Annotated in this window: 51 protein-coding genes and 2 pseudogenes (2 of these 53 cut by a window edge); 17 read left to right on the forward strand and 36 right to left on the reverse strand. The window is 72.9% G+C overall.

The genetic code is table 11. The features are described 5' to 3' along the window. Positions 1 to 160, reverse strand: the 5' end (the start) of a protein-coding gene (locus tag ACZ3KJ_RS11360) for a helix-turn-helix domain-containing protein (protein WP_389513046.1). It extends 404 nt beyond the left edge of the window; the window shows 160 of its 564 coding nt (coding positions 1–160); it begins with the start codon at positions 158 to 160; the stop codon falls past the left edge of the window. Positions 161 to 228: 68 nt separating this feature from the next. Between ACZ3KJ_RS11360 and ACZ3KJ_RS11365 the strand changes: the two genes are divergently transcribed. Continuing rightward, positions 229 to 912 carry an AzlC family ABC transporter permease gene (locus tag ACZ3KJ_RS11365; protein ID WP_467526261.1) on the forward strand — a complete coding sequence of 228 codons (684 nt, stop codon included), beginning with the start codon at positions 229 to 231 and terminating at the stop codon, positions 910 to 912. Further along, positions 909 to 1,226 carry an AzlD domain-containing protein gene (locus ACZ3KJ_RS11370; RefSeq protein WP_467526262.1) on the forward strand — a complete coding sequence of 106 codons (318 nt, stop codon included), beginning with the start codon at positions 909 to 911 and terminating at the stop codon, positions 1,224 to 1,226. The genes ACZ3KJ_RS11365 and ACZ3KJ_RS11370 overlap by 4 nt, the downstream gene beginning before the upstream one ends. Positions 1,227 to 1,345: 119 nt before the next feature. On the opposite strand, the gene ACZ3KJ_RS11375 is transcribed toward ACZ3KJ_RS11370, so the two are convergent. Then, positions 1,346 to 2,623, reverse strand: a complete 1,278-nt coding sequence (locus tag ACZ3KJ_RS11375; RefSeq protein ID WP_467526263.1) for an MFS transporter — start codon at positions 2,621 to 2,623, stop codon at positions 1,346 to 1,348. Between the two features lie 826 nt (positions 2,624 to 3,449). Then, positions 3,450 to 6,293 carry a family 78 glycoside hydrolase catalytic domain gene (locus tag ACZ3KJ_RS11380; RefSeq protein WP_467526264.1) on the reverse strand — a complete coding sequence of 948 codons (2,844 nt, stop codon included), beginning with the start codon at positions 6,291 to 6,293 and terminating at the stop codon, positions 3,450 to 3,452. A 507-nt stretch (positions 6,294 to 6,800) separates the two neighbouring features. Between ACZ3KJ_RS11380 and ACZ3KJ_RS11385 the strand changes: the two genes are divergently transcribed. The 4 genes from ACZ3KJ_RS11385 (at position 6,801) to efeU (ending at position 11,887) form a co-directional block, all read left to right on the forward strand. Next, the gene (locus ACZ3KJ_RS11385) at positions 6,801 to 8,141 is read left to right on the forward strand and encodes a cation:proton antiporter (protein ID WP_467526265.1); all 1,341 of its coding nucleotides are present in this window, start codon (positions 6,801 to 6,803) and stop codon (positions 8,139 to 8,141) included. Between the two features lie 272 nt (positions 8,142 to 8,413). Next, on the forward strand, positions 8,414 to 9,550 hold the full coding sequence (gene efeO / locus ACZ3KJ_RS11390) for an iron uptake system protein EfeO (RefSeq protein WP_467526266.1): 1,137 nt from the start codon (positions 8,414 to 8,416) through the stop codon (positions 9,548 to 9,550). A 35-nt stretch (positions 9,551 to 9,585) separates the two neighbouring features. Further along, positions 9,586 to 11,031 (forward strand): iron uptake transporter deferrochelatase/peroxidase subunit, encoded by a 1,446-nt coding sequence (gene efeB / locus ACZ3KJ_RS11395; RefSeq protein ID WP_467526267.1) that lies wholly within the window; start codon positions 9,586 to 9,588, stop codon positions 11,029 to 11,031. A 4-nt stretch (positions 11,032 to 11,035) separates the two neighbouring features. Continuing rightward, positions 11,036 to 11,887 (forward strand): iron uptake transporter permease EfeU, encoded by an 852-nt coding sequence (gene efeU / locus ACZ3KJ_RS11400; protein ID WP_467526268.1) that lies wholly within the window; start codon positions 11,036 to 11,038, stop codon positions 11,885 to 11,887. Positions 11,888 to 11,895: 8 nt separating this feature from the next. On the opposite strand, the gene ACZ3KJ_RS11405 is transcribed toward efeU, so the two are convergent. Further along, positions 11,896 to 12,327 (reverse strand): ATP-binding protein, encoded by a 432-nt coding sequence (locus tag ACZ3KJ_RS11405; protein ID WP_467526269.1) that lies wholly within the window; start codon positions 12,325 to 12,327, stop codon positions 11,896 to 11,898. A 129-nt stretch (positions 12,328 to 12,456) separates the two neighbouring features. On the opposite strand from ACZ3KJ_RS11405, the gene ACZ3KJ_RS11410 reads away from it, so the two are divergent. After that, complete coding sequence (locus tag ACZ3KJ_RS11410) at positions 12,457 to 13,320, forward strand: helix-turn-helix domain-containing protein (protein WP_467526270.1); 864 nt, start codon at positions 12,457 to 12,459, stop codon at positions 13,318 to 13,320. Next, positions 13,317 to 13,601: a DUF397 domain-containing protein gene (locus ACZ3KJ_RS11415; RefSeq protein WP_467526271.1), complete on the forward strand. Its 285-nt coding sequence runs from the start codon at positions 13,317 to 13,319 to the stop codon at positions 13,599 to 13,601. Before ACZ3KJ_RS11410 ends, ACZ3KJ_RS11415 begins: the two co-directional genes overlap by 4 nt. A 344-nt stretch (positions 13,602 to 13,945) precedes the next feature. Here ACZ3KJ_RS11415 and ACZ3KJ_RS11420 read toward each other — a convergent pair whose 3' ends face one another. Both ACZ3KJ_RS11420 and ACZ3KJ_RS11425 read right to left on the reverse strand, forming a co-directional pair. Continuing rightward, on the reverse strand, positions 13,946 to 15,862 hold the full coding sequence (locus ACZ3KJ_RS11420; protein WP_467526272.1) for an AMP-dependent synthetase/ligase: 1,917 nt from the start codon (positions 15,860 to 15,862) through the stop codon (positions 13,946 to 13,948). A gap of 222 nt (positions 15,863 to 16,084) precedes the next feature. Continuing rightward, positions 16,085 to 17,374 carry an acetyl-CoA C-acetyltransferase gene (locus tag ACZ3KJ_RS11425; protein ID WP_467526273.1) on the reverse strand — a complete coding sequence of 430 codons (1,290 nt, stop codon included), beginning with the start codon at positions 17,372 to 17,374 and terminating at the stop codon, positions 16,085 to 16,087. 117 nt (positions 17,375 to 17,491) lie between these two features. Between ACZ3KJ_RS11425 and ACZ3KJ_RS11430 the strand changes: the two genes are divergently transcribed. Both ACZ3KJ_RS11430 and ACZ3KJ_RS11435 read left to right on the forward strand, forming a co-directional pair. Beyond that, on the forward strand, positions 17,492 to 19,006 hold the full coding sequence (locus tag ACZ3KJ_RS11430; RefSeq protein ID WP_467526274.1) for a 3-oxoacyl-ACP reductase: 1,515 nt from the start codon (positions 17,492 to 17,494) through the stop codon (positions 19,004 to 19,006). Beyond that, positions 19,006 to 19,905, forward strand: a complete 900-nt coding sequence (locus ACZ3KJ_RS11435; protein ID WP_467526275.1) for a MaoC/PaaZ C-terminal domain-containing protein — start codon at positions 19,006 to 19,008, stop codon at positions 19,903 to 19,905. The genes ACZ3KJ_RS11430 and ACZ3KJ_RS11435 overlap by 1 nt, the downstream gene beginning before the upstream one ends. A gap of 111 nt (positions 19,906 to 20,016) precedes the next feature. On the opposite strand, the gene ACZ3KJ_RS11440 is transcribed toward ACZ3KJ_RS11435, so the two are convergent. The 9 genes and pseudogenes from ACZ3KJ_RS11440 to ACZ3KJ_RS11480 all read right to left on the reverse strand — a co-directional run bounded on the left by ACZ3KJ_RS11440 (position 20,017) and on the right by ACZ3KJ_RS11480 (position 27,623). After that, positions 20,017 to 20,673, reverse strand: coding sequence for a TetR/AcrR family transcriptional regulator (locus ACZ3KJ_RS11440; RefSeq protein WP_467526276.1), 657 nt, complete (start codon positions 20,671 to 20,673; stop codon positions 20,017 to 20,019). Positions 20,674 to 20,848: 175 nt separating this feature from the next. Further along, positions 20,849 to 21,145: pseudogene (locus ACZ3KJ_RS11445) on the reverse strand (DUF4229 domain-containing protein); the annotation flags it as partial. Between the two features lie 84 nt (positions 21,146 to 21,229). Then, entirely contained in the window at positions 21,230 to 21,754 is a 525-nt protein-coding gene (locus ACZ3KJ_RS11450) for a GNAT family N-acetyltransferase (RefSeq protein WP_467526277.1), read from the reverse strand. 16 nt (positions 21,755 to 21,770) lie between these two features. Further along, positions 21,771 to 22,424, reverse strand: coding sequence for a UdgX family uracil-DNA binding protein (locus tag ACZ3KJ_RS11455; RefSeq protein ID WP_467526278.1), 654 nt, complete (start codon positions 22,422 to 22,424; stop codon positions 21,771 to 21,773). Positions 22,425 to 22,608: 184 nt separating this feature from the next. Then, complete coding sequence (gene mqnE, locus ACZ3KJ_RS11460) at positions 22,609 to 23,772, reverse strand: aminofutalosine synthase MqnE (protein ID WP_385070141.1); 1,164 nt, start codon at positions 23,770 to 23,772, stop codon at positions 22,609 to 22,611. Between the two features lie 47 nt (positions 23,773 to 23,819). Further along, positions 23,820 to 24,275 (reverse strand): Lrp/AsnC family transcriptional regulator, encoded by a 456-nt coding sequence (locus tag ACZ3KJ_RS11465; RefSeq protein ID WP_467526279.1) that lies wholly within the window; start codon positions 24,273 to 24,275, stop codon positions 23,820 to 23,822. A gap of 208 nt (positions 24,276 to 24,483) precedes the next feature. After that, entirely contained in the window at positions 24,484 to 25,149 is a 666-nt protein-coding gene (locus ACZ3KJ_RS11470) for a UbiX family flavin prenyltransferase (RefSeq protein ID WP_467526370.1), read from the reverse strand. 120 nt (positions 25,150 to 25,269) lie between these two features. Continuing rightward, on the reverse strand, positions 25,270 to 26,175 hold the full coding sequence (gene mqnP, locus ACZ3KJ_RS11475; RefSeq protein WP_467526280.1) for a menaquinone biosynthesis prenyltransferase MqnP: 906 nt from the start codon (positions 26,173 to 26,175) through the stop codon (positions 25,270 to 25,272). Next, on the reverse strand, positions 26,172 to 27,623 hold the full coding sequence (locus ACZ3KJ_RS11480) for a menaquinone biosynthesis decarboxylase (RefSeq protein ID WP_467526281.1): 1,452 nt from the start codon (positions 27,621 to 27,623) through the stop codon (positions 26,172 to 26,174). The genes mqnP and ACZ3KJ_RS11480 overlap by 4 nt, the downstream gene beginning before the upstream one ends. An 87-nt stretch (positions 27,624 to 27,710) precedes the next feature. Here ACZ3KJ_RS11480 and ACZ3KJ_RS11485 point away from each other — a divergent pair, with 87 nt between their 5' ends. Beyond that, a complete protein-coding gene (locus ACZ3KJ_RS11485; RefSeq protein WP_467526282.1) occupies positions 27,711 to 28,055 on the forward strand; it encodes a PLD nuclease N-terminal domain-containing protein in 345 nt (114 codons plus the stop codon). A 153-nt stretch (positions 28,056 to 28,208) separates the two neighbouring features. On the opposite strand, the gene ACZ3KJ_RS11490 is transcribed toward ACZ3KJ_RS11485, so the two are convergent. Next, a complete protein-coding gene (locus ACZ3KJ_RS11490) occupies positions 28,209 to 28,994 on the reverse strand; it encodes a CDP-alcohol phosphatidyltransferase family protein (RefSeq protein ID WP_467526283.1) in 786 nt (261 codons plus the stop codon). A gap of 303 nt (positions 28,995 to 29,297) precedes the next feature. On the opposite strand from ACZ3KJ_RS11490, the gene ACZ3KJ_RS11495 reads away from it, so the two are divergent. From ACZ3KJ_RS11495 to ACZ3KJ_RS11505, 3 genes are all read left to right on the forward strand, one after another. Continuing rightward, positions 29,298 to 29,747, forward strand: a complete 450-nt coding sequence (locus tag ACZ3KJ_RS11495; RefSeq protein WP_467526284.1) for a nucleoside deaminase — start codon at positions 29,298 to 29,300, stop codon at positions 29,745 to 29,747. Between the two features lie 136 nt (positions 29,748 to 29,883). After that, entirely contained in the window at positions 29,884 to 32,091 is a 2,208-nt protein-coding gene (locus ACZ3KJ_RS11500) for a hypothetical protein (RefSeq protein ID WP_467526285.1), read from the forward strand. Then, entirely contained in the window at positions 32,091 to 33,668 is a 1,578-nt protein-coding gene (locus ACZ3KJ_RS11505) for a hypothetical protein (RefSeq protein WP_467526286.1), read from the forward strand. The genes ACZ3KJ_RS11500 and ACZ3KJ_RS11505 overlap by 1 nt, the downstream gene beginning before the upstream one ends. On the opposite strand, the gene ACZ3KJ_RS11510 is transcribed toward ACZ3KJ_RS11505, so the two are convergent. From ACZ3KJ_RS11510 to hemL, 10 genes are all read right to left on the reverse strand, one after another. Beyond that, positions 33,665 to 34,072, reverse strand: coding sequence for an SRPBCC family protein (locus ACZ3KJ_RS11510; protein WP_467526287.1), 408 nt, complete (start codon positions 34,070 to 34,072; stop codon positions 33,665 to 33,667). The genes ACZ3KJ_RS11505 and ACZ3KJ_RS11510 overlap by 4 nt on opposite strands. A gap of 39 nt (positions 34,073 to 34,111) precedes the next feature. Beyond that, entirely contained in the window at positions 34,112 to 35,071 is a 960-nt protein-coding gene (locus ACZ3KJ_RS11515) for a CU044_5270 family protein (protein WP_467526288.1), read from the reverse strand. After that, positions 35,068 to 35,682: an RNA polymerase sigma factor gene (locus tag ACZ3KJ_RS11520; protein ID WP_467526289.1), complete on the reverse strand. Its 615-nt coding sequence runs from the start codon at positions 35,680 to 35,682 to the stop codon at positions 35,068 to 35,070. The genes ACZ3KJ_RS11515 and ACZ3KJ_RS11520 overlap by 4 nt, the downstream gene beginning before the upstream one ends. 83 nt (positions 35,683 to 35,765) lie before the next feature. After that, a complete protein-coding gene (ccsB, locus tag ACZ3KJ_RS11525) occupies positions 35,766 to 36,866 on the reverse strand; it encodes a c-type cytochrome biogenesis protein CcsB (RefSeq protein ID WP_467526290.1) in 1,101 nt (366 codons plus the stop codon). Then, positions 36,863 to 38,620: a cytochrome c biogenesis protein ResB gene (resB, locus tag ACZ3KJ_RS11530; RefSeq protein ID WP_467526291.1), complete on the reverse strand. Its 1,758-nt coding sequence runs from the start codon at positions 38,618 to 38,620 to the stop codon at positions 36,863 to 36,865. The genes ccsB and resB overlap by 4 nt, the downstream gene beginning before the upstream one ends. A 3-nt stretch (positions 38,621 to 38,623) precedes the next feature. Continuing rightward, the gene (locus ACZ3KJ_RS11535) at positions 38,624 to 39,394 is read right to left on the reverse strand and encodes a cytochrome c biogenesis CcdA family protein (RefSeq protein WP_389512982.1); all 771 of its coding nucleotides are present in this window, start codon (positions 39,392 to 39,394) and stop codon (positions 38,624 to 38,626) included. A 12-nt stretch (positions 39,395 to 39,406) separates the two neighbouring features. Next, complete coding sequence (locus tag ACZ3KJ_RS11540) at positions 39,407 to 40,036, reverse strand: TlpA family protein disulfide reductase (protein WP_467526292.1); 630 nt, start codon at positions 40,034 to 40,036, stop codon at positions 39,407 to 39,409. A gap of 66 nt (positions 40,037 to 40,102) precedes the next feature. Beyond that, a complete protein-coding gene (locus ACZ3KJ_RS11545) occupies positions 40,103 to 41,449 on the reverse strand; it encodes a polysaccharide deacetylase family protein (RefSeq protein ID WP_467526293.1) in 1,347 nt (448 codons plus the stop codon). A gap of 228 nt (positions 41,450 to 41,677) precedes the next feature. Then, on the reverse strand, positions 41,678 to 42,391 hold the full coding sequence (locus tag ACZ3KJ_RS11550; protein WP_467526294.1) for a histidine phosphatase family protein: 714 nt from the start codon (positions 42,389 to 42,391) through the stop codon (positions 41,678 to 41,680). Further along, positions 42,388 to 43,707 carry a glutamate-1-semialdehyde 2,1-aminomutase gene (hemL, locus tag ACZ3KJ_RS11555; protein ID WP_467526295.1) on the reverse strand — a complete coding sequence of 440 codons (1,320 nt, stop codon included), beginning with the start codon at positions 43,705 to 43,707 and terminating at the stop codon, positions 42,388 to 42,390. Before hemL ends, ACZ3KJ_RS11550 begins: the two co-directional genes overlap by 4 nt. Positions 43,708 to 44,023: 316 nt before the next feature. Between hemL and ACZ3KJ_RS11560 the strand changes: the two genes are divergently transcribed. After that, on the forward strand, positions 44,024 to 44,671 hold the full coding sequence (locus ACZ3KJ_RS11560; RefSeq protein ID WP_467526296.1) for a hypothetical protein: 648 nt from the start codon (positions 44,024 to 44,026) through the stop codon (positions 44,669 to 44,671). A gap of 64 nt (positions 44,672 to 44,735) precedes the next feature. On the opposite strand, the gene ACZ3KJ_RS11565 is transcribed toward ACZ3KJ_RS11560, so the two are convergent. Together ACZ3KJ_RS11565 and ACZ3KJ_RS11570 are read right to left on the reverse strand one after the other, a co-directional pair. After that, a complete protein-coding gene (locus tag ACZ3KJ_RS11565; RefSeq protein ID WP_467526297.1) occupies positions 44,736 to 44,924 on the reverse strand; it encodes a helix-turn-helix domain-containing protein in 189 nt (62 codons plus the stop codon). Then, positions 44,924 to 45,079, reverse strand: a pseudogene (locus tag ACZ3KJ_RS11570) (type II toxin-antitoxin system RelE/ParE family toxin); the annotation flags it as partial. The pseudogene ACZ3KJ_RS11570 and the gene ACZ3KJ_RS11565, both read right to left, overlap by 1 nt. A 61-nt stretch (positions 45,080 to 45,140) precedes the next feature. Between ACZ3KJ_RS11570 and ACZ3KJ_RS11575 the strand changes: the two are divergent. Both ACZ3KJ_RS11575 and ACZ3KJ_RS11580 read left to right on the forward strand, forming a co-directional pair. Beyond that, a complete protein-coding gene (locus ACZ3KJ_RS11575; protein WP_467526298.1) occupies positions 45,141 to 45,665 on the forward strand; it encodes a toxin-antitoxin system HicB family antitoxin in 525 nt (174 codons plus the stop codon). A gap of 435 nt (positions 45,666 to 46,100) precedes the next feature. Then, positions 46,101 to 47,039, forward strand: coding sequence for a GlxA family transcriptional regulator (locus ACZ3KJ_RS11580; protein ID WP_467526299.1), 939 nt, complete (start codon positions 46,101 to 46,103; stop codon positions 47,037 to 47,039). An 87-nt stretch (positions 47,040 to 47,126) separates the two neighbouring features. Here ACZ3KJ_RS11580 and ACZ3KJ_RS11585 read toward each other — a convergent pair whose 3' ends face one another. The 8 genes from ACZ3KJ_RS11585 to ACZ3KJ_RS11620 form a co-directional block, all read right to left on the reverse strand. Beyond that, entirely contained in the window at positions 47,127 to 47,807 is a 681-nt protein-coding gene (locus ACZ3KJ_RS11585; RefSeq protein WP_467526300.1) for a sigma-70 family RNA polymerase sigma factor, read from the reverse strand. A gap of 196 nt (positions 47,808 to 48,003) precedes the next feature. Then, positions 48,004 to 48,726 (reverse strand): hypothetical protein, encoded by a 723-nt coding sequence (locus tag ACZ3KJ_RS11590; RefSeq protein WP_467526301.1) that lies wholly within the window; start codon positions 48,724 to 48,726, stop codon positions 48,004 to 48,006. A gap of 116 nt (positions 48,727 to 48,842) precedes the next feature. After that, complete coding sequence (locus ACZ3KJ_RS11595; RefSeq protein ID WP_467526302.1) at positions 48,843 to 50,108, reverse strand: ArgE/DapE family deacylase; 1,266 nt, start codon at positions 50,106 to 50,108, stop codon at positions 48,843 to 48,845. Between the two features lie 283 nt (positions 50,109 to 50,391). Beyond that, complete coding sequence (locus ACZ3KJ_RS11600) at positions 50,392 to 51,798, reverse strand: sensor histidine kinase (protein WP_467526303.1); 1,407 nt, start codon at positions 51,796 to 51,798, stop codon at positions 50,392 to 50,394. A gap of 36 nt (positions 51,799 to 51,834) precedes the next feature. Continuing rightward, a complete protein-coding gene (locus ACZ3KJ_RS11605) occupies positions 51,835 to 52,554 on the reverse strand; it encodes a response regulator transcription factor (RefSeq protein WP_467526304.1) in 720 nt (239 codons plus the stop codon). Positions 52,555 to 52,645: 91 nt separating this feature from the next. Beyond that, positions 52,646 to 53,266 carry an FMN reductase gene (locus tag ACZ3KJ_RS11610; protein WP_467526305.1) on the reverse strand — a complete coding sequence of 207 codons (621 nt, stop codon included), beginning with the start codon at positions 53,264 to 53,266 and terminating at the stop codon, positions 52,646 to 52,648. Continuing rightward, on the reverse strand, positions 53,263 to 54,348 hold the full coding sequence (locus ACZ3KJ_RS11615) for an LLM class flavin-dependent oxidoreductase (RefSeq protein WP_467526306.1): 1,086 nt from the start codon (positions 54,346 to 54,348) through the stop codon (positions 53,263 to 53,265). The genes ACZ3KJ_RS11610 and ACZ3KJ_RS11615 overlap by 4 nt, the downstream gene beginning before the upstream one ends. Before the next feature lie 221 nt (positions 54,349 to 54,569). Continuing rightward, a protein-coding gene (locus ACZ3KJ_RS11620) for a terpene synthase family protein (RefSeq protein WP_467526307.1) crosses the window boundary here: on the reverse strand, positions 54,570 to 55,656 show its 3' portion. It continues 71 nt past the right edge of the window; 1,087 of the gene's 1,158 nt are visible here — the last part of the coding sequence; the start codon falls outside the window, past its right edge — the gene reads right to left on this strand; it ends in the stop codon at positions 54,570 to 54,572.

Genomic DNA, 55,656 nt, shown 5'->3' on the forward strand with positions numbered 1-55,656 from the left:
TGCTCGGATTGCCGCCCGCCGCCTCCAGTTGGGACAGCGTGGACTTGGCGATGCCGGCCCGTTTGGCCAGCTCGGAGAGGGAGAGCCCGGCGCGGGTGCGCTCGCGCCGCAGGGAGGCGGCGATCCAGTCGAGGGGGAGGCGGGCGGGGACGTCGGACATGCCGTTCGCTCCGTCGGTACGTTCGTTCGCCTTGACGAACACCAGTGGGTCTGTTCATTGTAGAAAACATGCGTTCGCTCCTCCGAACTCACTCGTTCGGGTCATTGGTCCGTGACAGTTCCCTCGTCTGGGTGGCGAGCGGGGTCGTCGGCGTCTCGTTCGGCGCGCTCTCCGTCGCCGGGGGGCTGCCGGTCTGGGTGCCGGTGGTGATGTCGCTGGTGGTGTACGCGGGTTCGGCGCAGTTCAGCGCGGTCGGGGTGCTGCTGGCCGGGGGCGGGCCGTTCGCCGCGGCGGCCACCGGACTGCTCCTCAACACCCGGACGGCCGCGTTCAGCCTCGCCGTCGCCGACCTGCTCGGCCCCGGCCGTGCGGCACGTCTGCTCGGCGCGCACCTGGTGACGGACGAGACCGTCGCCTTCGCCCTGGCCCAGCCGGATCCGGCGCGCCGCCGCGCCGCCTTCTGGGTGTCCGGCCTCGGCCTGTTCGCCGTGTGGAACCTGGGCGTCCTCGCCGGGGCGCTCGTCGGCACCGCCCTCGGCGACACCGCCGTCTACGGCCTGGACGCCGCCTTCCCCGCCGTCCTGGTGGCCCTGGTCCTCCCGTCCCTCCGCGCGAACCGCCCCCTGCGGCGCCCGGCGGCCCTCGGCGCCCTGATCGCCCTCGCGGCGACCCCCGTCGTCCCGGCCGGGGTGCCGGTGCTGCTGGCACTCGCCGGGCTGTTCCTGTACGGCCGTGAGGGGGCCGCCGTATGAGTGCGTCGGCCGTCGCGGTGATCGGGGTGCTGGCGGTGGGGACGTACGCCTTCCGGCTGGTCGGGCCCGCGCTGCACGGGCGGGTCGAACTGCCCGCGCGGGTGCGGGAACTGCTGTCGGCGGGGGCCGTGGTGCTGCTGGTCGCCCTGCTGGCGACGGGCGCGCTGACCGAGGGCGGGGGCTTCGCCGGGTGGGCGCGGCCGGCCGGGGTGCTGGTGGGGGCCGTACTGGCGTGGAAGCGGGCGCCGTTCCCGGCGGTGGTGGTGGGGGCGGCGGTGGTCACGGCGGGGCTGCGGGCGGTCGGGGTCGCGTAGCGGCCGTAGCGGCCGTAGCGGCCGTTCTCGGAGTGGCTTTGTCGGCGGGGGCGGCCAGGGGTCCCGTTCGGACCGTGGGGTGGGCCGGTGGTCCCGCCGACGGCCGCCCCGTCAGAGGGTCATTTCACGCCCTTGATCGGCAGGATGAGCAGGGCGCCGAGCACGGCCGCGGCGGTGCCGGCCAGGAAGAGCGTGGTGAAGTTCTGCGGGTTCGACGCGGTCGCGCCGAGGGCGAGCAGGGCCGGCGCCACGGCGGGGACGATCGACGTCGGCAGCGAGTTCGCGAGGTTCATGAGGCCGAGGTCCTTCGCGGGATTGTCCGGGTCCGGCAGCACGTCGAGGACGAGCGCGTAGTCGACGGCGAAGTAGACGCCCTGGCCGATGCCCAGGACGGCCACGGCGACGAGGAACATCGGAAAGGTCGTGGCGGTCGCCGTGATGCCGAGGCCGGCCGCGAACACGATCGCCGACGCGATGACGAACGGCTTGCGGCGACCGGCCAGGTCCGAGAACTTCCCGAACAGCGGCGCGAACACGAGCGAGAGCCCGGTGGAGAGGAGCGACGCCACGAAGATCGAGGTACCGACCGTGGCGGGGTCGATGTGGTGCACCATGATCAGGTAGAACGCCTGGTACCCGTTGACGGCGGCGACGCCGAAGAAGATCATCAGGCGGCTGCACCAGGCCCAGCCGTACGCCGGGTGCCGCACCGGGTTCACCCAGAACGTGCCGAGGAACTCGCGCACCGAGAAGTCGGGGCGCTCGTCGCGGGTGAGGCGACGATCACGTGCCGTCAGGGCGAGGGCGAGCACCGCGACCACCGCGATGCCGGCGGGCAGGAAGAACATCGCGGCGAGGTCCGGCTGTACGAGCTGCGCGACGAACAGACCGAGGACGGCGCCGACCGGCGCGCCCAGTCCGAGCACGGCCGACGGCAGCCCTCGCTCCGCCGGGGGGAACTGGTCGGGCACGAGCGCGGTGCACGCGACGAGCGCGGAGACGGAGCCGAGCGTCGTGACGATGTATCCGGCGGTGAGCGTGAGCACGTCGACCGCGGCCACCGTGACGACGGCACCGAGTGCGATCAGCACCGCACCCGCGAAGAGGTACGGCCGGCGCCGCCCCAGCCGCGACAGGGAGCGGTCGCTCAGCCGCCCCACCACGGGGTACCCGACGACGGAGAACACGCTGCCGACGCCGACGACGACGGACAGCACCGTGGTGGCGCCCTGCGCGTCGATCTCCGTGGCTTTGAGGGACAGGGTCAGGATGGTGTTCGAGAGCAGGACGCCGTAGACGGTCGCGACGGCGGCGGCGAGCAGGAGGAGGAAGGCCGGGCGGGGTCTTGCGGCCTGCTCGGCGGACGTGCTGGGCACGGCCTGGACAGCGCGGGACATCGTGTTCTCCTTCGAACAGGGGTGGCGCGTGTCGGGATCGGGGAGCCGGTTCGGTGCCGCGGTTCGATGCGGACCCGGGCTCGGTCGATGGCGGGGTGGACGAGGGGGCGCGCGTTCTCGCGGGCGACTCGTCGGGTGGGGAAGGCGAGGTGGTCGTCGCCGTGGGCGGCGTCAGGGAGGATGCCGGGCCCCCGCCGCGGGCCCACGGGGGTACGTCGAGCCGCCCTCAGGGCCCCGGGAGGTTCCCGGGACTCCGAAGGTCGCGCTGTCCGTGGCAGCCCTCGTCGCCGTGACCGGACCACACCGTCAGGAGCGGTCCGTCAGCCACGCGACGTGAGAAGGGACTGTCCGTGAGGGGAAGGCGCCCGGTGGGACCGGGCGTTCGTCGAGCGGCGTCGGTGCGGGGCAGCGGTCCGCCCCAGGACGTGTCCGGCGTCCGGGCGAGGCGGTGCGGCGCGCCGGCGGCCTCGCGGCGATCCGGGCTCGGCCACGGCGCGTGCACCTCCCCGCCCGCGAGCGCGGGCTCCCCGGCCGGCGTCCGCTGTGGGCCGCGGCGGTAAAGCGGCCGAGGGGGCGCGCTCGTCGTCGGCGCACCGCGTGCCATCGCGGCGGGGGGCGCCGGCGGGCGTGACCGGTCCGCCGCTCCGAGGACGGCAGGGGTCCGTCGGCGTGCAGGAGGCGCGGACGGACAGGCCGCGAACGCCGGTGACCGAGGGCGGGGAGACCGCGGGGGAAGAGCGGGGGTGGTCGTCGGATCCGGCTTCGGTCCCGCGGAGGAACGGGGCGCGCACGCGGACGCCGGCCGGGCCCGGCACGCCGTTCCCGTTCACCGCGGACACGGTTCGGCTCCTTCGTCGACACGGTCCCGGGCACGTTCCTCGTCACGGTCCCGGGCGCGTGCCTCGACACGGTCCCGGGCACGTTCCTCGACACGGTCCCGGGCACGTTCCTCGTCACGGTCCCGGGCACGTTCCTCGACACGGTCCCAGGCGCGCTCGGTCGTTCCCGGTCCGAGCGGCACGGTCTCGCCCGCGACGACGAGGGTGGCCTCGACGCCGAAGGGCACGGTCACCCGGACGGTCACGGTCTTCTGCGTGCGTCGCCAGACCACCGCGATCTCGCCGTAGGGCGTGCCGACCGCGGCGTCGACTCGGGTCACGCCCGCGTCGAGGTCGGGCTCGATACGCACGCGGCGGTACCCGGGCGCTGTGGGGGTGATGCCGGCGACCCGACGGAAGAGCCAGTCGTCCACGCAGCCGAACGCGTAGTGGTTGAAGGACGTCGCGCGGATGGCGCCGTCGGGAGCGATCGCGTCCCAGGTCTCCCAGATCGTCGTCGCACCGCGGTCGACCTGGGAGAGCCAGGAGGGCGCCTCGCTCTGCCACAGCACGGCGCGGGCGAGATCGCGGTGTCCGGTGTCCCACAGCGCGTCGAGGAGGTACGGCATGGAGAGGAAGCCCGTGTCGAGGCGGTTGCCGCGTTCGCGCACCAGCTCGGCGAGCCGGTCGCCCGCCGCCTCGCGCAGGTCGTCCGGAATCATGCCGAGGCCCAGCGCGAGGGCGTACATGCCCTGGAGCCGGACGGGGAGCCCGCCGTCCGCGGAGACGTACTCCGCGGCGAACGCCTCCCGCACGCGTGCGGCACGTGCGGCGAGTGCTGCCGCCTCCGGCCGGTTCAGGACCTCCGCCGTCCGCGACGCCAGGGCCAGGGTGTGCGCCTGGAACATCGGCGCGACCAGTTCGGAGGTGAGCGCCGGTGCGATGCCGATCGCCTCGTGCGTCGGCCGCCCCTCCATCGTGCTGGGCGTGAGCCAGTCGCCGAAGTGTTCACCCGTGTTGTACAGGAGTGCCTGCCGGGCGCGTCGCTCGGGCGACAGGTCCCCGGCGGCGAGCGTGGCGGGCAGTTCGTCGGCCGCGGTCCGTGTCTGGTAGCCGATCCAGGAGAGGACGGCGTCGTAGTTCTCCTCCAGGACCCGGATGTCGCCGTACCGCTCGTAGAGCGTCCACGGCACGATCGCGATCGCGTCGCTCCACCCGGCGGCGGCGACGATCCCGCCGAGGCCCGTCGCCTGCTCCGCGGCCTCGGCGTCGAAGGGGGAGTAGGGCGACGTGATGGTGACGCGTCCGTCGGCGCGCTGGTCGGAGCGCAGGTTGTCGAGCCAGCGCGAGACGAACGGTGCGACGAGCGCGTTGTTCGCCGCCGCGGGTGCGAACACCTGAAGGTCACCCGTCCATCCCGCGCGTTCGCGCTGCGGGCAGTCGGTGGGTATGGAGAGGAAGTTGGCGCGCTGGCTCCACACGACGTTCTCGTGCAGGCGGTTGAGGCGGGCGTCGGAGGTCGAGAAGCGGCCGGTCTGCTCCAGGTCGCTCGAGAGGACGACGGCGACGGCGTCCTCCGGGCGCAGCTCGTCGACGCCGCGGACACGCGCGTACCGGAAGCCGTGGAAGGTGAACTCGGGTTCCCACTCCGCTTCCTGGCCGTCGGCGACGAAGACGTCGGTCTGTTCCTTGTTGATGCCGTCGATGTTGACGAACCACGAGCCGTCGGAGTCCAGCGTCTCCGTGTGCTCGACGACGACGCGGCTGCCCGCCGGCAGGGCCGGCAGCGTCAGGCGCACGCGGCCGGCGATCACCTGGCCGAAGTCGGCGATCCACCCCTCCGGCGTGGCGCGGACCGTTCGCGCCGGGATCTCCTGGACGCGGCGGACGGGCTCGCCCCGGAACGGCACGAGGGCACGGGCGTCGACGCCGCGTTGGACCACAGGCGTCCACGCCCTGTCGTCGAAGCCGGGTTCCCGCCATCCGTCGGGGAGCGCGCGGGCGTCGTAGCACTCTCCGACGAAGAGGTCCGTGTACCGCCACGGACCCGTGCCGCTGCGCACGTCGGAGGCGCCCGGGCGGATGACGCGGGTGTGACCGTCGGCGAACGCCGCGTGCAGCTCCCACGTCACGGAGGTGCGGTCGCCGAATTGCGCGCTCGAACCCGTGAGCCCGATGCGCCCCGCCCACCACCCGTCGGCGAGGGCGACCGCGAGCACGTTCTCACCGGCGGTCAGCTGCCGCGTGACGTCGTACGTCTGGACGCTGATGCGGTGTGCGTAGCTGTCGAAGCCCGGCGCCAGCACCTCGTCACCGACGCGCTCGCCGCCCAGCCAGGCCGTGTACACGCCCCGTGCCGTCATGTGCAGGCGGGCACGGACGGGAGCCTCGTCGAGGACGAACGCCTGGCGCAGCAGGTGCGCGGGACGCAGGCGCTCCTCCACCGGCGCCGACGGGCCGCCGCCTCGGATCCAGTCGAGGAGCGACCAGCGCTCGACGACGGCGGAGACCTGCACGGGCTCGACCCACGGAGCGCTCCACGCGTCCAGGTCGGGGGCCGTGCCGAAGGCCGAACCGCCGTCGAGCACGCTGTCCCGCGACCAGCTCTCGACCCGCCAGTCGAAGTCGGCGCCGGCCGCGAGCGGCGGGCCGGCGTACGCGACGAGCGACGTCTCGGAGCTGTCGACGCGGCCGGAGTCCCACATCACGGAGCCCGAGGCATCCGTCACGACGAGGCGGTACGCCGTCTGCGCGTGGTCGGCGATCCACGAGAAGCGCGGGGAGACGGCACCCACCGCGAGGGGGCGGCACAGGTGCTCGACGCGCAGGTCCCGGCAGCTTCGCTGGGTCATGGATGCTCCTTCGCTGCACCGGGTCGTCCCGGCGCTCCGCGAACATAGGACACGAAAACCTAGCCTGCAAGGTTTTCGACGAAGATCGGTCACCCGCCGCACATCCATGCCCTGTACACCCTCCTCGGGGCGTACTGCCGCTCACCGCGAGAGCCCGGCGTCCGGCGCGAGCGGACTCCATGCCGGACCTGGCCGGGCGGTCGGAGGGCAGCCAGGAAGGCGACGACAGGACCCAGCCCCCCGCGGTCGTCAACGGGGCGTGTCCGGACGTACGTGGTCGCATTCCGGCCGTTCGTGCGCTCCGTCCCCGGCCACGCGAGGACCGCTCCCACAATGAGCTAGCCGTGGTGTCCGTACGCCGGTGCGCTTCGTCGCGCCCGATCACCACCAGGGGGCGGCCGTCGCCGTCCGTTCCCCGTCTCCCGAACGGCCCATCTGCCCAGCCTGCCCGGCCGCGCTCCGCGAACGAGGCCGTGGGCGGGATCGCGAAGGACGGAGACCGACCGCATGACCACCCACCAGACGACCGCACTCCTCGTCGGCCTCGCCGTCATGGTGCTCCTGGCACGGCTGCTCGGCGGGCTGGCCCGGCGCCTGGGCCAGCCCGCGGTGATCGGCGAAGTCCTCGCCGGGATCGCGCTGGGACCGACCCTCTTCCACGGGGCACTGTCCGACGCCCTCTTCCCCGGCACCACGAGACCCCTGCTCAGCGCCCTGGCCGCGGTCGGCGTCGCCGTCTTCATGTTCATCGTCGGACTGGAGTGGGACGGGGCCCTGATCCGGGGCAGCGGCGCCATCGCCCCCGCCGTCTCGATCAGTTCCATCGTCCTGCCGTTCGGCCTCGGCACGGTGCTGGGCCTCTACCTGACGCAGGACCACGGGACCGGCGACAGGACGGCGTTCGTGCTGTTCATGGGCATCGCCATGTCGATCACCGCGTTCCCGGTGCTGGCCCGCATCCTCACCGACCGGGGCATGACCCGCACGCCGCTGGGCGTGGTCGCGCTGGCCTGCGCCTCGATCGACGACGTCCTCGCCTGGTCCCTGCTCGCCGCCGTCGTCGCCGTCAGCGGATCGGCCGGCCCCGACCAGTGGCGGATCCTGCTCGCCGTCCCCTACCTGCTCGGCATGCTGTTCGTGCTGCGCCCCGCGCTGCGCCGCCTGGCGGCCCGTCAGTCCTCGCTGCGGCTCACCCCGACCGTCTTCGCGTGCGTCCTGGCGGGCCTGCTGCTGTCGGCCGCCGCCACCGAGTGGGTGGGCCTGCATTACATCTTCGGCGCGTTCCTCTTCGGCGCCGTTCTGCCGCGCTCGGGAACCGAGCGGCTCCGCCGCGATGTGCACGACCGCCTCGGCCACATGAGCGGCACCCTGCTCCTGCCGGTGTTCTTCCTGGTCGCCGGTCTCCAGGTCGACCTGTCCGGGCTCGACGCGGGCGGGCTCGGCGACCTGGGGCTGATCCTGCTGGTGGCCATGGGCGGGAAGTTCGTCGGCGCGTTCGCCGCGGCCCGTCTGAACCGGATGCCGCCGCGGCAGTCCGCCGCGCTGGCCACGCTGATGAACACGCGGGGCCTGACCGAACTGATCGTCCTGAACGTCGGTCTGCAACTCGGTTTCATCCGGCAGAGCCTCTACTCGCTCATGGTCGTCATGGCCGTGGTGACGACCGCGATGGCGGGTCCGCTGCTGACCTGGCTCCTGGGCCGGCCGACCGGGAACGACCTGACCGACCCCGGCACCGACACCGACACCGGTCCCGGCCGCCGACGTCACCGGAGCCGCCGGAGCCTCCGGAGCCGCCGGCGAGCCCGAACGCTCGACGGGGTCCACCGCCTGAGACCGGTGGCGTGACTCCCCTCGCCGGTACACCGTCGGCAGTCGGCGGTCGGCGGTCGGCGGTCGGCGGTCGGCGGTCGGCGCATTGACCAGCGCTTGACCGCCCCTTGGGGGTGATTTTCCGCCGTCGATATCAAGCCATGACAGTGCGCTCTCCGTGAGAGACGAATCACGACTCCGGTGGGTATGACCGAGGTAATCCTCGGTTAAGTTAGGGCAGCCTCACCATGCCGGACGGGTCACCGTACGGCGTCCGCGCCGTACTCCCCCGCTGCCCTGGAGCCCTGATGCGAGCCGTCCGCCTCTCCGTCGTCACCGCCGCCGCCACCGCGGCGGCCCTGGCCGCCGTCACGGGCTGTACCCAGAAGGCCGACGCCAAGGGCAGCGGCGTGATCCAGGTCACCGCCGCCGACTCCACGTGCACCACCTCCACGAAGTCCGTTCCGGCCGGCCAGGTCACCCTCCAGATCCAGAACAAGGGCTCCAAGGCGACCGAGGTCGAGATCCTCTTCCCCGACGACCGGATCGTGTCGGAGAAGGAGAACATCGGCCCCGGCACCAAGTACACGCTGACCGCCGAGGTCAAGGCCGGCTCGTACGAGATCGCCTGCCGTCCGGGCATGAAGGGCGACGGCGTACGGCAGAAGCTGACCGTCACCGGTGGCACGGTCGCCAAGCGCGATCCCCAGCTGGACACGGCCGTCGCCGCCTACCGCAAGTACGCCCAGGAGCAGGCCGACGCCACGATCCCCGAGGTCGAGACCTTCGCGCAGGCGATCAAGGACGGCGACCTGGCCGCCGCGAAGAAGGCGTACGCGCCCTCCCGCATCGGCTGGGAGCGCACCGAGCCGGTCGCCGAGTCCTTCGGCGACATCGACCCCAAGGTCGACACCCGCGCCGACGGCCTGGAAGAGGGCCAGGAGTGGACCGGCTGGCACCGGCTGGAGAAGGCCCTGTGGCAGGACAAGAAGATCGGCGCCGCGGAGAAGACCCTCGCCGACCAGCTGGTGACCGACCTGGAGGACTGGCAGAACCGGGTCGGCAAGGCCGAGATCACCCCGACCTCCATGGCCAACGGCGCCAAGGAGCTCCTCGACGAGGTCGCCACCGGAAAGGTCACCGGTGAGGAGGACCGCTACTCGCACACCGACCTGGTCGACTTCAAGGCCAACGTCGAGGGCGCGCAGAAGGCGTACGAGCTGCTCAAGCCCGTCGCCAAGAAGAACGACGCCGCGCTGACCACCGAGCTGGACAAGCAGTTCGCCGCGCTGACCGCCCTGCTCGACCGGTACCGCCCGAGCACGAGCTCGTACGACTTCACCTCCTACGACAAGGTCGGCGCGGACGACCGCAAGGAACTGTCGGACGCGGTCAACGCGCTCGCCGAGCCGCTGTCCCAGCTGGCCGCCGCCGTCGTGAAGTAGCGGGACCGAGGCGACCTGAGGAACGGACCGCGGTCATGACGCACAGCCAGGACGGGCAGAGCAGCCGGAGCGCCCAGGACGCTCCGGACGGCGTGGGCATCGAAGCGCCCCGAGACGGCCGGAGCGGTGAAGACAACCAGGACGGTCTGAACGGCCAGGACGACCTGGACGGCCTGGACGGCCGGAGCGGTGCGGACGGGCCCGGAGCCGGAGGCTCGGCCGTCCCCGGTCCGGTGCGGGCCGAGTCGGCGCCCACCCGCCGCGCGCTCATCGGCTGGGGCGGTGCCGGGCTCGCGCTCGGTGCCGCCGCGGCCGGCGGCGCGGCGGTCGTGGCCCGCGCCGGTGACGACGCCGACCCGGCCGACGCCGGCGGCGCGGTCGCCTTCCACGGCACGCACCAGGCGGGGATCGCCACCGCGGTGCAGGACCGGCTGCATTTCGCCGCGTTCGACGTGAAGACCGAGGACCGCGCGGCGTTCGTACAGCTGCTCAAGGACTGGACGGCGGCCGCGCGGCGGATGACGGCCGGCGAGGCGGTCGGTGACGGCGCCTACGGCGGGCTGGCCGAGGCACCGCCGGACGACACCGGCGAGGCGCTGGGTCTCAGCCCGTCCCGGCTGACGCTGACCCTCGGCTTCGGCCCCTCCCTCTTCGAACGGTTCGACCTCGCCGGCAAGCGGCCCGACGCCCTGGTCGACCTGCCCAGGTTCCCCGGCGACAACCTGGAGAAGTCCCGCACCGGCGGCGACCTGTGCGTCCAGGCCTGCGCCGACGACCCGCAGGTCGCCGTGCACGCCATCCGCAACCTGGCCCGCATCGGCTTCGGCAAGGTCGCCGTCCGCTGGTCCCAGCTCGGCTTCGGCAAGACCTCGTCGACGACCCCCGACGCCCAGACCCCCCGCAACCTGTTCGGGTTCAAGGACGGGACGCGGAACATCGCGGGGACGGAGACGGCTCGGCTGAAGAAGTACGTGTGGGTCGGCGACGGGGACGGCGGCGCGCACGACGGCTGGATGGCGGGGGGCTCGTACCTGGTCGCCCGGCGCATCCGGATGAACATCGAGGTCTGGGACCGTACGTCGTTGCAGGAGCAGGAGGACGTCTTCGGCCGCGACAAGGGCGAGGGCGCGCCGGTCGGCAAGGCCGGGGAGCACGACACCCCGTTCCTGAAGGCGATGAAACCCGACGCGCACGTGCGGCTCGCCCACCCCGACTCCAACGACGGCATCACCATCCTGCGCCGGGGCTACTCCTTCACCGACGGCACCGACGGTCTCGGACGGCTGGACGCCGGTCTGTTCTTCCTGGCCTACCAGCGCGACCCGCGCAAGGGCTTCATCCCGCTTCAGCGCCGGCTCTCGGCGTCCGACGCGCTCAACGAGTACATCCAGCACGTGGGTTCGGCGGTCTTCGCGATCCCGCCCGGCGTTCGCGACGCGAGCGACTGGTGGGGCCGGACGCTGTTCTCCGAGGAGGCGTAGATCCGTGTTCTCCAACTACCTGATCGGCCTGCGCGAGGGGCTGGAGGCCAGCCTCGTCGTCTGCATCCTGGTCGCCTACCTGGTCAAGACCGGCCGCCGGGACGCCCTGCGGCCGATCTGGACGGGCATCGGCATCGCGATCGCCCTCGCCCTCGGTTTCGGCTGCGTCCTGGAGTACGGCTCCCAGGAGCTGACGTTCCAGGCGCAGGAGGCGCTCGGCGGCTCGCTGTCGATCGTCGCGGTGGGCCTGGTGACGTGGATGGTCTTCTGGATGCGGCGCACCGCCCGCCATCTGCGGACCGAGCTGCACGGCAAGCTGGACGCGGCCCTGGTGATGGGCACCGGCGCGCTGGTCGCGACCGCCTTCCTCGCGGTGGGCCGGGAGGGCCTGGAGACCGCGCTGTTCGTGTGGGCGTCGGTGCACGCGGCCGGTGACGGCACCCCGCGCCCGCTGATCGGCGTCGCCCTGGGCCTGGCCACCGCCGTCCTGCTGGGCTGGCTGTTCTACCGGGGCGCACTGAAGATCAACCTCTCCAAGTTCTTCACCTGGACCGGCGGGATGCTCGTCGTGGTCGCGGCGGGCGTGCTCGCGTACGGCGTCCACGACCTCCAGGAGGCCGACATCGTCCCCGGCCTGACCAGCGTGGCCTTCGACATCAGCGGCACCATCCCGCCGGACAGCTGGTACGGCACCCTGCTCAAGGGCGTCCTCAACTTCCAGCCCGACCCCACGGTCCTCCAGTGCACGGCGTGGCTCGTGTACCTGGTCCCGACGCTCGCGCTGTTCCTCGCCCCGGTCAGGTCCGCCTCCGACGCCCAGGCGGCACCCCAGGCCTCGGAGGCTCCGCAGGCCTGAGCACCCGTTCAGCTGAGGGGGAGCTCCGCCCACACCGTCTTGCCGGTCTCCCGCTCGGTGACGCCCCACGTCCGGGCCAGGACGGCGACCAGGACGAGGCCCCTGCCGCCCTCCGCTTCCTCGGAGCCCGGCACGATCCGCAGGCCCCGGTCCGCCCGCTCGTCACTCACCTCCACCCGCAGCACGCCTTCCGGGAGCAGCAGGAGCCGCAGACCGAAGTCCCGGCCCTGCACCCGGCCGTGCGTGACGGCGTTGGCGGCCAGCTCCGCGACCACGTGCTGGACGTTCTCGCTCACCTCCGTGTCGTGCGGGTGGCCCCAGGCGTCGAGCTGCTGCACCGTGAGCCGCCGGGCCAGGCGGGCCCCTCGGGGTGTGGAGCTGAGCCGCAGGGTCAGTTCACCGAGAGGGATGGAGATCTGGGGGGAGATTCTGCTGTTCACCTCACCGAGCCTGGCCGGTTGTATCTACGCTGGCCAGGGGCGACCTGGCGACTCTCCGTAGCGGTACGGCTACGGTCGCGCGGGCGTACGTGGTGTCGGCGTGACCAGCGAGACGGAAGGCGGAGTGACGTGACGGACGAACGCGAGCGGCGGCCGGAGACACCGGCGGAGGCCGACGGGACGACGGGACTGTTCACCGCCCTCGGCAAGATGCTGAAGCGGCTGCGCGAGCGGAAGGGGCTGACGCAGAAGGAGTTCGGGCAGTTGGTGGGGTACGGGCCCGACGCCATCTCCTCCATGGAGCGCGGGGTGCGGATCGTCCGGCCGGAGGTGCTGGAGAAGGCGGATGCGTTGCTGGACGCCGGGGGGATGCTGACGGACGCCATCCCTGAGGTACGGGAGGCGATGAGTCGCGTTCGAACGAGGCACCCCGAGTGGTACCGAAGCTACGCCGCCCTGGAGGCGGAGGCCCGGGAGCTGCACTTCTACGCCAACCAAGGTGTGCCGGGCCTGTTGCAGACCGAGGAGTACGCGCGGGCGGTGTTCTCCCGTCGACGGCCGCTCCTCGACGAGGAGACCATCGAGAAGCGCATCGCGGACCGACTCTCACGCCAGCAGGTCTTCGACAGGTGGCCTCCACCCATGTGCAGCTTCGTGCTGGAAGAGGTCGTCCTGGACCGGCCGATCGGAGGCCGAACCGTCCGTGACTCCCAGTTGAAGCAATTGCTCCGCGTCGGCGAGCTGCGGAACGTGGAGATTCAGGTCATGCCGACCAGCATCGAGGACCACCCCAACATGGGCGGCGCGTTCAACCTGCTGACTCCCCAGAGGCATCCACAGGTCGCGTACACGGAAATTCAGGAGTATCCCCGCTTGATCACCGACCCAGAAGAGGTACGGAAGATCGTCGACCGCCATGGGATGATCCGGGCGATGGCCCTCTCGCCCAACGATTCCCGGGCCCTAATCGACAAGAAGCTGGGGGAGTTGTGAGCAGCCAAGAACTTAACTGGTTCAAGTCCAGCTACAGCGACGGCGGCGGCGGCGAATGCCTGGAAGCCGCCTACACCTGGCGCAAGTCGACCCACAGCGGCGGCGAAGGCGGCGAATGCCTCGAAGTGGCCGCCTGCCCCCACACCATCCACATCCGCGACTCCAAGAGCCCCGACGGGCCCCACCTCACCCTCTCCCCCCTCTCCTGGGCTGCGTTCACGTCCGCCCTCGGGGGCGGCACCTCCCCGGAAGGAGACCCGGCAGCGGCCGTTCACACGTGAACCCCACTGCACCACACCTCCCCACCGGCCGGGCCGCAGCCGCTGAGCCGGGACGGCGTGCCGCCATGTTGCGGACGCGCCCCCGTCACCGGCTCACCCCACGACGTACGTAAGGGGCGGCCGACCCCGGCCCCCGCCTCTCCCGGCCGCCCGCTCGCTTCTCTCCCGTGCCGGAACGAGCCGAGTCAAGGGTCGGCCGCAGGCCGATCGGCGCAGCCGACGCGGAGCGCCCTTTACTCGGCTCGTGGAGGCACGACACTGGCCGGGAAGCGGGCGGCCCCGACGGCCACGTCGTCAGCATGGGGGCAGATTCCAGGTGCCCCGGGCCTTCCCGCCCGAGCGCATCACCGCGGGTACAACCCCTCCACCTCCACCGCGAAGTCCCGCATGATCGCCTCACGCCGTAGCTTCATCGACGGCGTGAGGTGGCCTCCGGCCTCCGTGAAGTCGTGCGGGAGGACGGCGAAGCGGCGGATCGACTCGGGGCGGGACACCAGCTTGTTCGCCTCGTCGATCGCCCGCTGGAGCACGGCCTCCAACTCCTCGTCGCCGATCAGCAGCTTCGCCGGGACGGGGTGCTTGCCGTTCATCTGGCGCCAGTGGGTGAGGCCGTCGGGGTCGAGGGTGAGCAGGGCGGAGACGTAGGGGCGGCCGTCGCCGAGGACCATGGCCTGGGAGATCAGGGGGTGGGAGCGCAGCCAGTTCTCCAGCGGGGCGGGGGCGACGCTCTTGCCGCCCGCCGTGATGAGCATCTCCTTCTTGCGGCCGGTGATGGTGAGGTAGCCCTCGTCGTCGAGTTGGCCGAGGTCGCCGGTGGCGAGCCAGCCGTCGGGGGCGGCGGGGACGACTCCGCCGGCCGCCGGGTCCCAGTAGCCGCGCAGGACGTGGCCGCCGGCGATGAGGATCTCGCCGTCGGAGGCGATGCGGATCCTGGTGCCGGGCAGGGGCCAGCCCACGGTGCCCAGGCGGGGTTTCTGCGGCGGGGTGACCGTGGCGGCGCCCGTGGTCTCGGTCAGGCCGTAGCCCTCGTAGATCTCGATGCCGGCGCCCAGGTAGAACGCGCCCAGGCGGCGGCCCAGCGGGGAGCCGCCGCAGATGGCGTGGCGGACGCGGCCGCCCATGGCGTTGCGGATGCGGCGGTAGACCAGCGGGTCGTAGAAGGAGCGGGCCGCGCGGAGGGTGGCGCCGGGGCCGTGTCCGGTGCCGGTCTTCTGGGCCTCGACGGCCTCGCCGTAGCGGACGGCCGTGTTCACGGCGCGGTCGAAGGAGGTGAGCCGGCCGCCCGCCTCCGCCTTCGCGCGGGCCGTGTTGAAGACCTTCTCCAGCATGTACGGGATCGCCAGGAGGCAGGTGGGCTTGAACGCCGCCATGTCCGGGAGGAGTTCGGCGGGTTTCAGGCTCGGGGCGTGGCCGAGGCGGACGCGGGCGCGGACGCAGGCGACGGCGACCATCCGGCCGAAGACGTGCGACATCGGCAGGAAGAGGAGGACGGAGAGGTCGTCGGTGGACGACTTGAAGACCGGGTAGAGGAGTTCGATCGCGTTGTCGACCTCGGCGAGGAAGTTGCCGTGGGTGAGCGCGCAGCCCTTGGGCCGGCCCGTGGTGCCGGAGGTGTAGATGAGGGTGGCGAGGGTGTCGGGGCCGAGGACGCCCCGGCGGACGTCGACCTCGGCGTCGGGGACCTGGCCGCCGATCTCGGCGAGGGTCTCGACGTGGCCCTTCTCCATCACCCACACGTGGCGCAGGTCGGGCAGCCGGTCGCGTTCGGGGCCGATGGCGGCGGCCTGGCCGAGGGTCTCCGTGATCAGGGCGACCGCGCCGGAGTCCTGGAGGATCCAGCGGGTCTGGAAGACCGAGGAGGTGGGGTAGACGGGCACGGTGACCAGGCCGGCGGCCCAGGCGGCGAAGTCGAGCAGCGTCCACTCGTACCGGGTCCGGGCCATGACGGCGATCCGGTCGCCCGGCACCAGGCCCTCGGCGATCAGCCCCTTCGCGACGGCGTGCACCTGCGCCGCGAACCTCTCCGCCGTCACGTCCGTCCACCGGTCGCCGTCCTGCCCCCGGCGGCTGAGGACCACCGCGTGCGGGTGCGCGTCCGCGTTCTCGAAGGGCAGGTCGGCGAGCGACCCGTGGGTCACCGGGCGCGCGAAGGCCGGTACGGACGCCTCCCGCACGACGCCGTCCAGCCGCCGCGTCTCGGGCGCCACCAGGGCGGGCGGAGCGTCGTCGTAGTCGCTGGAACGGGTGTACGGGGTGGACACGGGCGGCTCCCTGGGCGCGCAGCGACGGGAACCGCCCCTGCATGACGTACGGCCTCGCGCTCCGAGGCGTCGACCGGTCGCTTCCCGGAACTGAGGGGTCACGCCCGGTCAGGATGGAGATCGTACGGCGTTGTCGTGTGGAGGCTGTGCGGGTTCGGAGGTGGTCCGGGGTCGGGGCTGTGCATCCTAGGCGGTTATCTGACTTACTCTCAGGTACGCAGGTCAGGGGCGTTCCAGGATGGCCGTCACCCCCTGGCCGCCCGCCGCGCACACCGAGATCAGCCCCCGTGCGGGGCCCTCGCGTCCGGCGAGCAGCTTCGCGAGGGTGGCGACGATCCGGGCGCCGGTCGCCGCGAAGGGGTGGCCGGTCGCGAGGGAGGAGCCCGCCACGTTCAGGCGTTCCCGGTCCACCGGCGCCAGCCCCCGCTTCTCCCAGGCCGCCAGCGTGGCCAGCACCTGGGAGGCGAACGCCTCGTGGATCTCGACCAGGTCGAAGTCCTCGATGCCGAGTCCGGCCCGCTCCAGCATGCGCGGCACGGCGTACGCGGGGGCCATCAGCAGGCCGTCCTCGCCGTCGGCGACGTCTCCGTGGACGAAGTCGACGGCCGCCGTCTCGTAGGCGGTCAGGTAGGCCAGCGGCTCCAGGCCGCGCGCCTGCGCCCACTCCTCGGAGGCGAGGAGGACCACGGCGGCGCCGTCGGTGAGCGGGGTGGAGTTGCCGGCCGTCATCGTCGGGTCGGGCGCGTCCAGGCCGAACACCGGCTTGAGGCGGGCCAGTTTCTCCACCGTCGAGTCGGGGCGCAGGTTCTGGTCGCGGGCCAGGCCGCGGAAGGGGACGACGAGGTCCTCGAAGAGGCCGCGGTCGTAGGCGGCCGCCAGCCGGCGGTGGCTGGTGGCCGCGAGGTCGTCCTGGGCCGCGCGGCCGATGCCCCAGGCGCGGGCGGTGACCGCCGCGTGCTCGCCCATGGACAGGCCGGTGCGCGGCTCGGCGTTGCGGGGGATGTCGGGGACCAGGTGGGAGGGGCGGACGCGGGCGAGGGCCTTCAGGCGGGCACCGGCCGACTTGGCCCGCCGCGCCTCCAACAGGATGCGGCGCAGGCGGTCGTTGACGCCCAGCGGGGCGTCGCTGGCGGTGTCGGCGCCGCCCGCGACGGCCGACTCGGTCTGGCCGAGGGCGATCTTGTTGGCGGCGGCGATCACGGCCTGGAGGCCCGTCCCGCAGGCCTGCTGGATGTCGTAGGCCGGGGTGCGCGCGTCCAGTCGCGAGCCGAGGACGGTCTCGCGGGCGAGGTTGAAGTCGCGGCTGTGCTTGAGGACGGCGCCGGCGACCAGCTCGCCCACGGCGCCCGGCCCGTCGAGCCCGTAGCGGGCGGTCAGGCCGTCCACCGCCGCCGTGAGCATCTCCTGGTTGGAGGCGGTGGCGTACGGACCGTCGGAGCGGGCGAACGGGACACGGGTGCCGCCGATGATCGCGACGCGGCGGATCCCCTCCGGCCGCTGCACGGTTGTCATCTCGACCTGCTCCTCACCACTATTCTAGGCTTACCACCGGTAACCTTACTCCAGAGTAAGGACTTGGCGCAGCACCCGGGACCGCCTGGAACCACCTGGAACCCCAAGGAGACGAACGTGGCCGACCGCTACCTGAGCTTCACCGCCACCGCACCCGGCCGCTTCCTCACCCGGCGGCTCGGCCTCCCCCAGCCGGCGGCACTCAGGCGCTGGTCGCCGGAGCGCCCGTCCCTCGACGGCCCCCTGCTGCACCTCACGGCGGGCCCGTCCGCACTCGACCTCGCACCGGTCCTGACCCGGACGGGGCTGGCGGTCGGGTCCGCGGCCGCGCTCGTGCCGGGGTCCGCGGGCCCGGTGGCCGGCTCCTCGGGCCCGGTGGCCGGCTCCTCGGGCCCGGTGGCCGGCTCCTCCGGCTTGTCGGCCGGCTCTTCCGGCCCGACGGCCCGGTCCACGGAGCCGACGGCCGGTTCCTCCGACCCGGCGGCCGGGAACCCGGTGGCCGGGGCCGGGAACCCGGTGGCCGGGTCCGGGGACCCAGTGGCCGTCGTCCTCGACGCCACCGGCGTGCGCGACGTCGAGACGCTCGCCGAGGTGCACGCGGCCCTGCATCCGGTCGTCCGGTCGGTCGCGGCGAGCGGACGGGTCGTGGTGCTGGGCGCGCCGCTCGACCCCGACGACCACCACCAGGCCGCCGTCCAGCAGGCTCTGGAGGGGTTCACCCGCTCCCTGGGCAAGGAGATCGGCCGGGGCAGGACCGTCAACCTGCTGCGGCTGACCGACGCGGCCGCCGCCGAGTCCACCCTGCGCTTCCTCCTCTCCCCCAAGTCCGCCTACGTCAGCGGCCAGGTCGTCGAGACGAGCGGCCACCGCGCCGAGGGCCCCGTCGACTGGGAGCGTCCCCTCGCCGGCCGGACCGCCCTCGTCACCGGCGCCGCCCGCGGCATCGGCGAGGCGGTCGCCCAGACCCTGGCGCGGGACGGCGCCCGGGTCGTCGTCCTCGACGTGCCGCAGGCCGAGTCCGACGCCCGCCGGGTCGCCGAACGGCTCGGCGGCGGCGCGTTCGCCCTCGCCCTCGACATGACGTCCGCCGACGCGGGCGAGCGCATCGCCGCCGCGCTCCCCGACGGGCTGGACGTCCTCGTCCACAACGCGGGCGTCACCCGCGACCGCCGGCTGGTCAACATGCCCGCCCAGCGCTGGAGCCAGGTCCTCGACGTCAACCTGGCGAGCGTGCTGCGGACCACCGACGCCCTGCTCGCCAAGGGCGCCCTGCGGCCCGGCGGGCGGATCGTGGCGACCGCCTCCATCGCCGGGCTCGCGGGCAACGCGGGCCAGACGAACTACGGCGCGAGCAAGGCGGGCGTCGCGGGGCTGGTCCGGGCCCTCGCGCCGCGCGCGCTCGCCGGGCACGGGGTGACGGTGAACGCGGTCGCGCCGGGCTTCATCGAGACGCGGATGACGGCGGCGGTGCCGCTGTTCATCCGGGAGGCGGGGCGCCGGATGAACTCCCTCGCCCAGGGCGGGCTGCCCGTCGACGTCGCCGAGACGACGGCCTGGCTCGCCCATCCGGCCTCCCAGGCCGTCAACGGCCAGGTCGTGCGGGTGTGCGGCCAGAGCCTGCTGGGGGCGTGATGCGGACCCCGACGAGCGGGCGGACCCTGACGAGCCCGCCCGCCCTCACGCCGCTGCTGGCCCGGGGCGCACTCCTGTCGCCCTTCAAGCGCCCCCGCCCGGACGCCGGCCACCCGCGCACCCGCCTGGTGCTGCCCGGCCTGCGCGTCGACCTGGCCCGGCTCGCCGCCTACGAGCGGGTCTGCGGGTTCCCCACGGGCGAGGACTGCCTGCCGGTCACCTATCCGCACGTCCTCGGCTTCCCGCTGGCGATGCGGCTGATGAGCGACCGGGACTTCCCGCTGCCTCTCCTCGGCCTCGTCCACACGTCGATCGGCATCACCCGCCACCGGCCGCTGCGGGCCACCGGCGACCACGAACTCGCCGTCCATGTCGACTCCCTGGCCCCGCACCGCCGCGGCACCGAGGCCACCGTCGTCACCGCCCTGCGGGACGGGGGCGAGGTGGTGTGGGAGTCCCACAGCACGTATCTGGCACGGCACCGCACGCAGGAGGCTGCCCCCTCGGCGGACGGGAACAGGGACCGGGACGGGGCGGCGTCCGGGGGGCGCGGGCCGGGGGCCGGTGTACTGCCCGTTCTCGACGAGTGGCGGCTCGGCGCCGATGTGGGCCGCCGCTACGGTGCCGTCTCCGGTGACCGGAACCCCATCCACCTGCACCCGCTCACCGCACGCCTCTTCGGCTTCCCGCGCGCCATCGCCCACGGCATGTGGACCGCGGCCCGCTGCCTCGCCGCCCACGGCACCCCGGAGGCGGCGCGGATCCACGTGGAGTTCCGGGCGCCGGTGCTGCTGCCCGGCACGGTGTTCTTCGCGGCCGACGGCAGCCGCTTCGAGCTGCGGGAGAGCGGCGGCGGGAACCGGGTCCACGTGAGCGGACGGGTGGATCCCCTCGGCTGAGCGGACCACTCGGCCGAACGGACCTCTCGGCCGAAGGGACTTCTCGGCCCAGCAGACCCCTCAGCCGAGCAGGTCCCTCAGCCGAACGGACCTCTCAGCCCAGCGGACCTCTCAGCCGAGCGGCGGGTCCTCCGGCGGTGACCAGGGGCGGCCGGCCATCAGGTCGCCCAGTCCCGCCCAGGCGAAGTTCATCAGGGTCGCCGCCGCCTGCCGCGCCGTGACCCCCTCGGTGGCGTTGGCCCAGGCGGCGAGCGACTCGGCGGCGCCGACCAGGGCCTCGGCCAGGCCGGCGACCTCGTGCTCGGGGAGGTCGGGGTCCCGGTGGGCCTCGCGGGCGGCGACGGCGATCAACTGCGTCACGAACGCGACGATCTCCGCGCGCATCGCGGCGACCTCGCCGGCGAAGGGCTCGCCGTGGGTACGGGCCTGGAGGTGCAGTACGGACCAGGCGTGCGGATGCCGCCCGGTGTGCGCGAAGAAGGCCAGCAGGCCGTCCCAGAGCCGCCGGTCGGCGGGCAGGTCGGGGTGGACGCCCGCGCGCACCGCCTCCAGCAGCGCCGTGGCCTCGCGCCGGATGCAGGCGGTGAAGAGGTCTTCTTTGGAGTTCAGGTACAGGTAGACCAACGGCTTGGACACGCCCGCCAGTTCGGCGATCTCGTCCATCGACGCGGCCATGTACCCCCGCCGCCCGAAGATCTCCACGGCTGCGTCCAGCATCTGCTGCTCACGGACCGCACGCGGCATCCGCTTGGTCTTCACGGCACCCATGGGGGTCAGCGTAGTTCGGCCCGCGGCGCGGGCAACTGCCCCGACGGGAACGGATCTAGGACGCGCGGGTCGCCTGAGCCGTGGCGTCGGCCGCCGTGGCGTCGGCCGCCGTGGCGTCGCCGTCGGCGTCGCCGGCCGTGGCGGTGGCGGTGTCAACGTCGGTGGCGGCGGCGGTGGCGGCGGTGGCGGCGGTGGCGGCGGAGTCGACCGCCTCGTCCTCCTGCGCCTGGCTCGCCTTCAGGCCGGCCTTCATCCGGTCCACCCGGCGCACGACCGTCTCCGAGGCGCGGTCGCGCTCCTTGCGCAGCACCACGAAGCTGATCGGGGCGGAGAGGACCAGGGCCAGCAGGATGATCCACATGCCGTTGGCGTCGCCGAGGCCGCGCGGGACGAGGCCGAAGTAGACGAGCCCCCAGACGGCCACGAGGCAGCCTGCGAAGACACCGAGGCGCATCAGCGTGTAGCGGAGCATCTCAATCCACTCTTCCGATTCCAAAAGGGGCCGTCGTCCAGTGAAGCACGCCGGGGCCCGGATCTTGGCAGGGGGTGGGGAGGGTCAGTGCAGCGGCAGCAGCATGGTGATGTCGTCGCGGTCGTCGCCGGGAGCGACCCGGATCGCGCCGGGGACGCGGCCGACCTCCTTGTAGCCGCAGGAGCCGTAGAAGCGCTCCAGGCCGAGGCCGCCCCGGCAGGTGAGACGTATCCCCTCTATGCCGTCGAGGGTGCGGGCCGCGTCCGCGGCGGCGGCGAGCAGGTCCCGGCCGTAGCCCTTGCCCTGGTGGCGGGGGTGGACCATCACCGTGTACAGCCACACCCAGTGGGTCATCAGGCGGTGCGTGTTGAGGGTGAGGAACGCGGTGGCGGCGACCCCGCCCGTCTCGTCGTGGCCGACGAGCAGCCGGGTGCGCCCCTCGGCCATCTGCGCGAGGTGCCGGACGAGCTCGGGCCGGATCACCTCCGGTGTCACCGGCGGCACGAAACCGACGGCCCCGCCCGCGTTGGACACCTCCGTCCACAGGTCGAGGACACCGTCGCGGAGCGCGGGCGTGACGGCGGGATCGAGGGTGAAGGTAAGCGGCATGCGGGCATGGTAGCCCTTACGAGAGAAGGCGGGCCGCGACGTCCAGATCCGCGACCAGGCCCTGGTAGGCCGCCTCCCGGTCGTCCGCGCGCAGCACCGACGACGGGTGCACGGTGGGGACCAGCCGCTCCGGGCGGCCGTGGATCTCCCGCTCCAGGACCGTCCCGCGCACCTCGGTCACCTTGAACGACGACCCCAGCAGCGCCTTGCCCGCCGTCGCCCCCAGCACCACGATCAGCTCGGGCTCCACCACGGCCAGCTCGGCCGCCAGCCAGGGCGCGCAGGCGGCCGCCTCGCGCAGGGTGGGCGCCTTGTGGATGCGCCGCTTGCGCGGCTCGGCCCGCGTGAACTTGAAGTGCTTGACGGCGTTGGTGACGTACGCCTCACCGGGGTCGATGCCGGCCTGCGCCAGCGCCCGGTCGAGCACCTGGCCGGCCGGGCCGACGAAGGGCCTGCCCTGCCGGTCCTCCTGGTCGCCGGGCTGCTCGCCGACGAGCATCACCCGGGCGTCCGCCGCGCCCGCGCCGAACACGGTCTGCGTGGCGTCCCGGTGCAGCGGGCAGCCGCGGCAGCCGGCGGCGGCTTCGCGGAGGGCGGTGAGGTCCGCCCGGTCGGGGACGAAGGGTTCCGCGGTGTAGTGGTCCTCGGGGGAGGTCGTACGCGGGGTCACACTCCCTGGGTACCCCTCGTCCCCGGCGGGGAACAAGGGGTGCTCAGGCAGACTCAAGCGGGCTCAGGCAGACTCAAGCGGGCTCGGGCGGGTGGTCGGCCGCAGGCCGTGGGGGCGTCTCGCGCAGTTCCCCGCGCCCCTGGGCCGGGCCGCTCACGCCCCCTTCACATCACACCTGCGACGTTCAGACCCGCATCGGCTGCGGCGACTCCCTGCGCAGGGGGTCCGGGCCGTCGTACTCGCGGATGATCTCGTAGCGCGTGTTGCGCTCCACCGGGCGGAAGCCGGCGTCGCGGATCAGGTCCAGCAGGTCGTCGCGGGTCAGCTTGTTCGGGGTGCCGTAGTTGTCCGCGTCGTGCGTGATCTTGTACTCGACGACCGAGCCGTCCATGTCGTCCGCGCCGTGCTGGAGGGCGAGCTGCGCGGTCTGGACGCCGTGCATGACCCAGAAGACCTTGACGTGCGGGACGTTGTCGAAGAGCAGCCGGGAGACGGCGAACGTCTTCAGCGCCTCCGCGCCGGTCGCCATCTGCGTCCGCGCCTGGAGCCGGTTGCGGACCTTCCCGTCCTTCATGTCCACGAAGTCGTGCTGGTAGCGCAGCGGGATGAAGACCTGGAAGCCGCCGGTCTCGTCCTGGAGCTCGCGCAGGCGCAGGACGTGGTCGACCCGGTGCCGGGGCTCCTCGATGTGGCCGTACAGCATGGTGCAGGGCGTCTTGAGGCCCTTCTCGTGCGCCAGCCGGTGGATCCGCGACCAGTCCTCCCAGTGGGTGCGGTGGTCCACGATGTGCTGCCGGACCTCCCAGTCGAAGATCTCGGCGCCGCCGCCGGTCAGCGACTCCAGGCCCGCGTCGATCAGTTCGTCGAGGATCTCGGAGGCGGACAGCCCCGAGATGGTCTCGAAGTGGTGGATCTCGGTGGCGGTGAAGGCCTTGAGGGAGACGTCCGGCAGGGCGGCCTTCAGCTCCCGCAGCGAGCGCGGGTAGTAGCGCCACGGCAGGTTGGGGTGCAGCCCGTTGACGATGTGCAGCTCGGTGAGGTTCTCCGCCTCCATCGCCTTGGCGAGCTTGACGGCCTCCTCGATGCGCATCGTGTACGCGTCCTTCTCGCCCGGCTTGCGCTGGAAGGAGCAGTACGCGCAGGACGCCGTGCACACGTTGGTCATGTTGAGGTGGCGGTTGACGTTGAAGTGGACCACGTCACCGTTCTTGCGGGTCCGCACCTCGTGGGCGAGCCCGCCCAGCCAGGCCAGGTCGTCCGACTCGTACAGGGCGATGCCGTCCTCGCGGGTCAGCCGCTCACCGGAGCGGACCTTTTCCTCCAGCTCGCGCTTGAGCCCGACGTCCATGCTCACACCTTTCCAAGACAGGGATCTCCCACCGTACGCCCACGCCGTCACACCTCTTCGGGAAGGTCACCCACCCGGTTCTCCCACTTCGTGGAGAGCACGATCGTCGTACGGGTGCGGGAGACGCCCTTCGTCCCGGACAGCCGCCGGATGATCCTCTCCAGCCCGTCCACGTCGTTGGCCCGGACCTTCAGCATGTACGAGTCGTCGCCGGCGATGAACCAGCAGTCCTCGATCTCGCCGAAGTCCTTCAGCCGGGCGGCCACCTCCTCGTGGTCGGCGGCGTCCGAGAGGGAGATGCCGATGAGGGCGGTGACGCCGAGGCCGAGGGTGGCGGCGTCCACCGTGGCGCGGTAGCCGGTGATGACGCCGGCCGCCTCCAGCCGGTTGATGCGGTCGGTGACACTGGGTCCCGACAGGCCGACGAGGCGTCCCAGCTCCGCGTAGGAGGCCCGGCCGTTCTCCCTGAGGGCCTGGATGAGCTGCCTGTCCACCGCGTCCATGCGAATCGAAGCCTTCCGATGAAGATGAGGTCTGGAGGTGCGCGTTCCTGAGGGGGTGGTGCTGGGTGGTGCTGAGTGGTGCTGGGTTACGTGCTGCGTGTGTGGTGCGTGTCGTGTGTGGTGCGTGTGTGGTGCGTGTGTGGTGTGTGCTGCTGAGTGCGTGCTGGTGGCGGTGCCGGGTCCGGCCGCCGTCCCCGGGTCGGGCGGGTCAGGCGGGCCGCCGGGCGCCGCCGAGTTCGCCCTCCCAGCGGCGGTAGAGCCGGTGCGGCACCCCCACCGCGTCGAGGACCCGGCCGGCGACGAAGTCCACCAGGTCCTGGATGTGGCCAGCGCCCGCGTAGAAGGCCGGGGAGGCGGGGACGACGCTCGCGCCCGCGTCGTCCAGGGCGACCAGGTGCCGCAGGGTCCGTCCGTCCAACGGGGACTCCCGGACGGCGACGACCAGGGGCCGGCGCTCCTTGAGCGTCACGCTCGCCGCCCGCTGGAGCAGGTCCTTGGACAGCCCCAGGGCGACTCCCGCGACGCAGGCCGTCGACGCCGGGACGATCAGCATCCCCTTCGCCGGGTACGACCCCGAGGACGGCCCGGCGGCCAGGTCGCCCGCGCCCCAGTACCGCACCCGGTCGTCGCCCTCGCCGCCGAGGTCGACGTCGAAGGCGTCCGGCTTGCCGTCTGCGCCCCGCGCGAGCCATTCCCGCAGGTCGTCACGCCAGTGAGCGTCCCGGAAGGAGATCCGCGTCTCGTCCAGCAACGTGAGCCGCGACGCCCGGCTGACCACCAGGTCGACGCTCTCGCCCCCCGCGAGCAACGCGCGCAGGACAGCGGCGGCATAGGGCGTACCGGACGCCCCGGACACCCCCACGATCCAAGGCACGCGCTGCGTTTGTCCTGCGTTCACACCTTGAGCGTACCGGTGGGCGGGAAGGTCTTCAGGACCGGTGGGGGCGTTCGGATCGACGGCGGGGCCGGCACCTCGGAGGGGGCCACACCGTACTCAGACCGTCAGACCCCGCACGACGAGGTCCAGCAGCGCGCACACGAACAGGGCGATGCCGATGAAGCCGTTGACGGAGAAGAACGCCCTGTTCAGGCGGGACAGGTCGTGCGGGCGCACGATGGTGTGCTCGTAGACGAACGCGCCCGCCACGATCAGCAGGCCGAGCCAGAGGAAGGCGCCGGCGTCGGTGGCCACGGCGTACCAGACGAACAGGGCCGTGGTGATCGCGTGGCAGACGCGGGCGGCCCGGATCGCCGCCGGGACGCCGAAGCGGGCGGGGACCGACAGGACGCCGATCTCGCGGTCGGTCTCGACGTCCTGGCAGGCGTAGATGAGGTCGAAGCCGCCGATCCAGACGCCGACCGCCAGGCCCAGGATCACCGCCTCCCAGGACCACTCGCCCGTGATCGCGAGCCAGCCGCCGACCGGGCCCATCGCCTGCGCCAGGCCCAGGATGGCCTGCGGGAAGTTCGTGAACCGCTTGCCGTAGGGGTAGACGACCATCGGGACCACGGCGACGGGGGCGAGCGCCAGGCAGAGCGGGTTGAGCAGGGCCGCCGCGCCCAGGAAGACCACGAGCGCGATCAGGGCGCCGGTCCAGGCGTGCCGTACCGACATCGCGCCCGTGACGAGTTCGCGGTGGGCGGTCCTCGGGTTCCGCGCGTCGATCTCGCGGTCGATGATCCGGTTGACGGCCATGGCGAAGGTGCGCAGGCCGACCATGCAGACGGTGACCAGGAGCAGCCGGCCCCAGTGGACGTTCCGGTCGAGCTGGAACATCGCGGTCAGCGCGGCGATGTAGGCGAAGGGCAGGGCGAAGACCGAGTGCTCGATCATCACCAGGCGGAGGAAGGCCTTGGTGCGTCCCGGCTGCTGCGGGATCGCGGCGGACGCCGAACTCACAGGCCGTACTCCTTCCACCGGCGGTCGACCTTCGCCGCCGTCTCCGGGTCGGACAGCACCATCTCGGGCCATCCCCCGTCGCGCGTGTACCCCTCCTCGGGCCACTTCCGCGTCGCGTCGATGCCCGCCTTGCCGCCCCAGAACTGCTGGTAGGAGGCGTGGTCGAGGTGGTCGACGGGCCCCTCGACGACCGACAGGTCGCGGGCGTAGTCGGTGTTGCCGAGGGCGCGCCAGGCGACCTCGTGCAGGTCGTGGACGTCGCAGTCGGCGTCGACGACGACGATCAGCTTGGTCAGCGACATCATGTGGGCGCCCCAGATCGCGTGCATGACCTTCTGCGCGTGCTTGGGGTACTTCTTGTCGATCGAGACGATCGCGCAGTTGTGGAAGCCGCCGGCCTCGGGCAGGTGGTAGTCCACGATGTCCGGGACGATGATCTTGAGGAGGGGGAGGAAGAAGCGCTCGGTGGCGCGTCCCAGCGGGCCGTCCTCGGTCGGCGGGCGGCCGACGACGATCGACTGGAGCAGCGGCCGCTTCCGCATCGTCACGCAGTCGATCGTCAGCGCGGGGAACGGCTCCTGCGGGGTGTAGAAGCCGGTGTGGTCGCCGAACGGGCCCTCGGGGAGCATCTCGCCCGGCTCCAGCCAGCCCTCCAGGACGACCTCCGCCTGGGCCGGCACCTGGAGCGGCACCGTCTTGCAGTCGACCATCTCGATCCGCCGGCCCGCGAGGAACCCGGCGAAGAGGTACTCGTCGATGTCACCGGGCAGGGGCGCGGTGGAGGCGTACGTCACGGCGGGCGGGCAGCCGAAGGCGATCGCCACCGGCAGCCGCTCGCCGCGCCGGGCCGCGACCTGGTAGTGGTTGCGGCTGTCCTTGTGGATCTGCCAGTGCATGCCGATCGTGCGCCGGTCGTGGCGCTGGAGCCGGTACAGGCCGAGGTTGCGGACCCCGCTCTCCGGGTCCTTGGTGTGCGTCAGGCCCAGGTTGAAGAAGGAGCCGCCGTCCTGGGGCCAGGTGAACAGCGCGGGCAGCCGCTCCAGGTCCACGTCGTCGCCGTGCAGCACGACCTCCTGCACGGGCGCGTCCTTCACCTTCTTCGGCGGGACGTGGGTCATCGCGCCGAGCTTGCCGAAGGCCTCCCGGACCCCGACGAAGCCGTGCGGCAGCTCGGGCTTCAGCAGCCCGCCGATCCGCTCGGTGATCTCCGCGTACGACTTCAGCCCGAGCGCCTTGAGCAGCCGGCGGTCGGTGCCGAAGACGTTCATCGCGAGGGGCATCGACGAGCCCTTCACGTTCTCGAAGAGCAGCGCGGGCCCGCCGGACTTCTGGACCCGGTCGACGATCTCCCCGACCTCCAGGTGCGGATCGACCTCCGCCTTGACGCGTTTGAGGTCGCCTTCCCGCTCCAGGGCCCTGAGCAGGGAACGAAGATCGTCGTAAGCCATGGGGTCAAGTATCCCCGAGCGACTACCCTGGCCCAGTACCTGGGGCCCGTCTCGTGGCCCCGACGACCACTTCGCTGGAGAGGCCCCATGCTCCGGGTACTGATGTTCCTCGTACCGCTGGCGCTGAGCGTGTACGCGTTCATCGACTGCATCAGCACCAAGGACGACGAGATCCGCCACATGCCGAAGCCGCTGTGGGCGATCCTCGTGCTGCTGTTCCCCCTCGTCGGCTCGATCTCCTGGCTGATCGCGGGCAAGCGGCGCAGCCCGGCCGCCGAGGGCTGGTCCGGGGTGCGCGGCGGCGGGACGAACCGGCGGTGGGTCGCGCCCGACGACAACCCGGAGTTCCTGAAGTCCCTCGACGAGGACCGGCGCGAGGACCGGCGCGAGGACCGCCGGGGGGACGACGGCCCGAAGCGGGACGAGCCCTGACGGACGGGCCGGGCGGGGGCGGGCCCTGACGGACGCGGACGGGCCGGGCGGGGGCGGGCCCTGACGGACGCGGACGGGCCGGGCGGGGGCGGGCCCTGACGGACGGGCCGGGCGGGGAGGGTGAACCGCCTGGCCGGTCGCCCGCCCGCCCGCTCAGCGCAGCCGGGACGACGACAGGATCGACAGCAGGTGGGCCGGGACCATCACCCAGGTGATGGCGGCGATGACGGCCAGCGCCCAGCGGGTCGGCTCGACGCCGCCGGTGACCGCGTCCGCGACCGCGACGGCCAGCAGGACCAGCGAGGCCTCGATGCCGTTGGTCACCCGGTGGATCTTGAAGGCGGCGGCGAGGCGGCGGACCGAGGCGACGCCCTGTGAGCGGGGCCGGGTCGACTCGTCGTCGGCGACGGCGAGGCCGCGGCGGGCGCGGGCCACGTCCACCAGGTCGGTGGAGGCCTTGAGCAGGACGACGCCGAGCGCGGTCGCGAGGCCGAGGGAGACCCAGCCGTTGAACCCCGCCCAGCCGCCGAGCCCGGACTCGGCGGCGCGGAAGCCGAAGCCGGTCATCAGCGCCGCGTCCGCGAGGTAGGCGCCCAGGCGGTCGACGTAGATGCCGGTCGCACTGTTCTGCCCCTTCCAGCGGGCGACCTCGCCGTCGACGCAGTCGAAGAGGAGGAAGAGCTGCATGAGGAGGGCGGCCAGGACGGCGCCGGTGAGGCCGGGGACGAGCAGCGCGGCGCCGGACAGGACGCCGCACACCACCATCGTCCAGGTCAGCTGGTCCGGCGTGACCGGGGTCCGCACGAGGTGCCGGGTGAACCGCAGGGAGATCCGCCGCATGTACAGCCGGCCCGCCCAGTGCTCGCCGTTGCGGCTCGCCAGCTTGGCCTGCGGCTGGCAGACCTCCCGCAGCTCCTCCAGAACCGGAGCAGCAACCATGACCGTTCCTCCCGCACACCCGGACGCAACTGCCGCCTCCTCGGCGGCGATCGGCACAGGGTACTTGACCACCCGGACCCCACCGACGGCGCTGTACGCGGGCCCACCTCGCCCGTCCCGTACGGGCCCCCGCCGGCCTCACCCGTCCCGTACGGTCCCGGCCGACCTCCCCCGTCCCGTACCGGCTCCCGTCGGCCGCACCCGCCCCCGTCCCCTACGCCCCGCCGGGGCGGCACATTGCCCCGGGGGCGCGGCCACCGCAGAGTGAGGTGACGCAGGCCCACCGGACGGAGGAGGAACCCCATGGACGAGGCGACGGCACGTGCCTGGCTCGCCACCGCCGTCGAGGAGGCCCGCGCCGGTCTCGCCGAGGGCGGCATCCCGATCGGCGCCGCGCTCCTCGGACCCGACGGGACCCTGCTGGGCCGCGGCCGCAACCGGCGTGTGCAGGACGGCGACCCGTCGGCGCACGCGGAGACGGCGGCGTTCCGTGCGGCCGGCCGGCAGCGGTCGTACCGCGGGACGACGATGGTGACCACCCTCTCGCCGTGCTGGTACTGCTCCGGGCTGGTCCGCCAGTTCGGCATCTCCCGCGTGGTCGTCGGCGAGGCGACCACCTTCCACGGCGGCCACGACTGGCTCGCCGAGCACGGCGTGGAGATCGTGCTGCTGGACGACGCCGAGTGCGTGGCGACGATGCGCGACTTCGTCCGGCGGAACCCCGCCCTGTGGCACGAGGACATCGGGGTCTGAACCGTAGGGCCCTTCATGTGACCGGGAGCGGGTCCCCGTACGGCACTTTCGTGACCCAACGGACATCACACGCTCTGGCACACACCAACTCCCCCTCTTTACCCTGGCGTTGAGGACCGGCCACGGGGGAGGTGCGGTGCACAGACGGTTGTACGGGCGGGGTGCGCTGTTCGACGTCGAGCCGGCCGGTCTCGTGCCGCGGCTCGTCGGGCTGCGCCCCTACGAGCATCACGCGGTCAAGGTCGAACACCCCGACACGCTCCCGGTGCTGGTCCTGTCGGGCGGCCGGGGCCTGGGCAAGAGCGCGGTGCTCGGCGAGGTGTGGGAGGCCTACACCGAGCGGACCAGGGGCGGTGAGGCCCGCCGGCGCACCCCGGTCGCGCTGATCGACTGCGAGGACGAGCAGTTCGCCCGGCCACCGCACGAGGAGAGCCCGGAGTCCTGGTCGCCCGTGTGGCAGGCGCTGCTGGTGCTCGCCGAGCAACTGACGGAGCCGGTGAAGGCGGCCGGGCAGCTCACCTTCCCGCGGCTGACGGCCGGCCTGGTGGCGGTGCGGGCCAGCGACTGGAGCGGGCGGGCGGACTCCGAGCGGATCCGGCGGGAGCTGGTGCGGATCCTGCTGCTGAACGAACGGGCCTCGCGGTTCGGCATGGCCGGGCGGTGGGCGGCCCGGGTGGCCGCGCGGGTGATCGGGGCGGCGAGCGGCCAGGGCCCGTTCGTGGCGGCGGCGATCGAGGCCACGCTGGAGGCGCTGTCGGAGGGGTTCACCTCCCACAAGGAGCAGAAGCCGTCCCAGTGGTACCGCACCTACCCGAACGCGGGCGGCAACGCCAAGCGCGGCCTGCTGCTGCTCGCGGGGAACTTCCGGGCCGGCGACACCTCGCGCGGGCACGCCGAGCGCTGGCTGGTGCGGGCGCTGCTCGCCGACCTGGCGGAGGCCTACTCGGGGCTCGGTTCGCATCTGCGGCGGCTGGGCCGGCCGGTCGTCCTGCTCGACAACGCGCGCGGCGGGCCCGGTCCCGGACTGCTGGACGCGGTGCTGCGGGACCGGGCCGAGGGGATCGCCGACCAGGTGGTGTGCGTGGCGACCGTGCGCGGGGACGGGCATCCGGCGCTGGGGGACGCCGTACGGCGCGGGCTGCCGGAGGTGGCGCGGGCCGCCGAGTGGGAGCCGGGGAGTTCGCCGTCCTCGCGGGCGCTGCTGGTGGCGCTCCCGCCGCTGTCCCCCGACGACACCCTGCACATGGTCGGCGCGGTCTGCGACGACATCGAGGTACCGCCCCGGCTGCCGCACGCCACGCACCGGCTGACCGGCGGGAACCCGCTCGGCATCGTCCTGCTCGCCACCGCCGCCCGCCAGCACCCCGGGCGGGCGGCCTCCCTGGGGCGGCTGCTCACCGCGGACGTCCGGCCGGAGGAGGGCGGCGCCGACGGCGGCCCGGCCTACGGCGAGCTGCTGCGCCGTCTCGTCCCGGCCGACCGGCTCGACGAGCTGACCGTGCTGGCCGCCGCCCACGACCACGACTCCGCGGTCGCGCTGGCCGCCGCCCACCTGCCGGACGACTTCGGTTCCTCGGGCGTACGGTCGCTGCGGGTGCGGCTCGCCGAGGAGGGGCTGCCGTCCGCGCCGGGCCACTTCGTGGGCGACCCGTTCGTGCGGACCCTGCTGCTGCTCCGGCTGTACCACCGCGACGCCGGCCACGACGGCTGGCGCGCGGTGCACGAGACGCTGATCCGGCACTACGCGGAGCCCGACGGCGAGCCCGACGGCGCGGGCGGCGGCGCGGGCGGCGGCGGCCCGGCCGCCGATCCGGCCCGCGCCCGCTACCGGCTCTCCCACGAACTCGCCCTCGGCGAGACCGCGAACGCGGTCGCCCATCTGCGGGAGACGTTCCCCGCGCTCGACACCCGCGCCTGGCTGGACACGCTGTGCTTCCTGGCGTCGGCGCCCTGCTTCCACGCCCACGACGACGAGGACGAGGACGAGGACGAGGACGACAGCGGAGTCCGGGGCCCGGCCGGCCACGACGACCGGCGCGCGGCGATCGCGCTGGGCCGCACGGACGCCTCGCACCGGCCGCCGGAGGGCGTGGACGCCCTGCTGCACCTGCGGGTACGGCGGCTGCTGCACGCCGTGTGGCAGGTCACCGATCCGCTGGTGCTGCCCGATCCGAGGGTGTGCGGGCGGCTGGAGTTCGAACTGCTGCAACTGTCCGACCTGCGGCCCGCCGGGGGTGCGCTGCTGTTCGCGGCGTCCCGCGCCTGGCCCCGGGACGCGCGGGCCGGCCGCCCGCTGCGCACACCGGCCGACGACGGATCCGACGACGGCGACGGGGAGGCGTGATGGCGAGCACCGGTGGGGGCACGAGAACGGTGCGGAGCCCGTTCGTACGGTGGCTGCGGGAGGTCTGGGAGATCCGCCTCTACCGTTACGTCGCCCTGCTGGTGACGGCGGCCCTGGTGGCCGGGGCGGTCGTCGCGGTGCGGGCGGTGACACGGGTGGACCGCTCGTGCGCGCCCGGCGTGGCGCGGCCCGAGGGCAGCGACGAGTGCGTGGGCGTGACGTCGACGGCGTACGACTTCGGGCAGCCGCGGCTGCGGGAGGTGGCGCGGGCCATCGACCGGGAGAACGACCTTCTGGAGAAGGGGAGTTACGTGACGGTGGCGCTGATGCTGCCGTACACCGCGACCAATCCGTCCACGCTGAGCGACATCCTGCACGAGGTGCAGGGCGCCTATCTGGCGCAGTGGCAGGCCAACCACACCTCCAACGGCCAGGCCCCGGCGATCCGGCTGGTGCTCGCCAACCCCGGGGCCACCAGCGAGCACTGGGAGCCGCTGGTGGACCGGCTGGAGCGGATGACGGAGGGCGCCGACCGGCTGCGGGCGGTCGCCGGGGTCGGGACGAGCACCGACCGGAACAAGCAGGCGGTGGCGGAGCTGACCCGGCGGGGCATCCCGGTGATCGGCGCGTCCATCACCGCCGACGACCTCGCCAACGGGGCGGGCGGCGAGGACCCCTTCCCCGGGCTGGCCCGGGTCTCCCCCACCAACACTGACGAGGCGCGCGCCCTGGCGTCGTTCGCGAAGGTGAGCGCGGGGCGGGCACTGCTGGTGTACGACAAGCCGGGCGACCCGTACACGCGGACGCTCCAGACGTCGTTCGCGTCGCTGATCAAGGGGTCGCCGTACGAGCCGCAGCCGTTCACCCCGCCCGCCGACCGCAGTCAGGAGGGCACGACCGCGAACACGTTCCGGCAGATCACCCACCTGGTGTGCGACACCTCCCCGGGGACGGACACGATCCTGTTCGCCGGCCGCCACACCCAGCTGCGGCAGTTCATCAACGCGCTCGGCGCCCGCGGCTGCCAGGACCGCGCGTTCACCGTGCTGACCGGCGACGAGGGCTCGTACCTGACCGGCGACGAGAAGCTCAACCGCACCGCCCTCACCCACCGGCTCTCCGTGCGCTACACCGCCCTCGCCCACCCGGACGCCTGGGCGGAGGCGCCCGCCGGGACGCCCGGCGGCTCGGCCGCGGACGCGCGGACGCTGACCGACCTGCTGGCCCGCAGCACCCGCGCGCCGGTCGGCCCGATCGGGGACACGGCGCTGGACGACGGCCAGCTGATCATCGCCTACGACGCGCTGCGGCTGGCCGTGCACGGCATCCGCGAGGCCACGCCCGAGGGCGGGACCGTCCCGCCGCTGGCGGACGTCGGACTCCAGTGGCCGCAGGTCAAGGGCTCGCTGCGGGTCGACGGCGCGAGCGGCTGGATCTGCCTGGACGTGCACGGCAACCCGTACGACAAGGCGGTGCCGATCGTGGAGCTGCACGCCGACGGCGGCTCACGGTTCGTCCGGATCGCCTGGCCGGAGGGCAGGCCGCCGGCGAAGGAGTGCCTGCCGCCGTCGTCCTAGTCCGCGCCGACCCCCACCTGATCGATCAGGCGTTCGAACCGAGCCCGCCAGGTGGGCTCGGTCTCCCCCTCGCCCTGGACCTCGCGCGTGAAGCGCAGCACCGATCCCCCCTCGTCGTCGTGCTCCAGGTGGAACCGCACCCGGCCGCCGCCCTCCACCGTGTACTCGGCGACCCGGTCCACGTCCCACGCGGTGACCTGCCCGCCGCCCACACCGCGCAGCGCGACCGTGCCGCCGAGCCGGGGTTCGAGGACGTCGACGGCGGTCCACCAGCCGCCCAGCCCCTCCGGGGTGGAGAGCGCCGGCCAGACCGCCTCCATGGGCCGCGGCAGCCGCACCCGGAAGTGCAGGATGTGCGTGTTCCCATGGGTCTGGCTGGTGCCCTGCTCGATGGAACCGGTCATGACACCAGCCTGACCCCTGGTCCGGGCTCGCGCACGCGGTCACGGTCGCTCGCCCGCCTTGTCGACCACGGCGCGGCGCAGAACGGCGGTCTCGCTGAGCACCGTCCCCTTCTTCATGCCCCGGTAGTCCCGGGTGAGGGTCGTCCGCTGCCCGAGAAGCTCATGCGTCTCCTCGTCGAAGGTCCACTCGAGGCGCATCGGCAGCTTGGAATCCGCGCGTGTGATCCCGACACCGTGCCGCCCCCGGGCGTCGACCGAGTCCGCGACCACCGTCACACCGGGGACACGGGCGACGGCCCGGTAGAGCGCGGCGCTCTGCGCCGGCGGCACGATCGAGTCGTTCAGCAGACCGCCGGCCAGCAGGATCAAGCTCTGGCTCCTGTCGTACTCCCCCTCCTCTGGCGCGATGAACGAGCCGAAGTGGATCCGGGGGGAGAACTCGAGCAAAAGGTCGTACATCCCGTCAGCCTCGGTGGGCAGGGACTTCAGGTAGTTGTAGCCGACGAAATGGCTGAACATCTCCGTTCCCGGTGCACTGGCCGGATGGCGCACCTCGCGGCCGTCCGACCCGTCTCGCACCAGGGTCTCGCCCGTGCCGTCCACGGAGACCCAGGTCTCCGTACGGTGCACGGGCACGTGGACCACCTTCCCGTCGTGCGCGATCGTCGTGGAGGACACCTCGCTTTCGACATACACGAACTGGTCGTCGCGGATCTCGCCGTACCCGTCGTCGTGCGCGGCAGCCAGCGCGACGTCCTCCAGCAAGGTCGCCGCCGACGTCACACGCGGCCCGGCGTCGGCTCCGCCGGACGACGGCAGGACCGTGAAGGCGACCGCTGCCGCGGTCGCCACGGCCGCCGCCGTGAGCGCGGGCCGCAGCCACGGGCTTCTCGGGCGCGCGGGCGCTTCCTCGGGGTGCTGCCGGATCTCGGTCATCAGATGCTCCTTGAGGAGTCGGTGACGGCCCGGCGGAAGGTCCTTCTCAGGCAGGTGGTTCATCGGGTTCCCTCCCTCAGGGGCCCGACCGCGGTGCCGCGGTCATCTCTCATCTGTCCGACACTCAGGGGTGGTTCCATATGGTTCGCGAGTTTTTTCCTGGCCCGGGAGAGCCGTGACCGTACGGTCCCTACCGGCACCCCGAGCGCCTCCGCGGCCGCCGCGTAGTCCAGCCCCGACCACACGCACAGCACCAGCACCTCCCGCTCGGCCCGCCGCAGCTTCGCCAGCGCGGTCCGCACGAGGGCCAGCCGAGCCGTGTCGTCCACCCGGTCGGCCACCTCGTCGGCGGAGTCCCGTACGGTCTCCCCGCGCGGGAGCCGGGCGACGGCCGCCGCGTGCCGTCGGGCCGCGCGGCGGGTGTTGCGCGTGACGTTGGTGGCGATGCCCAGCAGCCAGGGGCGCGGCGAACCGCCGTCCTCGTCGAGCCTCCCGCGCAGCCGCCAGGCGTCCAGGAAGGTCAGCGACACGACCTCCTCGGCCACCGACCACTCCCCCGTGAGCCGGTAGGCATGGTTGTAGACGGACCGCGCGTACGCGTCGAAGAGCTCGCCGAAGGCGTCGTGGTCCCCCGCGCGGATGCGTTTCCTCAGATTCCCCAGAGTCGTATCCACGCCCCTCTACCTGTCCGCACGACAAAGGCCGGTTCCCGTGACCCAGGTCACCGGAACCGGCCTCAGCCGTGAGCGGTTTGTTCTCAGACGCCGGCGTAGGAGTGCTTGCCGGAGACGAAGATGTTGACGCCGTAGTAGTTGAACAGCCAGCAGGCGAAGGCGAGCAGGGCCAGGTAGGCGGCCTTGCGGCCCTTCCAGCCGGCCGTGGCGCGGGCGTGCAGGTAGCCGGCGTAGGCGACCCAGGTGATGAAGGACCAGGTCTCCTTGGGGTCCCAGCCCCAGTAGCGGCCCCAGGCGTCGCCCGCCCAGATCGCGCCCGCGATGATCGTGAACGTCCACAGCGGGAAGACGGCCGCGTTGACCCGGTAGGCGAACTTGTCGAGCGAGGCCGACGCGGGCAGCCGGTCCAGGACCGAGTTCGCGAACCGGCCGGGCTTGCCGCCGCTCGCCAGCTTGTTCTCGTAGGAGTCCTTGAACAGGTACAGGAGCGTGGCCACCGCGCCGACGTAGAACACCGCGCCGCAGAAGATCGCGGTGGAGACGTGGATGTACAGCCAGTAGGAGTGCAGGGCGGGGACCAGCTGGTCACTGGCGGTGTAGAGGACGGTGACGGCGAGACCGAGGTCGAGCAGGACCGTGGTGATCAGGAACAGGCCGAGCCAGCGCACGTTCTTCTTCAGCGCCAGCAGCCCGAGGTACACGCCGACGGCCACGGTCGAGAAGGTGATGTTGAACTCGTACATGTTGCCCCAGGGCGCCCGCTGCACCGAGGCCGCGCGGGCGACGACCCCGCCCAGTTCGACCAGGAAGGCCAGCACCGTGAGGGAGATGGCGATCCGCCCGTAGAGGTCGCCCTGCTCGTCCCCGCCGTGCGCGCCCGGCCCGTCGGGCACGTCCCGCGCGCCGGCCGCGGCCCGTACGACGACCTGCGGCCGTTCCAGGACGGCGGTGCCGCCGTTGCGCTGCACCGTGACGGCCGGGCCCTTCGCCTTCGCCTGCGCGTCGGCGGTGAGCGCGGCGGCGGTGCGGCCGACCTTGCTGCGGCTGCCGAAGAGCCATTCGGCGATGTAGGCGAAGAAGGCCAGGGTGTACACGGCCATCGCGGAGTAGATCAGCGTGTTGCTGATGTTCGCGAGGTTCTCGTTGGTCGCGGCGGCCAACTCGGTTGCGGCGGCGAGAGTCACTTCTCAGCCCCTTCGGCAGGTACGACGTGAGGGTCGGGGGTGGTGGCGTCGTGTGTGGCGTCGGCGTCGGGGTCCGAGGCCGGGTCGGGGTCGGGCGCGCCGGGGGCCCGGTCGTAGAGGAGGCCGGCGAGGTCACCGAGCTCCTCGGGCACCTTGGCGGACTCGCTGCGGCCGAGTCCGGCCATCTCGACGACCGTCACACCGTCGGCGCCCTTCACCGCGCGCACCCACACGCGGCGGCGCTGGATGAACAGGGAACCGGCCAGGCCGAAGATCGCGGCGATCGCGCCGCCCAGCGCCCAGCCGCTGCCGGGCTGCTGCGTGACCTGGAAGTTCGCCCACTCCTTGGTGCCCTCGTAGGTGATCGAGCCGGCGCCGTCGGGCAGCGTCAGGGTCTCACCGGGCGTGAGGTTCCCCCGCAGCTGGAGGTCCTTGGAGTCCTTGAACTCCTTCATGTGCGTCTTGTCGAGCTGGTACACGCTCTGCGGGATGCCGGAGTTGACGCCGAGGTCGCCGTGGTACGGCTCCAGGTTCAGCACCGGGTTCAGCAGCGCGGGGAACGTGGAGGCCGTCTCGTTGCCCTCGGCGTAGCTCGGCAGGAAGAAGGCCTGGATGCCGAGCTGCTCGGAGACGCCCTTGGCGTTCTTGTAGCCGTCGAGGACCTTGATCACGCCGGAGGAGGTGACGTTGGAGTCGAGCGGCAGCAGCGGCACGGCGTCCTGGAAGACGACCTCGCCCTTGCCGTCCCGGACGGTGATGACGGGCGCGTAGCCGTGCGCGGTGAGGTAGACCTTGGAGTCGCCGATCTCCAGCGGGTGGTTGACCTCGACGACGGTCTTCTCATCCTTGCCGTAGGCGCCCTCGGAGTAGGTGAGGGAGGCCTTGAAGGTGCGCGCGGTGCCCTTGTTGGGGCCGGAGACCTCGTAGGTGCCGGTGAAGTCGTTCAGGGAGAAGCTGAACGGGGTCAGGTCGTCCGTCGAGAAGAGGTTGCCGGACTTGAAGTCGTCGTAGGAGATGAGGGTGTTGGAGAAGCCGTTGCCCTCGACGAGGAGCTTGTTGCCCTCGGACTTGAAGAGCTGGCCCCAGGCGAAGGCGGTCAGCATCACGATCAGCGCGATGTGGAAGGCGAGGTTGCCGACCTCGCGCAGGTAGCCCTTCTCGGCGGCGACCGCGTCACCGGCGAGGTGCGCGCGGAAGCGGCGCTTCTTCAGCAGGGCCAGCGCGGCCTCGCGCACCTGCTCCGGCTCCGCCTCCGTGCGCCACGTCGTGTACGCGGGCAGCCGGGTCAGCCGCCGGGGCGCGCCCGGCGGACGGCCGCGCAGCTGGCCCGTGAACTGCCAGGTGCGGGGCACGATGCAGCCGATGAGGGAGACGAACAGCAGGATGTAGATCGCGGAGAACCACACCGAGCCGTAGACGTGGAAGAGGCCGAGCTTGTCGTAGATCGGCGCCAGGGTGGGGTGGTCGTCCTGGAACTCGGCCACCTTGGTGGCGTCGTTGCCGGTCTGCGGGATCAGCGAGCCGGGGATCGCGCCGAGCGCCAGCAGCAGCAGGAGCAGCAGGGCGACCCGCATCGAGGTCAGCTGCCGCCAGAACCAGCGGGCCCAGCCGACGACGCCCAGGGAGGGCAGGGTGGGCGGTCCCTCCTCGGGTGCGGTGGACAACTGGGAGCCGGCCGCGCCGAGGTCCTGGTCGTCGGGGGCGGCGGCCGGTGTGTCGCCGGTCGGCGCACCGGTCGTAGTGGTCTTGCTCATGGATCAGATCCCCACAGTGAAGCCGGTGGACCAGGACTGCATGTCCTGCACGAGGCTGTCCCACGCGCCGGTCAGCAGCAGCAGACCGGTCACGATCATCATCGTGCCGCCGATCCGCATCACCCAGACATAGTGGCGCTTGACCCAGCCGAAGGCGCCGAGCGCCTTGCGGAAGGCGACCGCGGCGAGCACGAACGGCACGCCGAGGCCGAGACAGTAGGCGACGGTCAGCAGCGCCCCGCGGCCCGCGCTCGACTGCTGCGAGGACAGGGCGAGCACGGAGGCGAGCGTCGGGCCGATGCACGGCGTCCAGCCGATGCCGAACAGCGCGCCGAGCACGGGGGCGCCGACCAGCCCGGTCACCGGCCGGCGGTGGAAGCGGAACTCCCGCTGGGTCATCCAGGGCATCAGCCCCATGAAGAACACGCCCAGGAGGATCATCAGGACGCCCAGCACCTTGGAGAAGGCGCCCTGCTGCTCCTGGAGCGTCTGGCCGAAGTAGCCGAACAGGGCCCCGCCGGAGACGAACACGACGGTGAAGCCGGCCACGAACAGCGAGGCGCCCGCGACCATCCGGCCGCGCCGGGCCTCGCCCAGATCGGTGCCGGTGACGCCGGTGACGTAGGAGAGGTAGCCGGGCACCAGCGGCAGGACGCACGGGGAGAAGAAGGAGACGAGGCCGCCGAGCAGCGCGAGGGGCAGGGCGACCAGCAGGGCGCCGTTGAGCACCGTGCCGTTGTAGCCCTCCGCGGCGAGCGTGGTGACTGAGGTCACGTCACTTCTCCGTCACTTCTCCGCGAGGACCGGCTTGATCATGGAGCGCAGCTTCTCCTCGCTGAGCGCGGCGAGGGAGCGTGCCGCGATCTTCCCCTGCCGGTCCAGGACCAGTGTGGAGGGGATCGCCTGCGGGTTGAGGGTGCCCTTCTCGAAGCGGAGCATCAGCTTGCTGCTCGGGTCGTACAGGCTCGGGTAGGTGACGCCGTACTGCTTCTCGAAGGCGAGGGCGCTCTTGACCTGCGGGTCGGCGACGTTGATGCCGACGAACTGCACGCCCTTCGACGCCAGGTCCGTGGAGACCTTCTGGAAGTTGGCGGCCTCGGCGCGGCACGGGGCGCACCAGGACCCCCAGACGTTCAGGACGACGACCTTGCCCTTGTAGGAGGAGACCGCGAGCTGCTCGCCGTCGATGGTCTCGCCGGACAGGTCGGGGGCCGCGTCGCGCTCGCCCTTCGCGACGGTGGAGATGCCGTCCTTGCCCATGACGAAGTTGGTGTCACCGCCTCCGCCGGAGACGCCTCCGGAGGTGCAGGCGGAGACGAGCAGCGCCGCGACGACGCCACCTGTGGTCGTCAGGGCGGCGCGACGCGAGCGGATCCTGGCGGTCGAGCGCAGGGGGGCGCGGCTGGCGGCACTCATGTGAAAAGTTTCGCATGCCCGTTCTGGGGATCTTGCCCACCCCCCCTCGCCGGAGAAACGCGCATTTCAGGCGGCGGCTTCCGGGCCCGCGTCCGTGCCGGTGCCCGTGCCCGCGTCCGTGGCGGTGCCGGTGGTCGTGCCCCTGCCGGCGTCCGCCAGGAACGCCTTCCAGCCGCCGGCCGGCCGCTGCCCGACGTCGAGCGTCCGCAGCCGGTCGAGCACCTCGGGCCGCTGTACGTCGATCCAGTCCGTGAACTGCCGGAAGGACACCAGCCGCACGTCCGCGCCCTTCTCCTTCTCCCGCGCCATGTGCGTGAAGGCCTCCTCCACGGCGTCCATGTAGATGCCGCCGTTCCACTGCTCGAAGTGGTTGCCGACGAAGAAGGGCGCGCGGTTCGTCTCGTACGCCCGCCGGAACCCCTGGATGTAGGACTGGGCGGACTGCTCCCGCCAGCCCGGGTAGTTGTGGCGGGGCGCGTTGGTGGAGTTGACCGACTGGTTGGCCAGCATGTTGTAGTCCATGGAGAGGACCTCGAACCCGCGTCCGGGGAACGGTATCTGCTGCAACGGCAGGTCCCACAGGCCCTGCTTCTTGTCCGGCCAGACCTGGCGGCCCCCGGAGGAGGAGGCGTCGTACCGCCAGCCGAGGTCGCGGGCGGTGGGCAGCAGGTTGTCCTGGCCGAGGAGGCAGGGCGTGCGGCCGCCGACGAGTTCCTTGTCGTAGTCGAAGGGGAGCGCGGGCAGGTCGGTCCACCCGGTGTTGGTGCGCCACTCCTTCACGAACGACCTGGCCTGGTCGATCTCGCTGCGCCACTGCCGCGGGGTCCAGTTGCCGACGGAGCCGCTCCCGGCGCAGAAGTGCCCGTTGAAGTGGGTGCCGATCTCGTGCCCCTCCAGCCAGGCGCGGCGGAGGTTGGTGAGGGTGTCCCTGATGTGCGCGTCGGTGAGGTAGCCGATGTCGGAGGCGCCGCGCGTGTTGTTGGGCGGGTCGTAGAGCCGCTTCTTCGACTCGGGCAGGAGGTAGAGCCCGGAGAGGAAGAAGGTCATGGACGCGCCGTGCTCCTCGGCGAGGTCCAGGAAGCGCGGGAAGAGGCCGTTGCCGACCTCGCCGGCCCCGTCCCAGGAGAAGACGACGAACTGCGGCGGCTCCTGGCCGGGCTCCAGCGGCTCCGGCGCGGCCGGCTGGCGGGGCTGCCGGCCGGTGAACGAGGTGGAGCCGTCACCGAGGGGGCGGACGGTGACCGGGGGCGTGCTCCCCGAGCCGCCCGCGGCCGAGCCGGAACGATTCTCCCCGGAACCCGGGCCGGTGCCCGAAGCGTCCGAGGAGGCGAGGTCGGCGCACCCCGCGAGTCCGACGGCGGCCGCGGCCGCCGCCCCGAGTCCGAGTGCTCCCCTGCGGGTGAGAGTGCGCATGACATCCCCGTCCGTCGCGTGCTCTGGTGGTCACCCGGTCAGAGCACGGGACGAACGGGAGGGTTCCGCCGATACGTGCGGATTCCGTAACAGGCGTTCGGTGGACGCCCGTGCGGAGCGACGGATCGGCGGAACGGCGGAACGGCAGGTCGACGGGGCCGGCGGATCGGAGGGCCGGCGGGTCGGCGGGTCGGCGGGTCGGCGGGTCGGCGGGTCGGCGGCAGGGGCCTACGCCCCGAAGGCCTTGCCCTTCCCCTTCACCGGCTTGGCGCCGGCGCGCAGGTGGGCCGGTACGAGGTCCAGGGCGGGCTCGCTGTACCCGACGGAGACGATCGTGTCGCCCCGGTAGGTGAACGTCGTCAGGGAGGCGAGCGTGCACTGCCGCCTGCGCGGGTCGTGCCACAGCCGCCGCCGCTCGACGTAGGACCGCACGGTCCAGATCGGCAGCTGGTGGCTGACGAGCACCGCCTCGTGCCCCCGCGCCCGGTCCTTGGCGGCGTTCAGCGCGCCCATCATGCGCACCACCTGGTCGACGTACGGCTCGCCCCAGGACGGCTTGAACGGGTTGTAGACGTGCCGCCAGTTCTCGGGCCGGCGCAGGGCGCCGTCGCCGACGCCGAAGGTCTTGCCCTGGAAGACGTTGTCGGCCTCGATGAGCCGCTCGTCGGTGGCGAGGTCCAGGCCGTGCGCCTTGGCGATGGGGGTCGCCGTCTCCTGCGCCCGCTCCAGCGGGGAGGCGCAGACGTGGGTGACGTCCCGGGAGGCGAGGTGCTCGGCGACCCGGTCGGCCATCCGCCGGCCGAGCTCGGAGAGGTGGTAGCCGGCGAGCCGGCCGTAGAGGATGCCGTCCGGGTTGGCCACCTCACCGTGGCGCATGAGGTGGACGACGGTGATGTCGCTGCCGTTGGTGCCGTTGCCGTTGTCGCTGCTGCTGACGCTCATGCCGCCGTGGCCTCCGCCGCCGCTCGGGCCGCCGCCGGGAGGGCGTCGGCGATCCGCTGGACGGCCCGCTCGTCATGGGCCGTGGACACGAACCACGACTCGAAGGACGACGGCGGCAGGTAGACGCCGTTCGCCAGCAGCGAGTGGAAGAACGCCGTGAAGCGGAAGGAGTCCTGCGCCTTGGCGTCCTCGTAGGTGCGCACCGCGCGGTCCGTGAAGAAGACGGAGAACATGTTGGAGGCGCTCTGCACGGTGTGCGCGACGCCCTCCTTGGACAGCGCCTCCGACACCAGCCCCCGGATCTGCGCGGAGACGGCGTCGAGCGTGGCGTAGGCGGCGTCGTCGAGGAGCCGGAGCTGGGCGAGCCCGGCGGCGGTCGCGATCGGGTTCCCGGAGAGGGTGCCGGCCTGGTAGACGGGCCCGGCGGGCGCGAGGTGCGCCATGACGTCGGCACGGCCGCCGAAGGCCGCGGCCGGGAACCCGCCTCCCATCACCTTCCCGAAGGTCATCAGGTCCGGCTTGACCCCGTCGACGCCGTACCAGCCGGCGCGGCTCGTGCGGAAGCCGGTCATGACCTCGTCGGAGATGTAGAGGGCGCCGTTGTTCGCGCAGGCGTCCTTGAGCCCCTGGTTGAACCCGGGCAGCGGCGGCACGACGCCCATGTTGCCCGGGGAGGCCTCGGTGATCACGCAGGCGATCTCGCCGGGGTGCCGGTGGAAGGCCTCCTGCACGGCCTCCAGGTCGTTGTACGGCAGCACGATGGTGTCGCCGGCCTGGGCGCCGGTGACACCCGGGGTGTCGGGCAGCGCGAAGGTGGCGACGCCGGAGCCCGCCGCGGCGAGCAGGGAATCCACGTGACCGTGGTAGCAGCCGGCGAACTTGATCACCTTGGTGCGCCGGGTGAACCCGCGGGCGAGCCGGATGGCCGACATGGTGGCCTCGGTCCCGCTGGAGACGAGCCGCACCTGGTCGACCGGCGCGACCCGCGCGACGATCTCCTCGGCGAGCGCGACCTCGCCCTCACCGGGCGTACCGAAGGAGGTGCCGCGGACGACGGCCTCCTGCACGGCGGCGAGGACCTCGGGGTGCGAGTGCCCGAGGATCATGGGTCCCCAGGAACAGACGAGATCGACGTACTCCCGCCCGTCGGCGTCGGTCAGGTACGGACCGCGGCCGGACACCATGAACCGGGGCGTGCCGCCCACGGCGCGGAAGGCGCGCACCGGCGAGTTCACACCACCTGGCGTGACGGCGGCCGCACGGTCGAACAGGGCCTGCGAGACGGGCGCATCGTATGAATAAGGCATTTCGCTCATGACCTGCGGCTACTCCGACCTTCTCCGACTTCTGGGACTGCGGTTGCCAGTGACATCCTCAGGGTAGGCCAGGGCGGTCCGGCGGCAGCGGGGCCGCCACCGGCAGCCCGGCTTACCCGTCCGTCCCGTCCGCCATCTGCGAAACTGTGGGCACTGGACGCGGCCCGCGCCGACGATGTGCCGGAGGGCTGCGAAGATCCTGCGGACAGGTGTTTCACCGCACGTTTCGGCGGGCGGCCGCGGGGGAGGTCACTGACACGATGATCGGGTTGCGCGGCGGGCGCCACGCGTCCTAGAAAAGCAGTCGGGTGGAGATATGCATCGCGGTGGCGGACTGGGCGAGGGGACTGATGACCTGGGTCCTCGACGTGCCCGGCGGGGAAGGCACCGGCGCGACGCGGAGGCAGCTGCGGACAGTACCGAAGCACGTCAGGCACAAGGCGTACCGAGTGAGCCCCAGCCGACCGACCGGCGGACCGACCGCCGGACGGACGGCCCGCGGGCGGGGATCAGGAATGGTGGTCGGGTGGGGGTGACGTACAAGTACTTCGGCGCGCCGGACGGCGCGACCGCGGCCCGCGTCCCGATCTCGATGCGCCCCGAGGAACTCGGCGGCGACGAGCTCGGTATGAACGGCATGTTCACCAAGATCAAGCCCGAGACGATGGCGGCGATGGTCCTGACGGGCATCGAGGGCGTCCCGCTGCACCGGGTCCCCCCGCTGGAACTGGTCGTCCTGCACCCCGACTACGCCGTGGTCAAACTCCCCATGACGGTGGTGGACCCCCTCCGCGACATCGGCGAGGAGGCGGTCGGCGCGGCGGCCTTCATCTGGTCGACGGTGCCGGACCGGGGCGGTCCGCGGGACGCGTTCAACGTGTACCAACTGCTGCACGAGTGGCAGGACTTCAGCCACCGGCTGCATGAGGCGGGGCATCAGCCGTACTGCCTTGTGTGGCCCTGAGACAACCACGACGCGCACCGACTCAGGTCGACGACGTCCTCAGCGGACCGGGCGGGGATCGGTCTCAGGCGGCGTGCGGGGTGAAAGTGACGGCGGAGTCGCCCTCGTCGATGGTCAGGTTCAGGGTGCCGTCCAGGGCCCTGGCCAGGCGTCGCGGCAGCGGGAGAGCAGGCACGGTGTCGCCGCCCTCCATCCGGGACACCTGAGGCCGCGTCATGCCGGCCCGACGCGTCCTCCACGTGCTGTGATCCATCAGCTCTCCTTGCGCCGATCGTAGGTGTGCTCGGCCCGGCCGTGCTCCGCCTCGCGGGCCTTCTGGGCCTGCTGCGCACGTTCGACTTCCGCCGCCTCGCGCATCCTCGTCTTACGGGACACCGTCAGCAGAACGTTCCGCTGCCCGGGAGCGAGTCAGTACGCACCTGACAGCCGCGGTGGCCCCACGCGCCCGGCCAGGTGCCACCATGGCGTCATGGACCTCACGCCGTATGTCGACACACTCCGCCGGGAACTCGCGGTGGCCGCGGAAGCCGGTGGGGAGGACGCCCGCGAGCTGGCCGAGCGGCTGACCGCTCCGCTGGAGTCGGCGGCCCGGCTGACCCTGCTGAACGTGCTGTCCGCCGCCATGGACGAGATCACCCGTGAACTCGCCCCCGGCTCCGTCGACGTACGGCTGCGGGGGCTCGACCCCGACTTCGTCGTGACACCGCCGCCGGGTGACGCCGGTTTCGAGAGGCCGGCCGACCGGCCCGAGCCGCTGAAGGCACCGGCTCCGGCACCCACCGACGAGGACAGCACCACCGCGCGGGTCAACCTGCGGCTTCCGGCCCCGCTCAAGGCGCGCGCCGAGGAGGCGGCCGCACGCGAGGGCCTGTCGGTCAACGCGTGGCTGGTGCGCGCGGTGAACGCGGCCGTCGAGAGCGGCGGCATACGCGCCCGATCCTCCGTCACGTCGAACCGGAATGGTGGGCAGCAGTACACCGGGTGGGTGCGCTAGGGCTCGTAGGGGCGGGGGTGCTCACCGGGGCGGGGGTGCTCACCGGGGCGGGGGTGCTCACCGGGGCGGACCGCTCACCGGGTGGTGAGCGGTCCGCCGGCGGCACGCCGGTCGACGAGGCCACGGCTCGTGTCGACCGCGTCGAAGCCGTTCTCCACCAGCAGGCCGGCCGCACCGGCGGACCTGATGCCGCCGGTGCGGAAGTGATGAGCAGAGCAGACGGCCGTCGGGAGAGAGGCCGGGAAGGTCCCGACGCGGTCACCGAGCTGGGCCGGACGGCCGGCGGGGGCCTACCGGGGGCGATCCGGGGCCGATCCGTGGACCGGCGGCTGACCGGCGGACCGGCGGAAGCGGCTGACCGGCGGACCGGCGGCGGATCAGCAGCGGACCGGCGGCGGATCAGCGGCGGACCGGCGGCACGGTACGTTCCCCGTCATGCACACCGTCGCCGTGCTCGCGCTGGACCAGGTCATCCCGTTCGACCTGTCCACGCCGCTCGAGGTCTTCGCCCGCACCCGGCTGCCGGACGGACGGCCCGGCTACCGGGTCCGCGTGTGCGCGGAACACCCGGAGGTGGACACGGGAGCCTTCACCCTGCGCGCGCCCTGGGGGCTGGAGGCACTCGCGGACGCGGACACGGTCATCGTGCCGGGCACGGCCGATCCCGCGGCCCCGCTCCCCCCGGCCGTCCGGGACGCGCTGCGGGCGGCCGCCGGGAAGGGCACGCGGATCGCCTCCATCTGCTCGGGCACCTTCCCGCTGGCCGCCACCGGACTCCTCGACGGCCTGCGGGCCACCACCCACTGGACCGCGGCCGGCCTCCTGGCCGCCGCCCACCCGGACGTCGAGGTCGACCCGACGGTCCTGTACGTGGACAACGGGCAGATCCTCACCTCGGCGGGTGCCGCCGCGGGACTGGACCTGTGCCTGCACATGATCCGCCGGGACTACGGCTCGGCCGTCGCCGCCGACGCCGCCCGCCTGTCCGTCATGCCTCTCGAACGGGAGGGCGGGCAGGCGCAGTTCATCGTCCCCGACCACCCGCCCCGGCCCCAGGGATCGGTACTCGAACCGCTGCTCTGCTGGTTGCAGGAGAACCTGGGCCACGACCTCAGCCTGGACGACATCGCCGCCCGCGCCGGGACCAGCACGCGCACCCTGATCCGGCGCTTCCGCGAACAGACCGGCACCACGCCGCTCCAGTGGCTCCACCGCGCCCGCGTCCGCCAGGCCCAGCACCTGCTGGAGACCACCGACCACCCCGTGGAACGCATCGCCGCCCAGGTCGGCTTCGGCTCCCCCACCGCCTTCCGTGAACGCTTCAAACGCACCACGGGGGTCAGCCCGCACGCCTACCGCCGCACCTTCAGCTGACCGTGACGTCGGCCAGAGGCGCGCGGCCGGCCGTCCACTGCGGGCACCGACACCCCCTCGTCCTCGTACTCACCCTGGTACCGGGGCTCAGGCCGCCAGAGCGGCGGGCCGGGCCTCCTCCCCCACCGCCTCCAGGACGGGGGCGGTGGCTCCGGCGTCGAGCAGGTCCATCAGGGTCGCCCGGGCCCGGGCGACCCGGGAGCGGACCGTGCCGACGGGGCAGTCGCTGAGCTCGGCCGCGTCCGCGTAGGGCAGGCCGGCCAACTGCGTGAGGACGAACGCCTCCCGCCGCTCGTCCGGCAGCGACGCCAGCAGATCCAGCAGGGCGATGCCGTCGTCGAAGCCGGGCAGGTCCCGCGGCTGCGCCTGCTCGACGGCCCGTTGCCAGTCCGACACGTCGGACAGGCGGGGCCGGGCGGCGGCGCGCCGGAGGCTGTCGATCACCGCGCGGCGGGCGATGGACAGCAGCCAGGCGCGCGCCGAGGAGCGGCCCTCAAAGCGGTGCAGGCTGCCGAGCGCCCGCAGGAACGTGTCCTGCGCGAGGTCGTCGACGGCCTGCGGATCGCCGCACAGATGGGCGACGTAGCGCTGGACGTCACGGTGCACGGCACGCACGAACCGCTCGACGGCGTCCGTGTCCCCGCCTCGCGCGGCGAGCGCCCATGCCGTGATCGACTCGTCGAGCGACGACGGTGTGCCGGTCGTGCCGGTCGTGCCGCGTGGGGCGGGCACGGCAGTACGACGAGCAGCGGGCACAGCAGTACTCATGGTCACCAGGTGTCCTTCTCGGGATGCGAGATCCGGTCCGGGCCCACGCGGGCGCGGGCGGTCGGTCCGGTGAAAGGGGGAGGTCGGTCGGCCTACGGCGCGGAGATGCGGCGCCGCGACAACGCGGCGGCGGGCGGGTGGGCGTACGACCGAGCCCGGGGCGCGCACGGGCGCGGCCCCGGGACACCAGCTGTCCTCAGACGACAGCCGTCCCCGCAGGGGGACCCCGAGAGGTGATGGCGTGGACGAGCGGAAGAAGGCCCGGCGCCCGGTCCGAACGGGGGCGACGCGGGCGCGGGCGGGGGCGGACCTGGACGGCGGGCGGAGCGAGCGGCACCCGCAGTGGCGCGGCCAGCCATCCGGCGACGGCACGCAGGATGCGGAACGCGGCCTTCTCGCCGTGGGCCAGCCACAGGCCGCACAGCAGCGCGGCGAGCAGGTGGGCGGCGAGCATGCCGAACGACGACGAGCCGCCCATGAAGCCGCCCGTCCCGGCGTGCCCCATGCCCCCCATGCCCTCCATGTGCCCCATGGCGTGCATCCCGTGCCCCATGGACCCCATGTCCATGGACCCCATGGAGCCCATGGAGCCCATGGAGTTCATTGAGTCCATGGAGTCCATGCCGCCGGCGGCCGGTCCCGTCGTTCCCGTCGTTCCCGTCCCAGCCCGCTGCGCGAGGGAGAACGCCCAGTGCAGTGCCGTCTGGGCGGCGACCACGACCGTCACGATCAGGGGCAGCCCGCGCTCCCGGCCCGCCAGGCACCAGCCCGCCGCACCGGTCACGGCCGCGCCCGCGGCCAGCGCCCCCGCGGGGACGGAACCGCCGGACATCATGACGTGGCCCAGGGCGGCGAGCAGCACGCAGACGGCCGCGAACACCGCGGCCCGAACCGTGCGGGAACACCACCCTGCCGTCATGACGCCTCATCGTCGCACCCGGACTTCGCTCGTCAAGGGTGGGTACGGGAATCACCCCGGGTCCGCACTCACCTCATGACGTGTGATCCAGGACACCAACGGCCCGCACCGGTCCCTCACTTGGTCCCGACCGTCCGCAGCACCGTCAGCGCCACCGCGCGCGCCGCGTCCACCACCTCCCGTACGGACACGTGCTCCCGCGCGCTGTGCGCGACCGCGATGTCGCCCGGACCGAACTGGAGGGCCGGGATCCCGGCAGCGGCGTACAGCCGCAGGTCGCTGCCGTACGTCGCGCCGCGCTCCCTCGGGCGCGGGGCGCCGGTCGCGTCGGCGTACGCCCCGGCCACGGTGTCGCGCAGCGGATGCCCCGCCGGGAGCCGTCCGCTCGCGAACTGCCCGCCCGGCCAGGTCACCGTCGCCGGATGCTCGCGCAGCCAGGGGTCGGCCGCGCACGCCTCGGCCACGCACCGTTCCAGGGCCGCCCGCGCCTCGGCCGGGTCCTCGCCCAGCCGCACCCCCAGCCGCCCCTCCGCGAGGAGCAGGTCCGGCACGCTGCTCGCCCAGTCCCCGGAGCGCAGGGTGCCCACGGAGAGGGAGTAGGGGATCGGGTATTCGGCGAGGAGCGGGTCGGGGGTCCGGTTGCGTACGGCTTCGAGCCGGGCCAGCGCGCGGTGCAGCGGCAGGTAGGCGTCGATCGCGCTGACCCCGGCCTCGCGCGAGCTGGCGTGCGCGGCCCTGCCGGGGACGGCGATCCGGAAGGTGAGTGCTCCGGCGTTGGCGGTGATCACCGTCCCGGCCGTCGGCTCGGCGATGAGGCACGCGTCGCCGGTGTGACCGCGGTGCAGGGTGCCGAAGGTGCCGAGCCCGCCGTCCTCCTCCCCGACGACGAAGTGCACCGCGACCCGCCCGCGCAGCCGCACGCCGGCCGCCCGGACCGCCGCCAGCGCGGCCAGGTGGGCGGCGAGCCCGGCCTTCATGTCGCAGGCGCCGCGCCCGTGCACCACGTCCCCGTTCACCCGGGGCGCGAACGGGTCGCCCTCCCAGGCCGCGAGGTCCCCGGGCGGTACGACGTCCACGTGCCCCTGGAGGATCAGGGTCGGCCCGTCGCCCCCGTCGGGCGTGTGTCCCACGAGCCCCCAGGCCTCCTCCCGGGGCGCCTCCGTCCCCGGGAATCCGGGGTGCGCGTACAGGGCGGGCAGGTCCATGCCCCACAGGTCGACGTCGAGCCCGAGCCGCTCCAGCCGTCCGGCGAGGTGGTGCTGGATCTCGGACTCGGCGGCGCTGCCGGTGACGCTGGGTATCGCGATCAGCTCCAGCAGGGTCCGCGCGGCGGCCGCCCCGTCGATCGCCGCCAGCACGGCGGCTTCCTGGTCGTTCAGCATGCGTCGACTCCCTCCCTGTCCGCGGACCGTCCGGCCCGCGGACGCCCGGCGGACCGCTCGGCCGCTCGCCCCCCACCCGGCGGACGACGCGGCCCTCCTCGTCCGGCGGCCCTCCGTCGCCCGGCGCACCGCTCGGCCCGCCGTCGCTCGCCGCCCCCAAGGCATACCTGCTCATCCCGGCCCGTTCGTACGCCGCGGACCGAGGCCGCGTCGTCCGCGCCCGCCGTCGGACCCGGCCGCCCCCGACCCCGGCGCCGCCGTACGAGCGCGTCGACCACGGACATCACGCCTCGCTCCCCCGGTGTCCCCCCACCGTGAACCCGATCACCGAGCCGCCTCCCGCCCGCCCGTGGGCGAACGGGGCCCCGCCGTGGGACAGGGCCACCTCGCGGACGATGGACAGGCCCAGGCCGGAGCCCGGCAGGGAGCGCGCGTCCGCCGCGCGGTAGAAGCGGTCGAAGACGCGGGTGAGGTCGGCGTCGGTGATGCCGGGGCCGCGGTCGAGGACCTCCACGCGGACCGTGCCGGGCCGGGCGGGGCCGGTGACGTTGATCTCGACGGGTGCCCGGCCCCCGCGGTCGAACTTGGTGGCGTTCTCGACGAGGTTGGACACGGCCCGCTGGAGCATGCCCGCCCGCCCGTGGGTGGTGGTGTCGCCGCTCGCGCGGACCAGGATCTGCCGGCCGGTTCGCCGGCGGGCGAGGACGGCGACCTCCTCGGCGAGGTCGGCGAGGTCGATGCGGCGGGGCGGTTCGGTGTCGGACTGGCCGGCGGCGAGGTCGACCAGCTCGTTGACGAGGTCGGTGAGCTCGCGGGCCTCCTGGCCGAGGTCGGCGACGAGTTCGTCGCGGCTGGCGGGGGGCAGCTCGTCGATGCGGCGCAGCAGCGAGATGTTCGTACGGAGGGAGGTCAGCGGGGTGCGCAGTTCGTGGCCCGCGTCCTGGACCAGGCGCCGCTGGTCCTCCTCGGACTGGGCGAGGCGGCCCAGCATGCGGTCGAAGGCGCGGCCGAGGCGGCCGACCTCGTCGTAGCCGGTGACGGGCACCTGGACGCCCAGCCGGCGGGTGCGGGCGACGTCCTCCGCCGCGGTGGTGAGGATGACCAGGCGGTGGGTGATGCGCCGGGCCAGCCACCAGCCGAACAGGCCCGCGGCGGTCACGACCGCGGCCATCAGCAGCAGCGTCCGCCGCAGGAGCGCGCGCAGCAGGTCCTCCGTGTCGCTGAACTCCTGGGCGACCTGCACGGCGCCCCGCCCGCCGCCCAGCGCGACGGTCGCGACGCGGTAGACGTCGTTGCCGACGTCGACGTCCTCGTGCTCGGTGAGCGTCCCCGCCGTCGGGGCGGCGGCGACGTCCCGGTCGGCGGCCACGACCGGCAGCCCGGGGCTGCCGGGGTCGACGACCGCCCCGTCCGGGCCGAGCACCTGCACGTCCGTGCGGGCCGGGCGCACGATGTCGTGGCCCGGCGCGGCGGAGGAGAAGTCCCCGGGGTGCATGGCACGCTGGCGCACCTCGTCCCGCAGGTCCTGCACGACCTCGTCGAACACCGACTCCTGGTCCACCCGCACCAGCCGGGCGGCGGCCGAGTAGGACAGCACGCCGACGAGGACGGTGACGGCGGCGGTCACGGCGGCGAAGGACACCGCGAAGGTGGTGCGCAGCGAGACGAGCCGCCAGCGCCGCCGGGACATCCACCGCCTCGGGCGGCCGCCCACCGGGTCCGCCCCTCAGTCTTCCCGCAGCACGTAACCCACGCCCCGCACGGTGTGGATCAGCTGCGGGGCGCCGGGCGCGTCGAGCTTGCGGCGCAGGTAGCCGACGTAGACGGCGAGGTTCTTGGAGCCGGGGCCGAAGTCGTAGCCCCAGATGCGGTCGTAGATCGTGGAGTGGTCGAGGACGACGCCGGCGTTGCGCACGAGCAGTTCCAGCAGTTCGAACTCGGTGCGGGTCAGCTCCAGCTCCCGCTCGCCGCGCCAGGCGCGCCGCGCCTGCGGGTCCATGCGCAGTCCGGCGGCCTCCAGGTGGCGGGCGGAGGCCGCGGCCGGCTTCGGTACGTCGACGGGGGCCGCCGCCGGTGTCGGACCGGTGCGGCGCAGCAGGGCCCGCAGCCGGGCGAAGACCTCCTCGACGTCGAAGGGTTTCACGACGTAGTCGTCGGCGCCCGCGTCCAGCCCGGCGATCCGATCAGCGGTCTCCACGAGCGCCGTCAGCATCAGGATGGGCGTGCTGTCGCCCTCGGCGCGCAGCACGCGGCAGACCTGGAGGCCGTCGATGCCGGGCATCATGACGTCCAGGACGAGCACGTCCGGGGGCGTCCGGTGGGCGTGCGCGAGCGCCTCGACGCCGTCGGCGACCGCCGTCACCTCGTAACCCTCCAGGGTCAGGGCCCGTTCCAGGGCGTGACGGATCGCGCGGTCGTCTTCGGCGAGGAGCACGGTGGGAGGCACGGGGCCAGTCTGCCAAGCCGCCCCGGCCGTCCGCCGTGACGGGCGGCTCACCCGGCGCCCTTCTTACGCGCCTCTCACCCGGGGACTCCTCTCACCCCGCCGGCCGCAGCGCGGCGAGCTGCTCCTCGAAGGGCACGACGTCGAGGGCCGCCCGGTCGAGGGCCGGCCGGGCGGGACCGGCCGCCGACAGGCCGCCGACCAGCGCCGCCAGCTCCCCCGCCGCCCGTTCGACGCGCTCCGGCAGCCCCTCCGCGCCCCAGTCCTCGGAGGCGGCGTAGACCCCGGTCGGGACGACGACGGCCCGCAGGTAGGCGAAGAGCGGACGCAGGGCGTGCTCCAGCACCAGCGAGTGCCGGGCCGTCCCTCCGGTGGCGGCGATCAGGACCGGCTTCCCGGCCAGCGCGTCCTTCTCCATGACGTCGAAGAACGACTTGAACAGTCCGCTGTACGACGCGGAGAACACCGGCGTGACGACGATCAGTCCGTCCGCGTCGGCGACCGCGTCCAGCGCGGCCGCCAGCTTCCGCCCGGGGAAGCCGTTGGTGAAGTGGTGCGCGATCTCCACGGCGAGGTCGCGCAACTCCACGACCTGCACCTCCGGCGCCGCCCCCGCCGCCGAGACCCGCTCGGCGGTGGCGGCGGCCAGCCGGTCGGCCAGCAGGCGGGTGGACGACGGGACGCTCAGCCCGGCCGAGACGACGACGAGCTTCATGCGACGGTCACCTCCTGGGCGGCCTTGAGGGAAGCGTGGGTCGGGGCGTCCGGCACGTCGGCCGGGCGGTCCTTGGCGAACTCCTTGCGCAGCACGGGCACGACCTCCTCGCCGAGCAGGTCGAGCTGCTCCAGCACGGTCTTCAGCGGCAGCCCGGCGTGGTCCATCAGGAACAGCTGGCGCTGGTAGTCGCCGGCGTACTCGCGGAAGGACAGCGTCTTCTCGATCACCTGCTGCGGCGAACCGACGGTCAGCGGGGTCTGCTCGGTGAATTCCTCCAGCGAGGGCCCGTGCCCGTACACGGGGGCGTTGTCGAAGTACGGCCGGAACTCGCGGACGGCGTCCTGCGAGTTCCTCCGCATGAACACCTGGCCGCCGAGGCCGACGATGGCCTGCTCGGGCGTGCCGTGCCCGTAGTGCGCGTACCGCTTCCGGTACAGCTCGATCATGCGCTTGGTGTGGTCGGCGGGCCAGAAGATGTTGTTGTGGAAGAAGCCGTCGCCGTAGTAGGCGGCCTGCTCGGCGATCTCCGGCGAGCGGATGGAACCGTGCCAGACGAACGGCGCGACGCCGTCCAGCGGCCGGGGCGTCGAGGTGAAGCCCTGGAGCGGCGTGCGGAACTTGCCCTCCCAGTCGACGACGTCCTCGCGCCACAGCCGGTGCAGCAGGGCGTAGTTCTCGACGGCGAGGTTGATGCCCTGCCGGATGTCCTGTCCGAACCAGGGGTAGACCGGCCCGGTGTTGCCGCGCCCCATCATCAGGTCGACGCGCCCGTCGGCCAGGTGCTGGAGCATCGCGAAGTCCTCGGCGATCTTCACCGGGTCGTTGGTGGTGATGAGGGTGGTCGAGGTGGAGAGGATCAGCTTCTCCGTCCGCGCGGCTATGTAGCCGAGCATCGTGGTCGGGGACGACGGCACGAACGGCGGGTTGTGGTGCTCGCCGGTCGCGAAGACGTCCAGGCCGACCTCCTCGGCCTTCAGCGCGATGGCGACCATGGCCTTGATCCGCTCGCGCTCGGTCGGCGTACGTCCCGTGGTGGGGTCCGGCGTGACGTCGCCGACCGTGAAGATCCCGAACTGCATGGCCGCTCACCCTTCAAGTTGTTGATGCTTCAACTATACCCCTGGAACTGTGCGCTGTCGCCGGGTATTCCCCGGGCGTCTTCCGTCGCCGCGGAGCTGGTGGGAGCGGCGGGGGGTACGGGGTATGGGGTATGGGTATGGGATATGGGGTATGCCCTCGCCCTCGGCGTGGGGTCTGCCGAGGGCGAGGGCGATAGGCCGGGTGGTGCGGCGGTGCGGTGTCAGTCGCCGTCGGTGCCGTCGAGGTGCCGTACGGTGCCCGCTTCCCGGTGGGTGCGTGGCGTGTGGACGGTCCCGAGGCGCCCGAGGGTCACCGTCCCGGACGCCTTCCCCCTCCCCTCGCCCACGGCGTCGCCGCGGGAGCGGGCGACGAGCGTGCGGTAGTGCCGGTTGCCGCTGATGAGGTGCCCCAGTTCGTTCAGGTAGCGCGGCACGTCGGGGTGGGCCGGCCCGTCCCGGTGGACGATGTCGGCGCACGCGCGGCAGAACGCGTCCTCGGTCCACGCGATGAGCTCGGCGAGTCGGTCGGCCGCCTGCTGGAGGGAGAGCGACTCGGTGCGCATGAGGAGCCCCAGGGAGTCCATGGCCTCGCCGGCCTCGCACTCCTCGGGGGAGGAGGGGAGGTGGCTCCCCGCGGGAACGGAGAAGGGGACGGAGAAGAGGTCGTTGACCAGGGTCATGTGGTTGACGGCCAGGTCCCGGGCCTTGGCGAGGGTGGCGTCCGTGGCGAGTTCGGCGGTGAGGTCGCACCCGAGGGCGTATTCGGTCTGGCAGGTGGCCCAGTGGCCGAACAGATCGGTCAGCCGCAGTTCCAGGTAGGCGTCGAACGGCAGGATGCCGTCGTGGACGCGCTCGTCGGCCTCGACGACGGACGACGCGACGACGTCCCGGAAGGCGGCTCGGTAGCGGTCCGCGAGCGCCTGCGGCATCTGCGGCCACGCCGGGGCGAGGGCGTCGTACAGCATCCGGCCGGCGGGGAAGTCGGGGGCCACCGGCTCGTCGTCGAGCACGCCGAGCCACCGCCGCCGCAGGTCCTCCGTCCGCTCGGGGTCCCCGTCCGTGCCGGGGCGGGAAAACGAGTCGTCGCAGATGCCGGCCGGGATCATGATGTTCGGCAGGATGAAGCACCGGTCGTCCAGCATGTGCGGGTAGCACACGCAGGCCCAGTAGGCCATCCGCTGCGCGACATGGCGCTCCGCGAGCTGTTCGTCGCCGAAGTGGTCCACGAGGTGGGGGCGGGCCCAGCGATGGCACTCCTCCTCGATCTGCGCGTGCTGCGGATGGGCGCGCACGGGCAGCCGCTTCTGG

It is taken from the genome of Streptomyces sp. NPDC003248, from assembly GCF_055563235.1.

Bases quoted from the DNA above. Each gene is read 5' to 3' on its own strand.
- ACZ3KJ_RS11365 (WP_467526261.1), top strand. From the start codon at position 229: ATGCGTTCGCTCCTCCGAACTCACTCGTTCGGGTCATTGGTCCGTGAC.
- ACZ3KJ_RS11370 (WP_467526262.1), top strand. From the start codon at position 909: ATGAGTGCGTCGGCCGTCGCGGTGATCGGGGTGCTGGCGGTGGGGACG.
- ACZ3KJ_RS11375 (WP_467526263.1), bottom strand. From the start codon at position 2,623: ATGTCCCGCGCTGTCCAGGCCGTGCCCAGCACGTCCGCCGAGCAGGCC.
- ACZ3KJ_RS11380 (WP_467526264.1), bottom strand. From the start codon at position 6,293: ATGACCCAGCGAAGCTGCCGGGACCTGCGCGTCGAGCACCTGTGCCGC.
- ACZ3KJ_RS11385 (WP_467526265.1), top strand. From the start codon at position 6,801: ATGACCACCCACCAGACGACCGCACTCCTCGTCGGCCTCGCCGTCATG.
- efeO (WP_467526266.1), top strand. From the start codon at position 8,414: ATGCGAGCCGTCCGCCTCTCCGTCGTCACCGCCGCCGCCACCGCGGCG.
- efeB (WP_467526267.1), top strand. From the start codon at position 9,586: ATGACGCACAGCCAGGACGGGCAGAGCAGCCGGAGCGCCCAGGACGCT.
- ACZ3KJ_RS11425 (WP_467526273.1), bottom strand. From the start codon at position 17,374: ATGACAACCGTGCAGCGGCCGGAGGGGATCCGCCGCGTCGCGATCATC.
- ACZ3KJ_RS11435 (WP_467526275.1), top strand. From the start codon at position 19,006: ATGCGGACCCCGACGAGCGGGCGGACCCTGACGAGCCCGCCCGCCCTC.
- ACZ3KJ_RS11440 (WP_467526276.1), bottom strand. From the start codon at position 20,673: ATGGGTGCCGTGAAGACCAAGCGGATGCCGCGTGCGGTCCGTGAGCAG.
- ACZ3KJ_RS11450 (WP_467526277.1), bottom strand. From the start codon at position 21,754: ATGCCGCTTACCTTCACCCTCGATCCCGCCGTCACGCCCGCGCTCCGC.
- mqnE (WP_385070141.1), bottom strand. From the start codon at position 23,772: ATGGACGTCGGGCTCAAGCGCGAGCTGGAGGAAAAGGTCCGCTCCGGT.
- ACZ3KJ_RS11465 (WP_467526279.1), bottom strand. From the start codon at position 24,275: ATGGACGCGGTGGACAGGCAGCTCATCCAGGCCCTCAGGGAGAACGGC.
- ACZ3KJ_RS11480 (WP_467526281.1), bottom strand. From the start codon at position 27,623: ATGGCTTACGACGATCTTCGTTCCCTGCTCAGGGCCCTGGAGCGGGAA.
- ACZ3KJ_RS11485 (WP_467526282.1), top strand. From the start codon at position 27,711: ATGCTCCGGGTACTGATGTTCCTCGTACCGCTGGCGCTGAGCGTGTAC.
- ACZ3KJ_RS11490 (WP_467526283.1), bottom strand. From the start codon at position 28,994: ATGGTTGCTGCTCCGGTTCTGGAGGAGCTGCGGGAGGTCTGCCAGCCG.
- ACZ3KJ_RS11495 (WP_467526284.1), top strand. From the start codon at position 29,298: ATGGACGAGGCGACGGCACGTGCCTGGCTCGCCACCGCCGTCGAGGAG.
- ACZ3KJ_RS11505 (WP_467526286.1), top strand. From the start codon at position 32,091: ATGGCGAGCACCGGTGGGGGCACGAGAACGGTGCGGAGCCCGTTCGTA.
- ACZ3KJ_RS11510 (WP_467526287.1), bottom strand. From the start codon at position 34,072: ATGACCGGTTCCATCGAGCAGGGCACCAGCCAGACCCATGGGAACACG.
- ACZ3KJ_RS11515 (WP_467526288.1), bottom strand. From the start codon at position 35,071: ATGAACCACCTGCCTGAGAAGGACCTTCCGCCGGGCCGTCACCGACTC.
- resB (WP_467526291.1), bottom strand. From the start codon at position 38,620: ATGAGCAAGACCACTACGACCGGTGCGCCGACCGGCGACACACCGGCC.
- ACZ3KJ_RS11540 (WP_467526292.1), bottom strand. From the start codon at position 40,036: ATGAGTGCCGCCAGCCGCGCCCCCCTGCGCTCGACCGCCAGGATCCGC.
- ACZ3KJ_RS11545 (WP_467526293.1), bottom strand. From the start codon at position 41,449: ATGCGCACTCTCACCCGCAGGGGAGCACTCGGACTCGGGGCGGCGGCC.
- ACZ3KJ_RS11550 (WP_467526294.1), bottom strand. From the start codon at position 42,391: ATGAGCGTCAGCAGCAGCGACAACGGCAACGGCACCAACGGCAGCGAC.
- hemL (WP_467526295.1), bottom strand. From the start codon at position 43,707: ATGAGCGAAATGCCTTATTCATACGATGCGCCCGTCTCGCAGGCCCTG.
- ACZ3KJ_RS11560 (WP_467526296.1), top strand. From the start codon at position 44,024: ATGCATCGCGGTGGCGGACTGGGCGAGGGGACTGATGACCTGGGTCCT.
- ACZ3KJ_RS11565 (WP_467526297.1), bottom strand. From the start codon at position 44,924: ATGGATCACAGCACGTGGAGGACGCGTCGGGCCGGCATGACGCGGCCT.
- ACZ3KJ_RS11575 (WP_467526298.1), top strand. From the start codon at position 45,141: ATGGACCTCACGCCGTATGTCGACACACTCCGCCGGGAACTCGCGGTG.
- ACZ3KJ_RS11580 (WP_467526299.1), top strand. From the start codon at position 46,101: ATGCACACCGTCGCCGTGCTCGCGCTGGACCAGGTCATCCCGTTCGAC.
- ACZ3KJ_RS11585 (WP_467526300.1), bottom strand. From the start codon at position 47,807: ATGAGTACTGCTGTGCCCGCTGCTCGTCGTACTGCCGTGCCCGCCCCA.
- ACZ3KJ_RS11590 (WP_467526301.1), bottom strand. From the start codon at position 48,726: ATGACGGCAGGGTGGTGTTCCCGCACGGTTCGGGCCGCGGTGTTCGCG.
- ACZ3KJ_RS11595 (WP_467526302.1), bottom strand. From the start codon at position 50,108: ATGCTGAACGACCAGGAAGCCGCCGTGCTGGCGGCGATCGACGGGGCG.
- ACZ3KJ_RS11600 (WP_467526303.1), bottom strand. From the start codon at position 51,798: ATGTCCCGGCGGCGCTGGCGGCTCGTCTCGCTGCGCACCACCTTCGCG.
- ACZ3KJ_RS11610 (WP_467526305.1), bottom strand. From the start codon at position 53,266: ATGAAGCTCGTCGTCGTCTCGGCCGGGCTGAGCGTCCCGTCGTCCACC.
- ACZ3KJ_RS11615 (WP_467526306.1), bottom strand. From the start codon at position 54,348: ATGCAGTTCGGGATCTTCACGGTCGGCGACGTCACGCCGGACCCCACC.